General features: G+C 73.5%; 49 protein-coding genes and 2 pseudogenes (1 of these 51 cut by a window edge). 12 read left to right on the plus strand and 39 right to left on the minus strand.

From position 1 onward, the window contains the following. Window positions 1–269: 269 nt before the first annotated feature. The gene (locus ACZ58X_RS15950; RefSeq protein WP_360230161.1) at window positions 270–470 is read right to left on the minus strand and encodes a hypothetical protein; all 201 of its coding nucleotides are present in this window, start codon (window positions 468–470) and stop codon (window positions 270–272) included. A gap of 406 nt (window positions 471–876) precedes the next feature. Between ACZ58X_RS15950 and ACZ58X_RS15955 the strand changes: the two are divergent. After that, window positions 877–2,151, plus strand: a pseudogene (locus ACZ58X_RS15955) (serine/threonine-protein kinase); the annotation flags it as partial. Between the two features lie 823 nt (window positions 2,152–2,974). On the opposite strand, the gene ACZ58X_RS15960 reads toward ACZ58X_RS15955, so the two are convergent. Beyond that, on the minus strand, window positions 2,975–3,781 hold the full coding sequence (locus ACZ58X_RS15960) for a TrmH family RNA methyltransferase (RefSeq protein WP_360230163.1): 807 nt from the start codon (window positions 3,779–3,781) through the stop codon (window positions 2,975–2,977). An 89-nt stretch (window positions 3,782–3,870) separates the two neighbouring features. On the opposite strand from ACZ58X_RS15960, the gene ACZ58X_RS15965 reads away from it, so the two are divergent. Next, entirely contained in the window at window positions 3,871–6,612 is a 2,742-nt protein-coding gene (locus ACZ58X_RS15965) for a SpoIIE family protein phosphatase (protein WP_470334230.1), read from the plus strand. Window positions 6,613–6,649: 37 nt separating this feature from the next. On the opposite strand, the gene cobA is transcribed toward ACZ58X_RS15965, so the two are convergent. The 16 genes from cobA to ACZ58X_RS16045 form a co-directional block, all read right to left on the minus strand. Then, entirely contained in the window at window positions 6,650–7,897 is a 1,248-nt protein-coding gene (gene cobA, locus ACZ58X_RS15970; protein ID WP_470334231.1) for a uroporphyrinogen-III C-methyltransferase, read from the minus strand. Between the two features lie 105 nt (window positions 7,898–8,002). Next, a complete protein-coding gene (gene cobT / locus ACZ58X_RS15975) occupies window positions 8,003–12,037 on the minus strand; it encodes a nicotinate-nucleotide--dimethylbenzimidazole phosphoribosyltransferase (RefSeq protein ID WP_470334232.1) in 4,035 nt (1,344 codons plus the stop codon). A 483-nt stretch (window positions 12,038–12,520) separates the two neighbouring features. Continuing rightward, on the minus strand, window positions 12,521–13,777 hold the full coding sequence (cbiE, locus tag ACZ58X_RS15980) for a precorrin-6y C5,15-methyltransferase (decarboxylating) subunit CbiE (protein WP_470334233.1): 1,257 nt from the start codon (window positions 13,775–13,777) through the stop codon (window positions 12,521–12,523). Window positions 13,778–13,940: 163 nt separating this feature from the next. Then, complete coding sequence (locus ACZ58X_RS15985) at window positions 13,941–14,576, minus strand: GNAT family N-acetyltransferase (RefSeq protein ID WP_470334234.1); 636 nt, start codon at window positions 14,574–14,576, stop codon at window positions 13,941–13,943. A 208-nt stretch (window positions 14,577–14,784) separates the two neighbouring features. Continuing rightward, window positions 14,785–15,612: a MetQ/NlpA family ABC transporter substrate-binding protein gene (locus ACZ58X_RS15990; RefSeq protein ID WP_470334235.1), complete on the minus strand. Its 828-nt coding sequence runs from the start codon at window positions 15,610–15,612 to the stop codon at window positions 14,785–14,787. A 58-nt stretch (window positions 15,613–15,670) separates the two neighbouring features. Then, complete coding sequence (locus ACZ58X_RS15995) at window positions 15,671–16,399, minus strand: methionine ABC transporter permease (RefSeq protein ID WP_470334344.1); 729 nt, start codon at window positions 16,397–16,399, stop codon at window positions 15,671–15,673. Window positions 16,400–16,404: 5 nt separating this feature from the next. Then, window positions 16,405–17,445 (minus strand): methionine ABC transporter ATP-binding protein, encoded by a 1,041-nt coding sequence (locus ACZ58X_RS16000; RefSeq protein WP_470334236.1) that lies wholly within the window; start codon window positions 17,443–17,445, stop codon window positions 16,405–16,407. A 562-nt stretch (window positions 17,446–18,007) separates the two neighbouring features. After that, window positions 18,008–18,526 (minus strand): GNAT family N-acetyltransferase, encoded by a 519-nt coding sequence (locus ACZ58X_RS16005; RefSeq protein ID WP_470334237.1) that lies wholly within the window; start codon window positions 18,524–18,526, stop codon window positions 18,008–18,010. 250 nt (window positions 18,527–18,776) lie between these two features. Continuing rightward, the gene (locus ACZ58X_RS16010; RefSeq protein WP_470334238.1) at window positions 18,777–19,034 is read right to left on the minus strand and encodes a sigma-70 RNA polymerase sigma factor region 4 domain-containing protein; all 258 of its coding nucleotides are present in this window, start codon (window positions 19,032–19,034) and stop codon (window positions 18,777–18,779) included. A 126-nt stretch (window positions 19,035–19,160) separates the two neighbouring features. After that, window positions 19,161–20,585 carry an argininosuccinate lyase gene (gene argH, locus ACZ58X_RS16015; RefSeq protein WP_470334239.1) on the minus strand — a complete coding sequence of 475 codons (1,425 nt, stop codon included), beginning with the start codon at window positions 20,583–20,585 and terminating at the stop codon, window positions 19,161–19,163. A gap of 115 nt (window positions 20,586–20,700) precedes the next feature. After that, the gene (locus tag ACZ58X_RS16020; protein ID WP_470334240.1) at window positions 20,701–21,249 is read right to left on the minus strand and encodes an arginine repressor; all 549 of its coding nucleotides are present in this window, start codon (window positions 21,247–21,249) and stop codon (window positions 20,701–20,703) included. Window positions 21,250–21,272: 23 nt separating this feature from the next. After that, on the minus strand, window positions 21,273–22,478 hold the full coding sequence (locus ACZ58X_RS16025; RefSeq protein ID WP_470334241.1) for an acetylornithine transaminase: 1,206 nt from the start codon (window positions 22,476–22,478) through the stop codon (window positions 21,273–21,275). Continuing rightward, a complete protein-coding gene (gene argB / locus ACZ58X_RS16030) occupies window positions 22,475–23,350 on the minus strand; it encodes an acetylglutamate kinase (protein WP_470334345.1) in 876 nt (291 codons plus the stop codon). The genes ACZ58X_RS16025 and argB overlap by 4 nt, the downstream gene beginning before the upstream one ends. Window positions 23,351–23,486: 136 nt before the next feature. Further along, complete coding sequence (gene argJ / locus ACZ58X_RS16035; RefSeq protein WP_470334346.1) at window positions 23,487–24,635, minus strand: bifunctional glutamate N-acetyltransferase/amino-acid acetyltransferase ArgJ; 1,149 nt, start codon at window positions 24,633–24,635, stop codon at window positions 23,487–23,489. Between the two features lie 17 nt (window positions 24,636–24,652). Next, window positions 24,653–25,681 (minus strand): N-acetyl-gamma-glutamyl-phosphate reductase, encoded by a 1,029-nt coding sequence (argC, locus tag ACZ58X_RS16040; protein WP_470334242.1) that lies wholly within the window; start codon window positions 25,679–25,681, stop codon window positions 24,653–24,655. 133 nt (window positions 25,682–25,814) lie between these two features. Then, window positions 25,815–27,026, minus strand: coding sequence for a methyltransferase (locus tag ACZ58X_RS16045; protein ID WP_470334243.1), 1,212 nt, complete (start codon window positions 27,024–27,026; stop codon window positions 25,815–25,817). 83 nt (window positions 27,027–27,109) lie between these two features. Between ACZ58X_RS16045 and ACZ58X_RS16050 the strand changes: the two genes are divergently transcribed. Continuing rightward, a complete protein-coding gene (locus ACZ58X_RS16050) occupies window positions 27,110–27,514 on the plus strand; it encodes a VOC family protein (protein ID WP_470334244.1) in 405 nt (134 codons plus the stop codon). Between the two features lie 145 nt (window positions 27,515–27,659). Further along, entirely contained in the window at window positions 27,660–28,037 is a 378-nt protein-coding gene (locus ACZ58X_RS16055; RefSeq protein ID WP_470334245.1) for an RNA-binding S4 domain-containing protein, read from the plus strand. A gap of 94 nt (window positions 28,038–28,131) precedes the next feature. Here the strand turns inward: ACZ58X_RS16055 and ACZ58X_RS16060 are convergent. The 3 genes and pseudogenes from ACZ58X_RS16060 to ACZ58X_RS16070 form a co-directional block, all read right to left on the minus strand. Further along, window positions 28,132–28,311 (minus strand): annotated as a pseudogene (locus ACZ58X_RS16060) (hypothetical protein); the annotation flags it as partial. A gap of 18 nt (window positions 28,312–28,329) precedes the next feature. Beyond that, window positions 28,330–28,887, minus strand: a complete 558-nt coding sequence (locus ACZ58X_RS16065) for an HD domain-containing protein (RefSeq protein ID WP_470334246.1) — start codon at window positions 28,885–28,887, stop codon at window positions 28,330–28,332. A 138-nt stretch (window positions 28,888–29,025) separates the two neighbouring features. After that, on the minus strand, window positions 29,026–29,916 hold the full coding sequence (locus ACZ58X_RS16070) for an SAM-dependent methyltransferase (protein WP_470334247.1): 891 nt from the start codon (window positions 29,914–29,916) through the stop codon (window positions 29,026–29,028). A 219-nt stretch (window positions 29,917–30,135) separates the two neighbouring features. Between ACZ58X_RS16070 and ACZ58X_RS16075 the strand changes: the two genes are divergently transcribed. Then, the gene (locus ACZ58X_RS16075; RefSeq protein ID WP_470334248.1) at window positions 30,136–31,056 is read left to right on the plus strand and encodes a polysaccharide deacetylase family protein; all 921 of its coding nucleotides are present in this window, start codon (window positions 30,136–30,138) and stop codon (window positions 31,054–31,056) included. A 59-nt stretch (window positions 31,057–31,115) separates the two neighbouring features. Here ACZ58X_RS16075 and ACZ58X_RS16080 read toward each other — a convergent pair whose 3' ends face one another. Continuing rightward, window positions 31,116–31,934, minus strand: a complete 819-nt coding sequence (locus ACZ58X_RS16080; RefSeq protein WP_470334249.1) for an SDR family NAD(P)-dependent oxidoreductase — start codon at window positions 31,932–31,934, stop codon at window positions 31,116–31,118. 284 nt (window positions 31,935–32,218) lie between these two features. Between ACZ58X_RS16080 and ACZ58X_RS16085 the strand changes: the two genes are divergently transcribed. Beyond that, window positions 32,219–33,088 carry a 3-hydroxybutyryl-CoA dehydrogenase gene (locus ACZ58X_RS16085; RefSeq protein WP_470334250.1) on the plus strand — a complete coding sequence of 290 codons (870 nt, stop codon included), beginning with the start codon at window positions 32,219–32,221 and terminating at the stop codon, window positions 33,086–33,088. A 75-nt stretch (window positions 33,089–33,163) separates the two neighbouring features. On the opposite strand, the gene ACZ58X_RS16090 is transcribed toward ACZ58X_RS16085, so the two are convergent. The 12 genes from ACZ58X_RS16090 to infC all read right to left on the minus strand — a co-directional run bounded on the left by ACZ58X_RS16090 (window position 33,164) and on the right by infC (window position 45,635). After that, on the minus strand, window positions 33,164–34,246 hold the full coding sequence (locus ACZ58X_RS16090) for a sugar ABC transporter substrate-binding protein (protein ID WP_470334251.1): 1,083 nt from the start codon (window positions 34,244–34,246) through the stop codon (window positions 33,164–33,166). Window positions 34,247–34,491: 245 nt separating this feature from the next. Then, window positions 34,492–35,334 carry a chitosanase gene (locus tag ACZ58X_RS16095; protein ID WP_470334252.1) on the minus strand — a complete coding sequence of 281 codons (843 nt, stop codon included), beginning with the start codon at window positions 35,332–35,334 and terminating at the stop codon, window positions 34,492–34,494. Window positions 35,335–35,453: 119 nt separating this feature from the next. Next, window positions 35,454–36,419: a hypothetical protein gene (locus ACZ58X_RS16100; protein ID WP_470334253.1), complete on the minus strand. Its 966-nt coding sequence runs from the start codon at window positions 36,417–36,419 to the stop codon at window positions 35,454–35,456. Continuing rightward, the gene (locus ACZ58X_RS16105) at window positions 36,416–37,342 is read right to left on the minus strand and encodes an ATP-binding cassette domain-containing protein (RefSeq protein ID WP_470334254.1); all 927 of its coding nucleotides are present in this window, start codon (window positions 37,340–37,342) and stop codon (window positions 36,416–36,418) included. The genes ACZ58X_RS16100 and ACZ58X_RS16105 overlap by 4 nt, the downstream gene beginning before the upstream one ends. Continuing rightward, on the minus strand, window positions 37,339–37,776 hold the full coding sequence (locus ACZ58X_RS16110) for a GntR family transcriptional regulator (RefSeq protein ID WP_470334255.1): 438 nt from the start codon (window positions 37,774–37,776) through the stop codon (window positions 37,339–37,341). Before ACZ58X_RS16110 ends, ACZ58X_RS16105 begins: the two co-directional genes overlap by 4 nt. 187 nt (window positions 37,777–37,963) lie before the next feature. Continuing rightward, on the minus strand, window positions 37,964–40,465 hold the full coding sequence (gene pheT / locus ACZ58X_RS16115) for a phenylalanine--tRNA ligase subunit beta (RefSeq protein ID WP_470334256.1): 2,502 nt from the start codon (window positions 40,463–40,465) through the stop codon (window positions 37,964–37,966). Beyond that, a complete protein-coding gene (pheS, locus tag ACZ58X_RS16120; protein WP_045701612.1) occupies window positions 40,465–41,586 on the minus strand; it encodes a phenylalanine--tRNA ligase subunit alpha in 1,122 nt (373 codons plus the stop codon). The genes pheT and pheS overlap by 1 nt, the downstream gene beginning before the upstream one ends. Before the next feature lie 245 nt (window positions 41,587–41,831). Further along, entirely contained in the window at window positions 41,832–42,935 is a 1,104-nt protein-coding gene (locus tag ACZ58X_RS16125) for a sensor histidine kinase (protein WP_470334257.1), read from the minus strand. Window positions 42,936–43,051: 116 nt separating this feature from the next. Further along, window positions 43,052–43,918, minus strand: coding sequence for a TrmH family RNA methyltransferase (locus ACZ58X_RS16130; RefSeq protein ID WP_470334258.1), 867 nt, complete (start codon window positions 43,916–43,918; stop codon window positions 43,052–43,054). Between the two features lie 118 nt (window positions 43,919–44,036). Next, window positions 44,037–44,432 carry a 50S ribosomal protein L20 gene (gene rplT / locus ACZ58X_RS16135; RefSeq protein WP_030055649.1) on the minus strand — a complete coding sequence of 132 codons (396 nt, stop codon included), beginning with the start codon at window positions 44,430–44,432 and terminating at the stop codon, window positions 44,037–44,039. A gap of 109 nt (window positions 44,433–44,541) precedes the next feature. Further along, window positions 44,542–44,736, minus strand: a complete 195-nt coding sequence (rpmI, locus tag ACZ58X_RS16140; RefSeq protein ID WP_030055648.1) for a 50S ribosomal protein L35 — start codon at window positions 44,734–44,736, stop codon at window positions 44,542–44,544. Between the two features lie 137 nt (window positions 44,737–44,873). Further along, on the minus strand, window positions 44,874–45,635 hold the full coding sequence (gene infC, locus ACZ58X_RS16145) for a translation initiation factor IF-3 (protein ID WP_470334347.1): 762 nt from the start codon (window positions 45,633–45,635) through the stop codon (window positions 44,874–44,876). Between the two features lie 512 nt (window positions 45,636–46,147). Between infC and ACZ58X_RS16150 the strand changes: the two genes are divergently transcribed. Then, complete coding sequence (locus tag ACZ58X_RS16150) at window positions 46,148–46,525, plus strand: DUF1844 domain-containing protein (protein ID WP_360230223.1); 378 nt, start codon at window positions 46,148–46,150, stop codon at window positions 46,523–46,525. A 55-nt stretch (window positions 46,526–46,580) separates the two neighbouring features. Here the strand turns inward: ACZ58X_RS16150 and ACZ58X_RS16155 are convergent, their stop codons facing one another. Continuing rightward, window positions 46,581–47,354, minus strand: coding sequence for an SseB family protein (locus tag ACZ58X_RS16155; RefSeq protein WP_470334259.1), 774 nt, complete (start codon window positions 47,352–47,354; stop codon window positions 46,581–46,583). Between the two features lie 91 nt (window positions 47,355–47,445). Between ACZ58X_RS16155 and ACZ58X_RS16160 the strand changes: the two genes are divergently transcribed. The 3 genes from ACZ58X_RS16160 (at window position 47,446) to ACZ58X_RS16170 (ending at window position 50,284) form a co-directional block, all read left to right on the plus strand. After that, complete coding sequence (locus ACZ58X_RS16160; RefSeq protein ID WP_470334260.1) at window positions 47,446–48,657, plus strand: alanine racemase; 1,212 nt, start codon at window positions 47,446–47,448, stop codon at window positions 48,655–48,657. 59 nt (window positions 48,658–48,716) lie between these two features. Beyond that, entirely contained in the window at window positions 48,717–49,118 is a 402-nt protein-coding gene (locus ACZ58X_RS16165) for a hypothetical protein (protein ID WP_470334261.1), read from the plus strand. 242 nt (window positions 49,119–49,360) lie between these two features. Further along, a complete protein-coding gene (locus ACZ58X_RS16170; RefSeq protein WP_470334262.1) occupies window positions 49,361–50,284 on the plus strand; it encodes a lytic polysaccharide monooxygenase auxiliary activity family 9 protein in 924 nt (307 codons plus the stop codon). Between the two features lie 141 nt (window positions 50,285–50,425). Here ACZ58X_RS16170 and ACZ58X_RS16175 read toward each other — a convergent pair whose 3' ends face one another. The 3 genes from ACZ58X_RS16175 to ACZ58X_RS16185 form a co-directional block, all read right to left on the minus strand. After that, window positions 50,426–51,640, minus strand: coding sequence for a DUF2510 domain-containing protein (locus tag ACZ58X_RS16175; protein ID WP_470334263.1), 1,215 nt, complete (start codon window positions 51,638–51,640; stop codon window positions 50,426–50,428). A gap of 124 nt (window positions 51,641–51,764) precedes the next feature. Then, on the minus strand, window positions 51,765–52,553 hold the full coding sequence (locus ACZ58X_RS16180) for a 3-oxoacyl-ACP reductase (protein WP_470334264.1): 789 nt from the start codon (window positions 52,551–52,553) through the stop codon (window positions 51,765–51,767). Between the two features lie 119 nt (window positions 52,554–52,672). Further along, window positions 52,673–54,073 carry a glutamine synthetase family protein gene (locus tag ACZ58X_RS16185; protein ID WP_470334265.1) on the minus strand — a complete coding sequence of 467 codons (1,401 nt, stop codon included), beginning with the start codon at window positions 54,071–54,073 and terminating at the stop codon, window positions 52,673–52,675. 158 nt (window positions 54,074–54,231) lie between these two features. Here ACZ58X_RS16185 and ACZ58X_RS16190 point away from each other — a divergent pair, with 158 nt between their 5' ends. Together ACZ58X_RS16190 and ACZ58X_RS16195 are read left to right on the plus strand one after the other, a co-directional pair. Further along, window positions 54,232–54,960: a gamma-glutamyl-gamma-aminobutyrate hydrolase family protein gene (locus ACZ58X_RS16190; protein ID WP_470334266.1), complete on the plus strand. Its 729-nt coding sequence runs from the start codon at window positions 54,232–54,234 to the stop codon at window positions 54,958–54,960. A gap of 178 nt (window positions 54,961–55,138) precedes the next feature. Next, window positions 55,139–56,023 carry a hypothetical protein gene (locus ACZ58X_RS16195; RefSeq protein WP_470334348.1) on the plus strand — a complete coding sequence of 295 codons (885 nt, stop codon included), beginning with the start codon at window positions 55,139–55,141 and terminating at the stop codon, window positions 56,021–56,023. Here the strand turns inward: ACZ58X_RS16195 and ACZ58X_RS16200 are convergent. Beyond that, window positions 55,924–56,389: the 3' portion of a GNAT family N-acetyltransferase gene (locus ACZ58X_RS16200; protein WP_470334267.1), read on the minus strand. It continues 380 nt past the right edge of the window; only the last 466 of its 846 coding nucleotides appear in the window; its start codon lies off the right edge, out of view; its stop codon occupies window positions 55,924–55,926. The two genes, ACZ58X_RS16195 and ACZ58X_RS16200, sit on opposite strands and share 100 nt — an antisense overlap.

Here is a 56,389-nt window from a genome sequence, read left to right on the forward strand (position 1 = left end):
GCACAGTAACGGCCGAGGCCGCGATCCGTCAGGGTCGCGGCCTCGGCCTTTTGTGTCCGGGGAAGTGGGCGGAGAAGAGCCGCGTACGGTCGCCCTCACCGACGTCCGTACGCGGCGTCTCCGCCTGCCGGGGTGCTCTGCGGACCGCTCTCGCCCGTCCGCGTGTCATCGCGGCCTGCGGCCTCCCCGGCGGCACTGCTCCCCGTCCCCAGGGGAACAGTGCCCGTTCTGGTGTTTTCCTGCCGGCCTCGCCGGCGACGCCGTCTCCCTCAGCGGCCGATCAGATCGGCCAGGGCCTCGGCCTGGTTCGCCATCTGCTCCCACCCCCCGAACAGCATCACCAGCAGCACGGCGCACGGCAGGGCCATGGCCAGCGCGACGGCGGGGTGCCGGGTGGGCCGCTCGGCGGACTGGGGCTGGATGAAGGGCGGTCGACGCCGGCGGGTGGTTCCCGTCTGCTGCGATGCCATGGCCCTGCTCCTGATCCGGTCGAGTTGGCGCGGTGGACGGCTTACCTCGGGGGACGAGCTCCCCGTCCACCGCTGGACACAACGCTATTGGCCGGAGGGCCTTCCGGGCGTCATGCCGTCGTACTGTTCCTCGGGCATCCCGGAGGATGACGCTCAGACTCGAGGCGTACTACCGGAGGGGGAGGAAGGTCTCGCACCGCCCCCGGGGGAACCCTGAGGGGCAACCCCGAGAAACGATTCGGCACCCCTGTGACCTGCTGCTCAGCTCAAGATCGGACAATCGCACGGCGGCTTGAGGTGTTGCGTATCAGCACACCGCAGCAGGCAGTCCGTAAGCTGTGCCGGACAGGAACTGACGATGCCCCAACCGACGGGGCCTCACCCACGGGCTGACGGGGAACGAGACATGGCGATGATGCGGCTGAGGCGTGAGGACCCCCGCATCGTCGGGCCGTACCGCCTGCACCGGCGACTGGGAGCCGGCGGCATGGGCGTGGTCTACCTCGGCTCCGACCGCCGCGGCCAGCGCGTCGCCCTCAAGCTCATCCGCGCCGAACTCGCCGAGGACCAGGAGTTCCGCACCCGCTTCGCCCGCGAGATCGCCGCCGCCTCCAGGATCCGGGGCGGCTGCACCGCCCGGGTCGTCGGCTCCGACATCGAGGCCGACCGCCCCTGGCTGGCCACCGCCTACGTCCCCGGCCCCTCCCTCTACAAGCGGGTCGGCGACGAAGGGCCGCTGAGCTGGCCCGAAGCCGCCCGGATCGGCGCCGCCCTGGCCGACGGGCTGGTCAAGGTGCACGAGGCCGGGGTCGTCCACCGCGACCTCAAGCCCTCCAACATCCTGCTCTCCCCGCGCGGCCCCCGGATCATCGACTTCGGCATCGCCTGGTCGCGCGGCGCCAGCACCCTCACCCACGTCGGCACCGCCGTCGGCTCCCCCGGCTTCCTCGCCCCCGAACAGGTCCGCGGCGTCGCCGTCACCCCGGCCACCGACGTCTTCGCCTTCGGCGCCACCCTCGCGTACGCGCTCACCGGGGACACCCCGTTCGGCTCCGGGGCGTCCTCCGAAGTGATGCTCTACCGGGTCGTCCACGAGGAACCCGACCTGTCGGACGTCCCCCCGCAGCTCGCCCCGCTCATCCGGGCCTGCCTCGCCAAGGAACCCGCCGAACGGCCCGGCGCGGCCGCCCTGCACGAGCGGCTCAGCGAACTGGCGGCCCGCGGCACGACCACCCCCGGCGGGCGCGCGGTCAGACGGGGCACGGCCGCCGCCGCACCCGCCGGTGCGACACGGGCGCCGCAGGCCCCTCAGCCCCCCCAGCAGGAGGACGGGCGGCAGGGCGTACCCGGCCCCGGGCGCTCCCCCGAACCCGCGGCACCGGCCGCGCGGGCCCGGGCCGGTGCGGGCCGGCCGGGCGGACAGGCGCCCGCGGGCTCCGCGCGGCGCCCGCACGGTGCCCCGCTCCCCCGGCCCGAGGCCACGCCCGTCACCCGCCAGCTACGGGACCGCTCGCAGACCCCGCCGCCGGCCCGGCCCCGCCCCCGGGACCGGCAGCACACCCCCGCACCCGGCGGACGGCCCGGCACGGCGCGGCAGCGGTTGCTGCGGCAGCGACTGGTCGTCTTCGTCACCGTCACCATCGGCGTCGCGCTGGCCATCGCGGCGGCACAGGGCTGCGAGAACCGGAGCAACCAGGGGGCGCGGCCGGTGGTCGGGCAGAGTGCGACGGCCGGCACCGGTGGCGGTGGCGGGCGTGGCGGCGAACTGGCCGTGCCCGGGACTTCCGTGGACGTCGCGCCGCAGGCCTCGGCGACCCCGCTCCCGGCCGCCGCGCGCGGCACCGCGGACAGTGCGTTGGCGCCCGCGCAGGGGCCCGGGCCCGTGGTGGACTGGCCCAACCGCAGCTACCCCGACGGGGCCGGCGGGCCCGCCGTCACCTTGAAGGACGGACGCTCGGTCGGCGGCGGGCCGCAGGTCGCGCTGAGCGCGGTCCTGCCCGCCCGGTACAAGGGGCAGCCGGCCGCGGTCGTGGTGCTGCGGCGAGTGGAGGGATCGGCACCGGTCGACCTCGTCCAGCTCTACACCTTCGCCGGGGACTCCCCCGTGGCCACCACCTCCCGCACCTCCACCGCCGACCCGCAGGCCACCGCCACCTGGCGCCTGGACGGCAGCGCCGTCGTCCGCGAGGAACGCGTGGCCGCCACCGGCGCGATCATCTCCACCCGCTACACCGCACGGGCCGACGGCACCCTCGACGAGTCCTGGCCCGGCGCCGGCGCCTCCGGCGGCACCGGCCTCACCACCCCTCCCCCGGCCGCCGCCCCGGCCCCGCCCACCGCCCCGACGGGCTGAGTCGGCCGGCCGGCACCAGAAGTCGGCCCGGCCGACCTCTGGCGCCTCGCCCTGTGCCAGCGGCACGAGGTGGACGGCGCGGCACAGACGGCGGGCACGTCGAGGTCGAGCACCGGAAGTCGGGCGGGGCAACCTCTGGTGGCGCCGGGGGTCAGGGGGTGGTGACGGCGTAGAAGGCCACGGCGGCGGCCGCGCCGACGTTGAGGGAGTCGATGCCGTGGGCCATGGGGATGCGGACCGGGTGGTGGGCGGCGGCGATGGCGCGGGGGGTGAGGCCGTCGCCTTCGGCGCCGAGGAGGAGGGCGGTCCTGGGGAGGGTGTGGGGGGCGAGGGTGGCGAGGTCGACGGCGGTGTCGGCGGGGGTGAGGGCGAGGAGGGTGAACCCGGCCTCGCGGACGGTGTCGAGGGCGGCCGGCCACGGGTCGAGGCGGGCGTACGGAACCGCGAAGACGGCGCCCATGGAGACCTTGACCGCGCGGCGGTACAGCGGGTCGGCGCAGTCGGGTGAGAGCAGGACGGCGTCCATGCCGAGGGCGGCGGCGCTGCGGAAGATGGCGCCGAGGTTGGTGTGGTCGACCAGGCCTTCGAGCACGGCGACCCGGCGGGCGCCGGTGAGCAGGTCGGCGGCGTCCGGGAGGGGCTTGCGCTCCATCGAGGCGAGGGCGCCGCGGTGCACGTGGTAGCCGGTGACCGCTTCGGCCAGGCCGGGTTCGACGACGTGGACCGGGGCGTCGGCCTCGGCGATGACGTCGGCCATCACGTCGAGCCACTTGGCGGTGAGCAGCATCGACCGCATCCGGTAGCCGGCCGCGAGGGCGCGGCGGATGACCTTCTCCCCCTCGGCGATGAACAGGCCCTCGGCGGGTTCGCGGCGACGGCGCAGTTCGACGTCGGTCAGGCCGGTGTAGTCGGCGAGGCGCGGGTCGGCCGGGTCGGTGATGGTGCTGGGTTCGGACACCCTGTGATCCTGCCAAGCCGGGGCGGGGAAGGCCAAACGGCGGAGGTGACGGGGTGGTCGTGGGCTACTCGGAGTGCAAATATGACGGTATGGCCCGAATTCCGGGCCGATCCTGGGCTCCGTCGGCCTCTGGTGCCACCGGCGACGCCGGCTCCCCCGGTGGGCGCCCACACGGTCGGCTAGAGCTGCCACGCGCGACGCGGTCGAGACCGGCCCGGCGCTGGTCGGTGGCCGGGCAGGTGTTCGCGCTGCAGATCCTGATCGTGCTGCTGCTGGTGGCGGGGGCCGCAGTGGCGCTGGTGGTGCAGTCGCACAACGACGCCGACCACGAAGCGAGCAACCGGTCCGTGGCGGTCGCCCAGGCCTTCGCCAACTCACCGGGCATGGTGGACGCGCTGCGCTCCCCCGATCCGACCGCGATCCTCCAGCCGAAGGCGCAGTCCGCGCGGATCTCCTCGGGCGTGGACTTCATCGTGGTGCTGAACAACCAGGGCATCCGCTACACCCACCCCAATCCGGCCCGGATCGGCCAGAAGTTCATCGGCACGTACGAGCCGGCGCTGCACGGCCAGGTGGTGACCCAGCACCTCACCGGCACGCTGGGGCCGCTGGTGCAGGCGGTCGTCCCGGTGTACGCGCCGGACGGTGCGGTGGTCGGGCTGGTCTCGGCGGGGGTCACGCTGAGCCACGTGTCCACCGCGAGCGAGCGCCAGCTGCCGCTGGTGCTGGGGGCGGCGGCGGGCGCGATAGGGCTGGCCACCCTGGGGACGGCGTTGATCAGCCGGCGGCTGCGGCGGCAGACCCACGGGCTGGGCCCGGTCGAGATGACCCGGATGTACGAGCACCACGCGGCGGTGCTGCACGCGGTGCGCGAGGGCGTGATGATCGTCGGCGGGGACGGGCGGCTGTTGCTCTGCAACGACGAGGCGCGCCGGCTGCTGGACCTGCCGCCGGACGCCGAGGGCCGCCCGGTGACCGAGCTGGGCCTGGAGCCCGCGCCGCTGGAGCTGCTGACCGACGACCGGCCGGTGAGCGACGAAGTGGTGCTGGCCGGGGAGCGGCTGCTCGCGGTGAACGTCCGGCTGACCGACCGGGACGGCGGCCCGCCCGGCTGCGTCGCCACGCTGCGCGACTCCACCGAGCTGATGGCGCTGACCGGCCGGGCCGAGGGCGCGCAGCGGCGGCTGCGGCTGCTGTACGACGCCGGGGTGACGGTGGGCAGTTCGCTGGACGTGACCCGGACGGCGGAGGAGCTGGCGCAGGTCGCGGTGCCGCGGTTCGCGGACTTCGTCACGGTGGACCTGGCCGAGCAGGTGCTGGCGGGCGAGGAACCGCCGCCGGTCGGTGCGCTGGGCCGGATGCGCCGTACCGCGCTCGCCGGGATCAGGGACGACGCGCCGTTCCACCCGGTGGGGACGGTCCTGGAGGTGGTGCCGGCCACCCCGCTGGCCGGGGCGCTGCACAGCGGCGCGCCCGGGCTGGAACCGCGGCTGGCCGAGGCGCGGGACTGGCGGGAGCAGGACCCGGAGCGCTCGGCGCGGGTGCTGGCGTACGGGGTGCACTCGCTGGTGCGGGTGCCGCTGCGGGCGCGCGGGGTGCTGCTGGGGGTGGCCCGGTTCTGGCGGGCGGACCGGGCCGAGCCGTTCGAGCCGGAGGACCTGACGCTGGCCGAGGAGCTGGTGGCGCACGCGGCGGTGTGCATCGACAACGCCCGCCGCTACACCCGGGAGCACGCGATGGCGGTGACCCTGCAGCACAGCCTGCTGCCGCGGAGCCTGCCGGAGCAGAACGCGCTGGAGGTGGCGCACCGCTACCTGCCGGCCCAGGCCGGGGTGGGCGGGGACTGGTTCGACGTGATCCCGCTGCCGGGCGCGCGGGTGGCGCTGGTGGTCGGCGACGTGGTCGGGCACGGGCTGCACGCGGCGGCGACGATGGGGCGGCTGCGCACGGCGATCCACAACTTCTCGACGCTGGACCTGCCGCCGGACGAGTTGCTGGGCCACCTGGACGAACTGGTGAACCGGATCGACCAGGAGGAGGCGGGCGACGCCGGGAGCGCCGGTCTGACCGGGGCGACCTGCCTGTACGCGATCTACGACCCGGTGTCGCGGCGCTGCACCCTGGCCGGTGCCGGGCACCCGCCGCCGGCCGTGGTGGACCCGCAGGGCCGGGTGAGCTATCCGGAGCTGCCGACCGGGCCGCCGCTGGGACTGGCGGTGCTGCCGTTCGAGACGGTCGAGCTGGAGCTGGCCGAGGGCAGTCGGCTGGTGCTGTACACGGACGGGCTGGTGGAGGACCGCGAGCGGGACATCGACGAGGGCCTGGAGCTGCTGCGGACGACGCTGAGCGGGCCGTCGCGGACGCCCGAGCAGACCTGTGCGGACGTGCTCGGGGCGATGCTGCCGGCGCACCCGCAGGACGACATCGCGCTGCTGGTGGCGGAGACCAGGGTGCTGGCGCCGGACCGGGTCGCCCAGTGGGACGTGCCCGCCGACCCGGCGGCGGTGAGGGTGGTCCGGGCGCAGGTGGCCCGGCGGCTGGCGGACTGGGGGCTGGAGGAGCCGGCGTTCGTCACCGAGCTGATCCTGAGCGAGCTGGTGACCAACGCGATCCGGTACGGCTCCGGGCCGATCCGGGTGCGGCTGCTCCGCGACCGCTCGCTGATCTGCGAGGTGTCGGACGGCAGCAGCACTTCGCCGCACCTGCGGTACGCGGCGACCGAGGACGAGGGCGGGCGCGGGCTGTTCCTGGTGGCGCAGTTCGCGGACCGCTGGGGGACGCGCTACACGGCGACCGGGAAGGTCATCTGGACGGAGCAGCCGTTGGAGTAGGAAGTCGGACGGACCGACTTCCCACTCCGTGGGCTCGTTACCGCTGGAAGGCGGCGGCCAGGACGTTGACCACGTCGCCGACCACGATGACCGCCGGGGGCTTGACGCCCTCGGCCTCGACCACGGCGGCGACCGTGGCCAGGGTGGCGTCCACCCGGCGCTGGGCGGCGGTGGTGCCCTCCTGGACGATCGCGACCGGGGTGTCGGCCGGGCGGCCGTGCTCGACCAGCTTGGCGGCGATCGCGCCGATCTTGTCCACGGCCATCAGCAGCACCAGGGTGCCGCTCATGCCGGCGACGGCCGTCCAGTTGGTGACCGAGCGCGGGTCGTCCGGGCCGACGTGGCCGGAGACCACGGTGAACTCCTGGGTCAGGCCGCGGTGGGTGACCGGGATGCCGGCCGACTCCGGGACGCTGATCGAGCTGGAGATGCCGGGCACCACGGTGACCGGGATGCCGGCCTCGGCGCAGGCCAGCAGCTCCTCGCCGCCACGGCCGAAGACGTACGGGTCGCCGCCCTTGAGGCGGACCACGAACTTCCCGGCCTTGGCGTGGTCGATCAGCGCCTGGTTGATCGCCTCCTGGGCCATCTGGCGCCCGTAGGGGATCTTGGCGGCGTCGATCACCTCGACGTGCTCGGGCAGCTCGGCGAGCAGTTCGCGCGGGGCGAGGCGGTCGGCGACCACCACGTCGGCGTCGGCGAGCAGGCGGCGGCCGCGCACGGTGATCAGGTCCGGGTCCCCCGGGCCGCCGCCGACCAGGGCGACGCCGGCGCCGCGGGTGCGGTACGAGCGGGCGGCCAGCGAGCCGTCCCGCAGGCCGCCGACCACGGCGTCGCGCAGGGCGGCGGAGTGGCGCGGGTCACCGGTGAGCACCGCGACGGTGGCGCCGCCGTCGCGGCCGCTGGCCGGGGTCCAGGCGGAGGCGGCGGAGGCGTCGTCGCTGCGGGAGCAGAACACCCGCTCGCGCTCGGCCTCGGCGCTGACCGCCGTGTTGACCGCCGGGTCGTCGGTGGCCACCAGGACGTACCAGGCACCGGCCAGGTCGCCGTCCGCGTACGGGCGGGCGTGCCAGGTCAGCTCACCCGCGTCGGCCATGGCCTGGACGGCCGGGGTGGTGGCCGGGGATATCAGGTGCAGGTCGGCGCCGGAGGCGATCAGGGCGGGCAGCCGCCGCTGCGCGACCTGTCCGCCGCCGACCACGACGACGCGACGGCCGGCCAGCAGCAGGCCCACCGGGTAGGGGGTCCGGCCCTCGGTGCTGGGGTGCGGGGTGGGCGCGCTCATCGGCGGTGCTCCTGATCGGGATGAGGTTGTGGGGAAGGACGGAGATACGCCGCTCCGCGGGCCGGCGCGCCCTCGGGCCGGTCCGCGGAGCGGTGAGGTGGTGCGTCAGGCCTTCTCGGTGACCCCGGCGGAGTCGAAGGTGGCTACATCGTGCATCGCGCGGGCCGCACTCTGCACCAGCGGCAGCGCCAGCAGGGCACCGGTGCCCTCGCCGAGCCGCAGGTCCAGGTCGATCAGCGGACGCAGGCCGAGCTTCGCCAGCGCGGCCTGGTGGCCGGGCTCGGCGGAGCGGTGGCCGGCGATGCAGGCGGCCAGCACCTCGGGGGCGATCGCCTTGGCGACCAGCGCGGCCGAACCGGCGATCACGCCGTCCAGCACCACCGGGGTGCGCAACGAGGCGGCGCCCAGCAGGAAGCCGGCGATGGCCGCGTGCTCCAGGCCGCCGACGGCGGCGAGGACGCCGATCGGATCGTTCGGGTCGGGCTGGTGGAGGGCCAGCGCGGCGCGGATGACCTCGATCTTGCGGGCGTGGGTCTCGTCGTCGATGCCGGTGCCGCGGCCGGTGACCTCGGCCGGGTCGAGTCCGGTGAACACCGAGATCAGGGCGGCCGAGGCGGTGGTGTTGGCGATGCCCATGTCGCCGGTGACCAGCGCCTTGTTGCCCGCCGCGACCAGGTCGCGGGCGGTCTCGATGCCGACCTCGATGGCCTGGAGGGCCTCCTCGCGGCTCATCGCCGGGCCCTGGGTCATGTCGTCGGTGCCGGGCTTGACCTTGCGCGGCAGCAGGCCGGTGGCCCGGCCCTGCTGGACGGCCTGCGGCAGTTCGGCGGCGACGCCGACGTCCACCACGCAGACCTCGGTGCCGATCTGCTTGGCGAAGGAGTTGATCACCGCTCCCCCGGCCAGGAAGTTGCCGACCATCTGGGCGGTCACCTCCTGCGGCCACGGGCTGACGCCCTGGGCGTGCACGCCGTGGTCGCCCGCGAAGATCGCCACGCAGGCGGGCTCCGGGATCGGCGGCGGGCACTTGCGGGAGAGGCCGCACAGCTGGGCCGAGATGATCTCCAGCATGCCGAGCGAGCCGGCCGGCTTGGTCATCCGCTTCTGGCGGTCCCAGGCCTCGCCGAGCGCCTTGGCGTCCAGCGGGCGGATTCCGCGCAGGGTGTCGGCGAGCAGGTTCTGCGGCTCCTCGCCGGGCAGCGCGCGGTTGCCGTACTGCTCCTCGTGGACCACCCAGGCGAGCGGGCGCTTCTTGGCCCAGCCCTGCTGCTCCAGCTCCGGCTCGTCCGGGAACTCGTCGACGAAGCCGACGCACAGGTAGGCGACGACCTCCAGGTGCTCGGGCAGGCCGAGCTCGCGGACCAGCTCCTCGTCGTCGAAGAAGCTCACCCAGCCGACGCCCAGGCCCTCGGCGCGGGCGGCCAGCCAGAGGTTCTCCACGGCCAGCGCGGCCGAGTACGGGGCCATCTGCGGCTGGGTGTGCCGGCCCAGGGTGTGCCGGCCGCCGCGGGTGCGGTCGGCGGTGACCACGATGTTCACCGGGGTGTCGAGGATGGCCTCGATCTTGATCTCCCGGAACTGCTTGGCCCGGCCCTTCGGCAGCGAGTCCGCGTACGCCTCGCGCTGGCGCTCGGCCAGGGCGTGCATCTTCCGGCGGGTCTTCGCCGACCGGATGACCACGAAGTCCCAGGGCTGGGAGTAGCCGACGCTGGGCGCGGTGTGGGCCGCCTCCAGGACGCGGATCAGCACCTCGTGCGGGATCGGGTCGGGGCGGAAGCCGTTGCGGATGTCGCGACGCTCGCGGATCACCTGGTGGACGGCGTCGCGGCCGGCCTCGTCGTAGCCGGGGGCGGCGGGGCCGCGGGGCTCGGCGGGTTCGGCGGGCTGCTCGTCCTCGGCGGCCGGGGCGTCGGTCGGCTCGACGGCCGCCTCGGGCTGCTGCTGGTCGGTGGGCTGCTCGGCCTGCGGCTGCTCGGCGGCGGCCGGGGCCTCGGGCTGCGGCTCCTCGGTGACCGGGGCTTCGCTGACCGGGGCCTCGGTGACCAGGGCTTCGGGCTGCGGCTGCTCGGCGGCGGGGGCCTCCTCCTGGGCGGCCTCCGGTCCGGCGGCCACGGCGACGGGCTCGGCCTGCGGCTGGTCGGCCCCGGGCTGCTCGGCCTGCTCCGGCTGCGGCTGCGGCTGCTCGGCGGCCGGGACCTCGGCGGGCTGCTCGGCGACCTCGGCGACCTCGACGGCCTCGGCGACCTCGACGGCCTCGGTGACCTCGCCGACCGGCTGTTCGGCGGCCTCGGCGACCTGCGCGGTGGCGGGCTGCTGCTCGGCCCCGGCGGCGGCGGCCTCCACGGGCGGCGCGGCCTCCGCCTCGGCGGGCTGCTCGGCGGTGGCCTGCTCGGCGGCCGGCTGCCCGGTCTGCTCCGGCTGCCCGGGGACCGGCTCGGCCGGGGTCTCCGCGACCGGCTCGGCCGGGACGGCCTCCGGCTGCGGCTGCGGCTGCTCGCCCTGCTCCGAGTGCTGCGGCTGCTCGGCGACCGGCTCGACACCGGCAGCCTCGACGGCGACGGCCTCGGCAGCGGCGGCCTCGGCCTGGGCCGGCGCCGCGGCGGGCTCCTGCTCGGCGGCCTCGGCGACGACCTGACCGGAGGGCATCTCCCCCGTACCGGCGGCGGTCTCGGCCACCGGTTCCGCGACGACCGCCTGCACGGCCTCGGCGGGCTGTCCGGCCTCCTGGACCGCCTCGACGGCCTGGGCCTGCTCGGCGGCCTGCGGCGCGTCGGCGGCCGCTATGGGGACGGCCTGCTGCTGGGCCGCCTCGACGGCCGCCGGGGCCTGCTGGGCCGCCTCGACCTTGGGCAGGCCGTGCGGGGTCGGCGCGGCGAGGAAGGCGGAGATCCGGCGCGGCTGACCGGCCGGGGCGGCGGCCTCGGACGGCTCGACGGGTGCGGCGGCCTCGCCGGTACCCTCCACGCCTTCGACGGCCACGACCTCGGCGGCGGCACCCTCGACCGCGGCGGTCGCCACGGCGGCGGCCTCCACGACGGGGGCGTCGACGAGCACGGTCTCGACCGCGGGGCTCTCCACCACGACCGCCTCGGCGGCCGGCCGGCCGACCGTCTCGGCCGCGACCGGTTCGGCCGGCTCGGCCACGACGGCCCGGTCCTGCTGGGCGGCCTCGTCGGCCGGCTGGGCCGGGACGCCCTCGGCGAGCGGCGCGGCCGGGACGGCGTCCGGGGTCCCGACGACCTCGACCACCTCGATCGCACCGATCGTCTCGACCGCCATCAGGCCCTCGACCGGCGGCGAGCCCAGCGGTACCTGCTGGTAGCCCTGGGCCTGGGCGACCTGGTGAACCTCCGGCCCGCCCTCGACCGTGGAGGGAACCGGCGGCACCGGCGCGGCGGGCGCCACCGGGGCGGCCTGCGGCACGACGCCCGGGGCCTGCACGACGGGCTCGCCCATCGGCGGCCGGCCGACGACCGGGATGCCGTGCGCGGGCGTGCCGCCCTGCGACGGGCCGCGGTCGGCCAGCGAACGGACCGGCACCTGGCCGGTCATCAGCGAGGGGTCCGGGATGGGCGGGCCGGCGTGCAGCGGGCGGCGCGGCGGCTGAGCCTGCGTCATCGGCTGCTGCGGGTACGGCTGCGCCTGGCCGGCCTGCGACGGCTGCTGCTGGAACTGCTCGCCGCCGAGCACCGGCGGGTCGACCGGCGGCCAGGAGGGCTCGACCGGGGTGCCGTCCGGCTGCGCGAACGGCGCCTGCTCGGCGCCCCAGGAGCCCTGCGGGCCGGGCATCAGCAGGACGTCGTCCTCGTCGTCCAGCCCGTCCGGCTGGTCGACGAAGTGGAAGGCCGGGCGCTGGGCGCCCTGGTCGACGGCCCAGCCGTCGCCCGGGGCGGCCGGGGCCGGCACGCCGGGGACGGTGAAGTTCGGCTGGCCCTGCGGCGGGATCACGCCCGCGCCGGGGGGCACCGCGCCCGGCAGGCCGCCGAGCGGCGCCGCCGGGTTGGGGATCACGCCGCCGTCGGTCGCGACGCCCTGCAGAGGTGCAACGCCCGCGACGCCCTCCGGTCCGCCGAGCGGGTCGGGCCCGGCGTGCAGGTGCTCCGGCAGTCCCTCGCCCGGGACGTGGCCGCCATCGGTCATTGTCAAAGCTCCTTCCAGGCCGCTGCCGCGCCCCTTGGCGACGCGATCCACCGACCGCAGCGCCCATCCGCACGGGCCGGGCCTGCACCGACCCGCCCCTCAACCACACGTGGCCGCCGCGCCGTGGCGCTGCGGCCCAAGTCCTTCCGGCGCGCTGCGGCACCCCGGCCCGGGCACCGCCGGTGACGGCGGTGCACCATCTGAATCAACGACAACCCGGAGCAACCGGCACGACCGCACCGGACCCTACGGCATTCTCCAGGTCCGGCACGCGGCCCGTCGAATTGCCCACACTCCGAGCGGAACCGGATTGCACCACGTCAAAAAGGTGACAAACCGACCGAATCGGGTGGGTCGTCGGCGGCTGGAGCCGCCTGGGACGCCACACTACCGGCCCGGCGCGGTGACCTCTCGAATCGGTGTCCGGATGCGACCTGGATCACCGCGCGGTGCGTCCGGCGCCCCGGCCCGCACCCGAGGCCTTCACACGATCTGCTCACCCCAGAGCAGCAGTGCGCCGCCCACGCCCGCCCCGAGCTCCAGTGCGCCGCCCTCCTCACCGGCCCGCAGCGGGGTCGACTGCAGCAGCGCGCCGTCCGCCCGGTATCCGGCCCCGACGATGGCCCGGTGGACCTCCTCTGCCTCGGCGAAGGTCCGGGCCAGCGCCACGAAGCGCTCCGGCTTGCGGGCCAGCACCGCGCGCACCACCGCCAGATCGCCGGACTCCACCACCGCCGCGTCGGGCTCCGGCAGTCCGCCCAGCACCTCGGGCCCCTGCCCGTACACCGTCTCCACCTCGACCCCGTACCGGCGGGCGTTGACGGTGAGCCGGGCGCAGGCCGAGCGGGAGGCCTCGACCGCGACCACGGCGGCGCCGAACCGGGCCGCCTCCACCGCGAGGGCGCCGTTGCCCGCGCCGACCGACCAGACCAGGTCGCCGGGACGTGCACCCAGACGGGCCAGCACCAGGGCGCGCACGTGCGCGGGCAGTGCCTCCGACGCGCCCGGCTCGCCCTCCGTGCGCCCGGCGCCCGCGTAGGCGTCGCCGGGGAGCGCCCAGCCGCGTTCCGCGCCGGGGTAGCCCAGGGGGCGCCCGGCCAGCCAGCCGGCCGCCTCGCCGACCGCGCCGGCCTGGGCGGCGCCGCCGATCACCAGCACCACGTTGGGGTCCCGCCAGACGTGGTCGGCGATCCGGTCGGAGGTGAGGACGGTGACGTCCTCCTCCGGGGTGCCGAGGGCCTCGCAGACCACGAAGGTCCGGTGCACCCCGCGCAGCATCAGGGCGAGTTCGCCCGGACCGGCGCCCGGGGCGGTGAGCACGGCGACCTTGGGGTGGGCGCGGCAGATGTTGGCGGCGCGGCGCAGCCGGCCGCCATGGGCGCTGACCACCTGGGCGTCCTCCCAGGGCATGCCGGCCCGGGCGAAGGCGGTGGCGACGGAGGAGACGGCGGGCAGGACCTCGAGTTCGAGGCCGAACTCGGGGCGGCGCAGGGTGCGCACCACGCCGAAGAAGCCCGGGTCGCCCTCGGCGACCACGACGGCGGCGCCGCGGTGCTCGGCGATCGTGCGGGCGGCCTGCTGGATGTTGCCGAGGGCGATCCGCTCGGCGTCCTCCGGCACCGGGAGGGCGTCCAGTTGGTAGGAGGCCCCGGCGACCAGGGTCGCCGCGGCGAGGGCCGCGCCGGCGGCCTCGGTCAGCGGTGTGCCGTCCCACCCGATGACCGTGATCCGGTCAGCCATCTGCGGCCGTTCTCCCTCGACTCGTTGCGCGACTCGTTGCGCGGCTCGTCGCGCCGGCTGTGCGGCGCCGGTGGAGAGGCTACCGGGTACGGTCCCCCTGAGGTCGACAACTCGCACACATGTCCGCGCCACGGGGGTGACCAGCGGGGACGGGCGCGGTGGATCAGTCGCGCAGCACGTAGCGGTGGTCGCCGTGCCAGCCGTCGCGGTGCAGTTCGGGCGACTCCAGGTCCTCCGGGAGGAGGCTCCACAGGATCAGGTCGCTGCGGCTCTCCGCGACGACCTCCCCGGACTCGCCGCGGACTATCCAGGCGCTGCGCAGCACGCCCTCGCTGATGCCACCGATCTTCTGGGCCACCTGCTGGGCGGCGGTGTTCCCGGCGGCGGTGCGCAGTTCCAGGCGCAGGAAGCCGCGGTCCTCGAACAGCCACTGGGCGACGCCGAGGACGGCCTCCGGGGCGTAGCCCTCGCCGCGGGCCCAGGCGGCCGTGACGTAGGAGATCTCGGTGCTGCGCAGCCGCCAGTCGGTGTTGCGCAGTTCGACCAGGCCGACCAGGCGCTGGGTGAGGTGCTCGGTGACGGCGAAGACGATGCCGCGGCCGTGGGCGCGGTGGGCGGGGGCGAGGGTGCGGGCGAGCTCGCTCGCGTACTCCTCGGTGAAGGGGTGCGGGAGATCGGTCCAGGCGAGCACGAGGTCGTCGGCCATCATGGTGGCCAGCCCCGGGGCATCGTCCTCCGCAAGGGGCCGCAGCAGCAGCCGTTCGGTGCTGATGGCGGTCTCGGGGAAGCTCGCTGCCATGCCGTCTCTCCTCGCCGGGTCGTGAACACAACACCGTACGCCTCCGTCGCGCCCCGGTTGCCATGCGGTGCGCCGCGCGCACGACGGTACGTCAGAACCCGGTCCGCCGTGGTGTCCCTGGTGCATACTGCCCGACCGGGCCCCTGCCGAGGTGCGGCGGGGGCCCGGTCGTTCGTCACAAGGTATGACCGTACGACGATCAGGTCGTTCAGAAGGCCGGGATGACCGAACCCTGGAACGTGTCGTTGATGTACTTCTTCACCTCGTCGGAGTGCAGCAGCTCGGCCAGCTTCTTCACCCGCGGGTCGTTCTCCTTGCCCTTCTTGACGGCGATGATGTTGGCGTACGGGTTGCCCTCGGCCTTCTCCAGCACCAGCGCGTCGGTGGCCGGCTTGAGGCCCGAGTCGAGCGCGTAGTTGCCGTTGATCACGGCGGCGTCGAGGTCGGCGATGGAGCGGGGCAGCTGGGCCGCCTCCAGCTCCTTCCACTTGAAGTTCTTCGGGTTGGCCGTGACGTCCGCCGGGGTGGCGGCGGTGCCGGCGCCGTCCTTGAGGGTGATCAGCTTGTTGTCGGCGAGCAGCTTGAGCGCCCGGCCCTCGTTGGTGGCGTCGTTCGGCAGGCCGATGGTGGCGCCGGACGGCAGGTCGCCGATCGACTTGACCTTCTTGGAGTAGACCCCGAGCGGCTCCAGGTGGACCGGCTCGACCGGGACGATGTCCGTGCCGTTCTTCTTGTTGAAGTCGTCCAGGTACGGGACGTGCTGGAAGTAGTTGACGTCGGCCGAACCGTCCTGCACCGCCGTGTTGGGGGTCACGTAGTCGGTGACCTCCTTGATGTCGAGCTTGAGGCCCGCCTTGGCCGCGAGGTTGTCCTGCACGAACTTGAGGATCTGCGCGTGCGGGGTCGGGCTGGCCACGACCTTCAACGGCGCGTTCGGGTCCGAGGAGGAGGAGGAGCCGGAGCTGCCGCAGGCGGCCAGCGACAGGGCGAGGCCGGCGGTGGCGAGGACGCTGGTGAGCTTCAGAACGTTGCGCACGAAAAGTGCCTTTCTGCGTGATGCGGGGAGCCGCGTCCGGAGGTCGGACGAGGGAGGTCTAGGAGGCGACGAGGTCCTCGTCGGGGGCGGTGGCCCGCGGGCGGAGCAGGCGGGTGCGTCCGCCGCCGCGGCCCCGGTCGCCGAGCCGGCGCACGGCGTAGTCGCCGGCCAGCTGGATCACCGTGACGATGATCGCGATCTCGGCCACGATGATCCACATGAAGGTGGTCTCGAAGCGCAGGTAGCCGTAGCGGTAGGCGAGGTCGCCGAGGCCGCCGCCGCCGACCGTGCCGGCCATCGCGGAGTAGCCGATCAGCGCGATCACGGTGGTGGTGACGGAGGCCACGATGCCGGGCAGCGCCTCGGGGACGAGCGTCTTGCGCACCAGCGTCCAGGTGCTGCCGCCCATCGCCTGCACCGCCTCGATCAGGCCGCGGTCGACCTCTCGGACGTTGGTCTCCACCAGCCGGGCGAAGAAGGGGATGGCACCGACCGTCAACGGCACGGTCGCCGCCTGCCAGCCGAGGGAGTTGCCGGTCAGCCACCGGGTGAAGGAGATCAGCGCGATCATCAGGATGATGAACGGCAGCGAACGGGCCAGGTTCACGACGGCGCCGAGCACCTTGTTCACCGGCTGGTTCTGCAGCGCGCCGCCCTTGGAGGTGAGCACCAGCAGCACCCCGAGCGGCAGGCCGAGCACGACCGTGCAGAGGGTCGCGACACCGACCATCTGGAAGGTCTCCTGGGTGGCGGGCCACATCAGGTCCTGCATCTGGTTCCAGCTCAGGCCGCTCATGCCACCGCTCCGTTCGCCGCGCCGTTGCCGTCCGAATCGAGCAGGGCCACTTGCAGGCCCTGCTCGCGCAGGTAGCCGATCGGCACCACGTTGTCCTGGTGGCCGCCGGGCAGCTCGACCCGCATCCGGCCGACCATCCGGCCCGCGATCGTCTCCACGGCGGCACCGAGGATGTTGATGTCGATCTGGTAGGTGCGGGCCAGCTGGGAGACGAACGGCTGCGCCGGGGCGTCGCCCTGGAAGGTGATCTCCAGCACGGTCGTACCGGGGTGGCCGGTGCCGAACTCGCTCAGCGGGAACAGCTCGCGGGCCAGCTCGGAGCCGGGCTTCGCCAGCAGGTCGGTCAGCTCGCCGGACTCCACCACCCGGCCGCCGCGCATCAGGGCGGCGGAGTCGCAGACGGACTTGATGACGTCCATCTCGTGGGTGATCAGCAGGACCGTCAGCCCCAGCTGCTGGTTGAGGTCGCGCAGCAGCTTGAGGATCGAGCGGGTGGTCTCCGGGTCGAGGGCCGAGGTGGCCTCGTCGGAGAGCAGCACCTTGGGGTCGCCGGCCAGGGCGCGGGCGATGCCCACCCGCTGCTTCTGGCCGCCGGAGAGCTGGTGGGGGTAGCTGCGGGCCTTGTCGCCGAGGCCGACCAGGTCGAGCAGCTCGGCGGCCTTGCGGCGGCGCTGGGTGCGGTCCAGGCCGATGATCTCCAGCGGGAGCTCGACGTTCTGCTGCACCGTGCGGGAGGAGAGCAGGTTGAAGTGCTGGAAGACCATGCCGATCCGGCGGCGCGCCTCGCGCAGGTCCTTGCCGGCCCGGTTCTCCCCGCCGGACAGCGCGGTCAGGTCGACCCCGTCCACGGTGACCGTGCCGGAGGACGGGCGCTCCAGCATGTTCACGCAGCGGATGAGGGTGGACTTGCCGGCACCGCTGGTGCCGACGACTCCGTAGACCTCGCCCGGGCGGACGTGCAGGTCGACGCCGGCGAGGGCGGTCACCTCGCGGCCTCGGGAACGGTAGACCTTCGTCAGGTCCGTGGTGGTGATCACAGCTGCTTCCGTGGGTCGGGGGCGGGCGGCGGTGTCCACCGGCCGACCGGGTCGCGGTCGGCGGTGTCCTGCGACGCCCCGCCAGGGGGATCCGGACCTGCCACCCCTTGATCGTGGCCGCAGAACGACCGGGCCGCGCGACGGCGTGGCCCTAACGAGTCATCGACGGCCGCGGGTGGGCGGGCACGCCGGAGGGGAGGGTTCCGGAGAGGAGGGCGCGCTCGCACGGGCGGGAGCGACGCCGGATTCTCGCTTCGGGGCGCGAGGAGGAGGCACCCTCGACGGGGTGCCCGGGGGCGGTGGCCCTCAGCAGTGACACATTCGACGGCACATGGCACGCTCACCTGCCGGCAGCGTGCCGGTGGGGGTCCAGTTCGTCGTCGCAGTCATGTGAGCCAGTAAAACAGATGAGTCGTACAGCGCCCAATTGTTCGACAGCACTGTCCGCATTGCGGACACGGGCCGTGCGGAGCTGGGGAGATACGACTCGACGCCGCCACCGGGGCGTCCGGATGGTGGCGGCGTCGAGGATGGCGGCGTCGGTGCCGGGGGCGGGCGGGGCTCAGGCGGTCGCGGCCAGCGAGGTCTCGGCCAGCGGCGTCGCGGCGGATTTCTCCAGGTGTACGAAGCTCAGCCGGCTGGTCACCTGCTCGACGGCGGTCTGCCGGTAGCCCTGGCGGGCGTAGAGCCGCAGGTTGCCGAGGCTCCGGTGGCCGGTGAACAGCCGGTAGGCCGTCACCGGGCGGGCGTCCTCGGCCATCCGGCGCTCCAGCGCGTCCAGCAGCCGGCCGCCCAGGCCGTGCCGTTGCATCCGGGGGTGGACCACCAGACGCCCTATCCGGCCGATGCCCTCGGCGTCGACGTGGCCGCGGACGGCGCCCACCACCTCGTCGCCCAGCCGGGCGACCAGGACGTGCTGCTCGGTCAGTTCGGCGCGCAGACTCTCCAGGCTCTGGGTCAGGGGCTCGATCGCCCAGTCGCCGTACAGCTCCGCCTCGGGCTGGTAGCCCAGGTACTGGAGCTTGAGGATCTGCTCCGCGTCCTCGGCCGCAGCGGCCGAGATGATCACGCTCATGCCCATGTGGAGGGGCCTCCCCAGTCGTCGTGCCCGGCGCGCAGAGGGTGGCGCGCTCACGCTCAGTATCCGAGCGTATGCGCCACCGTCAAGAGTGACGTTCGCCAGCGTGCTACCCGGGTGTCAGGTTCCCTCAACCTTCGGCGGGGCAGACGTGGCAAGGGTCACGCCGCGATGGAGGCGGAGCGGACGACCGGTGACGGGCGGTGAGCGGTGGGGAGCGGGCGTGCGGCGCCCGGGTGAGGCGGGCCTCCGGTCAGGGGTAGCGCTCGGCGTGCAGCAGCAGGCGCAGGCAGGCCAGGCAGCGGGACCGGGTGGGGCCGATCGAACCGCGCGGCATGCCGAGGCGCTCGGAGAGCTCCCGGTAGGTGGGGGGCGGATCCTCGGCGAGGGCGGCGATCAGCTCCGGACAGCGGCCGGGCAAGGCGGCGACGCTCTCGCGGACCAGGCGGCGGCGCTGTTCGGCGAGGTAGACGTCCTCGGCGGAGGGGACGAGCGGAAGGGGGGTGCACACACCGTGCATGACGGGTCCGGGCGGGGCCGGTTACGCCCGGACCGGGGCGCGCACGCGGGAGGGGCGCGACGGTCGGACCGCCGCGCCCCTCGCACGCTGCTCCAGGGGTCGATCCCGGCGCGGGGATCAGCCCTGGACCCACTCCTGCTGCCGCGCCAGGTCCGCCTTCACCTCGGCGAGCTGGACCGCGACGGCCGAGGGGGCGGTGCCGCCGCGCCCGTTGCGGGCGGCGATGGCGCCGTGCACGCTGAGCACCGTGCGGACCTCGGGGGTCAGGTGCTCGGAGATCGCGGCGAACTGCTCGTCGGTCAGGTCGGACAGTTCGATGCCCTGGGCCTCGCAGGCCTTGACGCAGGCTCCGGCCACCTCGTGCGCGACCCGGAACGGCACGCCCTGCTTGACCAGCCACTCGGCGATGTCGGTGGCGAGCGAGAAGCCGGCCGGGGCCAGCTCCTCCAGCCGCTCCCGGTGCACGGTGAGGGTGGCCATCATCCCGGTGAACGCGGGCAGCAGCACCTCCAGGGTGTCGCAGGAGTCGAAGACCGGCTCCTTGTCCTCCTGGAGGTCCCGGTTGTAGGCGAGCGGGAGTGCCTTGAGGGTGGCGAGCAGGCCGGTGAGGTTGCCGATCAGGCGGCCGGACTTGCCGCGGGCGAGCTCGGCGATGTCCGGGTTCTTCTTCTGCGGCATGATCGAGGAGCCGGTGGAGAAGGCGTCGTGCAGGGTGATGAAGCCGAACTCCTTGGTGTTCCAGATGATCACCTCCTCCGCGATCCGGGAGAGGTTGATCCCGATCATCGCGGTGACGAAGGCGAACTCGGCGACGAAGTCGCGCGAGGCGGTGCCGTCGATGGAGTTGCCGACCGAGCCGCCCTCGAAACCGAGGTCGGCGGCGACGGCCTGCGGGTCGAGGCCGAGCGAGGAGCCGGCCAGCGCACCGGAGCCGTACGGGGAGACGGCGGTGCGGGCGTCCCACTGGCGCAGCCGCTCGGCGTCCCGGCCGAGGGCCTGCACGTGCGCGAGGACGTGGTGGGCGAAGAGCACCGGCTGGGCGTGCTGGAGGTGGGTGCGGCCGGGCATCGCGGTGTCCGGGTGCGCCTCGGCCAGGCCGACCAGGGCGTCCTGGAGGTCGAGCAACAGGCCGCCGATGATCCTGGCGTGGTCGCGCAGGTACATCCGGAACAGGGTGGCGATCTGGTCGTTGCGCGAGCGCCCGGCCCGCAGCTTGCCGCCGAGGTCGGCGCCGAGGCGCTCCAGCAGGCCGCGCTCCAGGGCGGTGTGCACGTCCTCGTCGGCGACGGTGCCGACGAAGGTCCCGGCCTCGACGTCGGCGAGCAGCCGGTCGAGCCCGGCCAGCATGCCGGCCAGTTCCTCGTCGGAGAGCAGACCCGCCTTGTGCAGCACCCGGGCGTGGGCCTTGGAGCCGGCGATGTCGTAGGGGGCGAGCCGCCAGTCGAAGTGGACCGAGGCGGAGAGCCTGGCCAGCGCCTCGGACGGGCCGTCGGCGAAGCGCGCGCCCCAGAGGCGGACGTCGGAGGACTGCTGGGCGGTCATCGCGGTGGCTCCTTCACACATGTGCGGTGGGTGGCATAAGTATGCATGACTCCGTATGGAACACAAAACCCCGGTCGAAGGGGATCCTTCGACCGGGGTTCCGGGTGCCGTGGCCCTACTGCGCCTTGGCCTGGGCGAGTTGCATGAGGTGGTCGGCCAGTGCCTGGCCGCCCGCCGGGTCCCGGCTGATCAGCAGCACGGTGTCGTCGCCCGCGATGGTGCCGATGATCTCGAAGACCTCGGCCTGGTCGATCGCCGAGGCGAGGAACTGCGCGGCACCCGGCGGGGTGCGCAGCACGACCAGGTTGCCGGAGGCCGTGGCGGAGACCATCAGCTCGCCGGCCAGCCGGGCCATCCGGCCCTCGCTGGCCGACTCCCCCATCGGGGCGCGCGGGGTGCGGTCCCCGCCCTCGGCGGGGACGGCGTAGATCAGCGCGCCGTCCCGGTTGCGGATCTTGACCGCGCCCAGCTCGTCCAGGTCCCGGGAGAGGGTGGCCTGGGTGACCACGAGTCCGTCGTCGGCGAGCAGCTTGGCGAGCTGGCTCTGCGAACGCACGGGCTGGCGGGTGAGCAGGTCCACGATCCGCCGGTGGCGCGCGGTGCGGGTCTGCGGGACCTGCGGCGTCGGGCCGGCGGCGGCGGAGCCGGAGCGGGAATCGGTCATGTGATTATTCTCCCGGACGATGGTCAACTCGCATCGGCCGGGGCGCTCTCGCGCACCGTCCGGAGGATCTCCGGCAGGGCCGTGAGGAAGGCGTCCGCCTCCTGCTCGCTCAGCACCAGCGGCGGCGCCAGCCGCACGGCGTCCGGGACGGCCGCGTTGACGAGGAAGCCCGCCTGCTGGGCGACCGCCTGGACCTGGGCCGCGAGCGGCCTGGTCAGCACGATGCCGAGCAGCAGTCCGGCCCCGCGCACGTGCGAGACCAGCGGGTCGCCGAGCGCCTCGACGCCGTGCCGCAGCCGGTCTCCGATCTTGCGGACGTGCTCCAGCAGGCCCTCGGACTCGATGGTGTCCAGCACCGCGAGCCCGGCCGCGGCGGCCACCGGGTTGCCGCCGAAGGTGGTGCCGTGCTGGCCCGGGGTGAGCAGGTCGGCGGCCGGGCCGAAGGCCAGCACCGCGCCCATCGGCAGGCCGCCGCCGAGCGCCTTGGCCAGCGTGACCACGTCCGGCTCGACGCCCTCGCAGGCCTGGTGGGCGTACCAGTGGCCGGTCCGGCCGATGCCGGTCTGGATCTCGTCCAGGACCAGCAGGGTGCCGGTGGCCCGGGTGATCTCGCGGGCCGCCCGCAGGTAGCCGTCGGGCAGCGGGATCGCGCCGTTCTCGCCCTGGATCGGCTCCAGGAAGACGGCGGCGGTCCCGGTGGTGACGGCCGCGCGCAGCGCCTCGACGTCGCCGAACGGGACGTGGGTGACGTCGCCGGGCAGCGGGTGGAACGGTGCCTGCTTGGCGGGCTGGCCGGTGAGTGCGAGGGCGCCCATGGTCCGGCCGTGGAAGCCGCCCTGGAGGGCGACCAGGTGGGTGCGGCCGGTCCGTCGGCTGATCTTGAAGGCGGCCTCGTTGGCCTCGGCGCCGGAGTTGCAGAAGAACACCCGGCCGCCCGCCCGGCCGTCCAGCGCCAGCAGCCGCTCGGCGAGGGCGATGGTCGGCTCGGCCATGAAGAGGTTGGAGACGTGGCCGAGGGTGGCGATCTGCCTGCTGACCGCCTCGACCACGGCCGGGTGGGCGGTGCCGAGGGCGTTGACGGCGATGCCGCCGAGCAGGTCGGTGTACTCCTTGCCGTCGGCGTCCCAGAGCTTGACGCCCTCGCCGCGCACCAGCGGGATCCGGGGGGTGCCGTAGTTGTCGGTGAAGGCGTGCTGCCACCGGCCGGTGAGCTGCTCGTTGTGCGTCATGCCAGTCCCCCGGTCACGGTCGGCTCGTCGTCCGGCACGACCATCGTGCCGATGCCCTCGTCGGTGAAGATCTCCAGCAGCAGGCTGTGCTGCACCCGGCCGTCCAGGACTCGGGCGGTGCCCACACCGGAGCGGACAGCGCGCAGGCAGCCCTCCATCTTGGGGAGCATGCCGCTGGCCAGGCCCGGCAGCAGCTCCTCCAGTTCGCTCGCGTTGAGCTGGCTGATCACGTCGTCGGAGTTCGGCCAGTCCTTGTACAGGCCCTCGACGTCGGTCAGCACCACCAGCATCTCGGCGCCGAGCGCGACCGCCAGGGCGGCGGCGGCGGTGTCGGCGTTGATGTTGTAGACGTGGCCGTCGGCGCCGCGGGCGATCGAGGAGATGACCGGGATCCGGCCGTCACCGATCAGCGCCTTCACGGCGCCGGCCTCGATGTTGACGATGTCGCCGACCAGGCCGATGTCGACCTGCTCGCCGTCCACCACGGCGTAGCGCTTGACCGCCGTCATGGTGTGGGCGTCCTCGCCGGTCATGCCGACGGCGAACGGACCGTGCTCGTTGAGCAGGCCGACCAGTTCGCGCTGCACCTGGCCGGCCAGCACCATCCGGACCACGTCCATGGTCTCGGGGGTGGTGACCCGCAGCCCGTTGGTGAAGCTGGACTCCAGGCCCAGCTTGTCCAGTTGGGCGCTGATCTGCGGGCCGCCGCCGTGCACCACGACCGGGTGCAGTCCGGCGTAGCGGAGGAAGACGACGTCCTGGGCGAAGGCCGCCTTGAGGCTCTCGTCAACCATGGCGTTGCCGCCGAACTTGATCACGATGGTCTTGCCGTGGAAGCGCTCCAGCCAGGGCAGCGCCTCGATCAGCGTCATGGCCTTGGGCAACGCGGTGTTGTTGCGGGCCTGTTCGCCCTTGGGTGCGATCTGCACGGGTTTCCCTCGTCGATGGGGGTCCCCCCCGGCCGCAGGCTGGGGGAGGATGTCGCGGATCAGCTGCGGGGGCCGCGGCTCAGCTGGAGTAGGCGCTGTTCTCGTGGACGTAGTCGGCAGTGAGGTCGTTGGTCCACAGCGAGGCGCTCGCCGTACCGGCGTTGAGGTTCGCGGTGATGACGACGTCACGGCCCTTCATGTCCACCAGCTCGCGGTCCTCGCCGACGCCGCCGTCCTGGCAGACCCAGACGCCGTTGATGGCCACGTCCAGCCGGTCCGGCTCGAAGGTGGCGGAGGTGGTGCCGATCGCGGACAGCACCCGGCCCCAGTTGGGGTCCTCGCCGTGGATGGCGCACTTGAGCAGGTTGTTGCGGCTGATCGTCCGGGCGACCTCGACGGCCTCGTCCTCGGTGGCCGCACCGGTGACGTCGATCCGGATGTCCTTGCTGGCGCCCTCGGCGTCGCCGATCAGCTGGCGGGCCAGGTCGTCGCTGACGGTGCGGACGGCCTCGGCGAACTCGGCCGCGTCCGGGGCGGTGCCGGAGGCGCCGGAGGCCAGCAGCAGCACGGTGTCGTTGGTCGACATGCAGCCGTCGGAGTCGATCCGGTCGAAGGTGGTGCGGGTGGCGCCGCGCAGGGCGGCGTCCAGGGCGGCGCTGTCCAGGTCGGCGTCGGTGGTGAGCACGACCAGCATGGTGGCCAGGCTCGGGGCGAGCATGCCCGCGCCCTTGGCCATGCCGCCGACCGTCCAGCCCGCCGGGCTGGTGAACTGCGCGGTCTTGTGCACGGTGTCGGTGGTCTTGATGGCGATCGCGGCGGACTCGCCACCGGTCCCGCTGAGCTCCTGGGCGGCCAGGGTGACGCCGGGCAGCAGCACGTCCATCGGCAGCCGGACGCCGATCAGGCCGGTGGAGGCGACGGCGACCTCGCCGGCGCTGAGGTCCAGCTCGGCGGCGACCTTCTCCGCGGTGGCGTGGGTGTCCTGGAAGCCGGCCGGGCCGGTGCAGGCGTTGGCGCCACCGGAGTTGAGGACGACGGCGGAGACCCGGCCGCCCTTGAGGACCTGCTGGGACCAGAGCACGGGCGCGGCCTTGACCCGGTTGGCGGTGAAGACGCCGGCCGCGGCGAACGAGGGGCCGTCGTTGACCACCAGGGCGAGGTCCGGGGTGCCCGAGGCCTTGATGCCCGCGGTCACGCCGGCGGCCCGGAAGCCCTTGGCGGCGGTCACGCCGGTGTTGGGGGTGGTCACGGTGCGACTCCGTTCAGGGGAAGGCCCAGCTCCTCGGGCAGGCCGAGGGCGATGTTCATGCTCTGCACCGCGCCGCCGGCGGTGCCCTTGACCAGGTTGTCGATCGCGCTGATCGCGATGATCCGCCCGGCGGTGGCGTCCAGGGCGACCTGGACCAGGGCCGTGTTGGCGCCGTAGACGCTGCTGGTCTGCGGCCACTGCCCCTCGGGCAGCAGGTGGACGAAGGGCTCGTCGGCGAAGGCCCCGGTGTACGCGGCGCGCAGCTCCTCGGCGCTCACGCCCGGCTTGGCCTTGGCGGAGCAGGTGGCGAGGATGCCGCGCGGCATCGGGACGAGGGTGGGGGTGAAGGAGACGGTCAGCGGCTCGCCGGCCAGCGGGGTGAGGTTCTGCACCATCTCCGGGGTGTGCCGGTGCACGCCGCCGACGCCGTACGGGCTGACGCTGCCCATCACCTCGCTGCCCAGCAGGTGGGTCTTGGCGGCCTTGCCCGCGCCGGAGGTGCCGGAGGCGGCGACCACCACGGCCTCCGGCTCGGCGAGGCCGGCCGCGTAGGCGGGGAACAGCGCCAGGGAGACCGCCGTCGGGTAGCAGCCGGGCACGGCGATCCGGTTGCTGCCCTTCAACGCGTCGCGGTGGCCGGGGAGTTCGGGCAGGCCGTAGGGCCAGGTGCCGGCGTGGGCGGAGCCGTAGAACTGCTCCCAGTCGGCGGCGGCCTTGAGCCGGAAGTCGGCGCCGCAGTCGACCACCAGGACGTTCTGGCCGAGGGCTTCGGCGACGGCGGCGGACTGGCCGTGCGGCAGCGCCAGGAACACCACGTCGTGGTCGGCCAGCACCTCGGGGGTGGTGGGTTCGAGCACGCGGTCGGCCAGCGGGATCAGGTGCGGCTGCAGCGCGCCCAGCCTGGTGCCCGCGTTCGAGCCGCCGGTCAGCGCCCCGATCTCCACCTCCGGGTGGCCGAGCAGCAGGCGCAGCACCTCACCGCCCGCGTACCCGCTCGCGCCGGCGACGGCGACTCGCAAAGCCATGGCTTCCTCCTTGGTCGTGGCATGAATATACGCGGGAGGGAAAATCCATGCAAGGCTGCGCCCGGCACCCCCGGGCGCCGCGCCGGTGCGGCGGCACCGGGCGCCGTCGGGCCGCGCCGCCGACGGCCGCCGGTCAGCGCTTCACGGCCCGCAGCACCACGAACTTCGGGTTCCCGGCGACGAGTTGGCAGTTGCCGAACAGCTTGCGCAGCTTGACGTGGTAGCCGAGGTGACGGTTGCCGACCACCCACAGCTCGCCGCCGGCCCGCAGCGCCCGCCGGGCGCCGGTGAACATCCGCCACGCGGTGGCGTCGGTGGTGGCCTGGTGGGAGTGGAACGGCGGGTTGTTGAGCACCAGGTCTACCGAGCCGGGGGCGAACACCGCCGGGTCGAGCGCGTCGGCGGCGCGGAACTCGGCCGGGGCGTCCGGGCCCAGGTTGGCGCGGAAGGTCTCCTCGGCGGAGGCCACCGCCTGGTGGGACTCGTCCACGAACACCAGCTCCGCGCCCGGACCGGCCAGCGCGGCCGCCGTACCGACCACGCCGTTGCCGCAGCCGAGGTCCACCACCCGGTCGCCGGGGGCGGGGGTGGGCAGGTGGGCCAGGAAGAACCGGGTGCCGATGTCGAGCCGCTCGGCGCAGAAGGTGCCCGCGTGGTTGACCACGGTGCGCCCGGCGGCGGGGCCGATGTCCGGCGGCAGCGCGTAGCGGTGCGGCCACGGGCTGGGGCCGGGGGCGAGCGCCGGGTCGGGGGTGCAGAAGATCAGCCGGGCCTTGCGGACGGCCAGCGAGGTGCGGGTCGGGCCGAGCACCTTCTCGAACAACTGCAGGGTGGAGGTGTGGATCTCGGTGACCATGCCGGTGCCGATCACCACCGTGCCGGGGTGGAGGGCCGGGGCCAGCCGGTGCAGCTGGTCCTCCAGCAGGGCCAGGCTCTTGGGCACCCGCACCAGCAGAACGTCGATGCGCTCCGGCGGGGTGTCCCGGGTGGTGCGCAGCCGGTCCTCCTCGACGGCGGCGCCGGCCCGGGCGAGGTTCGCCCGGGTGGCCTGGCGGCCGAGGTGGGAGTCGCTGATCTGGACCGGTTCGTACGGCGCCAGCGCGGTGGTCAGCGCGCCCCAGCGGTCGCCGACGACGGCGATCCGGCGGCCGGCCAGCTCGGTGGCGGCGCCGGCGGCGCTGTCGGCCTCGCCGGCGAGGTGGCGCAGCAGGTACTCGTCGGCGGCGTCCCAGGCCCGCAGCCGCTCGCGGGGGTCCGCGGGGAAGCGGGTCAGGTCGAGGGTGCCCCAGGGGGTCGCGAAGGCGGTGGCTGAGGGTGACGAAGCGGGCGTGGTCTGCGGATTCATCGTGTTCTCAGGCTATCCGAAGGTCCGCCGGGGAACGGTTTCGGGCAGATACTGGAAGAGCCCGACCGAGAGGGGTGAGGGCGATGGACTGGAAGCTCGAAGTCGTGGTGGTCCCGGTGTCCGACGTGGACCGCGCGAAGCTCTTCTACGAGGAGCAGGCCGGCTTCACCGTGGACCACGACACCCGGCTGCGCGACGGGGTCCGGGTGGTTCAGCTGACTCCCCCCGGCTCACGCTGCTCGATCGTGGTCGGCACCGGGGTGATCGAAGCGGCGCCCGGCTCGGTGAAGGGCCTCCAACTGGTGGTGCCGGACATCGAGAAGGCCCACGCGGAGCTCACCGCGCGGGGCGTGGTGGTCAGCCCCGTCCAGCACTTCGTGGCGGGAGCCCGGGTGGACGGGCACGGCGAGGCCTGGAACAACTTCGTGTTCTTCAACGACCCGGACGGCAACGGCTGGGCCGTCCAGGAAGTCCCCGTCGCGGCTTAGGCGGTGCGCCCCGCCGGGTGTCCGGTGGGCCCCGCCGGGTGTCCGGTGCGTCCGGGCCGGGTGTCCGGTGCGCCCCGCCGGGTGTCCGGTGCGCCCCTGCCGCGGGCCGGCCCGGCCCGGCCGGCGACCTGGGTAGGCTCGCAGGATGGCTGAGGAACAGGGAAGCGTGCGGGTGGACGTCTGGATCTGGTCGGTCCGGCTGGCCAAGACGCGTGCGCTGGCGGCGGCGGCCTGCAAGGCCGGGCACGTCCGGGTGAACGGCGAGCGGGTCAAGCCCGCGCAGAGCCTCAGGCCCGGGGACGAGGTCCGGGTCCGCGAGGAGGGCTACGAGCGGGTCGTCGTGGTGACGAAGCTGATCCGCAAGCGGGTCGGCGCCCCGGTCGCGGCGGAGTGCCTGGTCGACAACAGTCCGCCGCGGCCGCCGCGCGAGTTCGTGGCGCCGATCTTCGAACGGGACCGGGGCGCGGGGCGCCCGACCAAGCGGGAGCGCCGCGACCTGGACCAGCTGCGCGGGGGCCGATAGCCGCCCGCATCGGTCGTGTCAGGCTGCGCCGGACCATCGGCGGACGCATCGTCACCCCGACCGGCTCACCGCTGTGCGGCGCGACCAGGTACGCCCGGTCGGGCGCACCCTGGTCCCGCCGGCCGAGGAAGTCCGAGTCCGCCCAGGGCAGTTCGGCCAGGCCCCGGGGCAGGGTGAAGAGTGAGCCGACGGGCCTCGCCCTTGGAGCAGTTGACGAAGGACGCGCGGATCTCGGGGTCGGTGAGGGGTTCCGTGCCGCGGAACCCCACACCACCCGCCGCGCGCTGTCGCGTCAATTCCTCCCGGTACGCACCGGATGCGCGGCCTGGAGGGCCAGTCGGCGCGGGGCGTCCTCGCCGATCCGGGTGAGCAGGTCGTCCAGGGCGAGGAAGGCCTCCCAGCGCTCGCGGCCGGTGGCCGCGGCGAGCCGGTCGACCACGCGGTCCTCCAGGTCGCGGACGCGCTGGTTCTTCCAGGCCTTGTCGGCCAGGCTGACCAGCAGGTCCTCGGTGGTGGTGCCGGGCTCGCCCCAGCTCGCGTGGGTGCGGGCGAAGCGGGCCAGTTCCTCGGGGACGCCGCGGGCCGACAGCAGGGCGTGGCCCGCGGGTTCGTGCGCGGAGCCGGGGCCCGAGAGCTCCTCGGGGTGGACGACCTTGCCGATGTCGTGGGTGGCGGCGCCGTAGCGGACGGCGTGGTGGTCGAAGGCCAGGCCCTCGGCGGCGCAGAACTCGACGACCTGCTCGGCGACCTGGTGCACCAGCGCGAGGTGGGCGACCAGTCGGGGTGGGGCGCCGACGCTCCGCAGCAGCTCGGCGATGTCGGGGGGCAGCGGCGGCAGTTCGGTGCTCACGCCGCAGGGTAACCCGAACGGGTGAGGGACTGTCAGTGCCCGGACCTAGTGTGCTCGGTGTGGGGCGGCCGGTCCCGGCGCAGGAGGGAGGCGCCGGGGCCGGCCGTCGTCACCGCTCCACGGTGGGCCCGGGTCGGGTCACGGCTTGAGGGCGACGCCGGCGTAGGCGGAGACGTCCTGCCAGCCCTCGGGCAGTTCGGCGGTGGGCAGGTGGCCCGCGGTGGGGCGCCAGAGCGGGAGCTGGACGAGACCGGGGCCGACGAACTCGAAGTCCCCGAAGAAGGGTTCGACGCCGGCCCGAGGCCGCAGGACCAGCGGCGCGCTGGCGCTCCGGTAGATCCGGGTGCCCTCGGCGGCGCTCTCCCGGGAGGCGAAGTCGGGGCTGCCGTGGGAGAGGATCAGCGCGCTGCCGGGGGCGAGCACGTCGCGCAGGGTGCGGACGATCTGCTGGGCGCCCTCCTCGTCGCGTATGAAGTGCAGGACGGCGACGAGCATCAGCGCGACCGGCTGGGACAGGTCGATGGCGGCGCCCAGCGCGGGGTGGCGCAGGATCGCCTCCGGGTCGCGCAGGTCGGCCTCGATGACCGAGGTGTGCCCGGCCGGGTGCCCGGCCAGCAGGGCGCGGGCGTGGGTGGCGACGATCGGGTCGTTGTCGATGTAGACCACCCGGGCGTCCGGGGCGACCCGCTGGGCGACCTCGCCGGTGGAGCCGACGGTCGGGATGCCGGTGCCGATGTCGACGAACTGGCGGATCCCCCGGCCCGCCGCGAACTCGACGGCCCGGCCCAGGAACTGGCGGTTGGTCCGGGCCAGCAGCGGCAGCGCCGGGTAGGCGGCGATGGCGGCCTGGGCGGCCTTGCGGTCGGCCTCGAAGTTGTCCTTGCCGCCCAGGTAGTAGTCGTACATCCGGGCGGTGTGCGGGATGCCGGTGTCGAGCTCGCTCGGCGGCTGCCAGTCGTCCGCCCTGGCCCACTCCCAGCCGGTGCGGGTGTCCTGGTCGACGGCCGCGGTGTCCTCGTCGTGCATCATGTTCCGCCCCCAATGCGCAATGCCGGCATGTGCCTACTGCCCCGTAACACGCGGTGCGCGGTGATCGTATCCAACGACACGCCGTGGAAACAGCGGGAGTTCAGGTTTACGCAACACCCGGAAAACGGAGTGTGTGCACGTCAAGGACGGTGCGGCGGACGGCGTCGGACGGCGCTGCCGGATCGCCGGGAGGGTCCGTCCTCTCTATGCTGGCTGCCGATGACTGCCGACCGCCGCACCGTACTGCGCACCGCCGCCAAGCTGGCCGCCCTGTCCGCCGCCGGCGGACTCCTCACCTCCTGCGGCAGCGGCACACCCCGCCGGGCCGACACCGGGACACTCGCCGCGCACCCCGGCAGTGTCGACCCGCAGCACACCACCGACCCGGCCTGGAACGGCGGCGAGGGACCCGCCTCCCCCGCCCCGACCACCCCGGGCGAGCCGCAGCCCGGCGGCGGACCGACCCCGGCCGCCGCCCAGGCCTCGACGCCGGCCTCCGCCCCGCCGACCCCGCCCGTCCTGACACCGCTGGCGGCCGGCACCCCGTACGAGGTGGTGTACGGGCCGCGCACCGGCAAGAACGTGGCGCTCACCTTCCACGGCAGCGGCGACCCGAAGCTCGCCACCGCCCTGCTGGAGGCCGCCGAGCAGCGCGGCGTCAAGCTGACCGTGATGGCGGTCGGCAGCTGGCTGGACCAGCAGCCGCAGATGGCCCGGCGGATCCTGGACGGCGGCCACGAACTGGGCAACCACACCCAGAACCACCTCAACATCTCCGCGATGACGCCGGACCAGGCCCGCGCCGAGATCGCCCAGTGCGCCGACCGGCTGACGAAGCTGACCGGCTCGATGGGCCGCTGGTTCCGCCCCTCCGCCGCGCAGTACGCCACCTCGATGGTGCGCGACCAGGCCAAGGCCGTCGGCTACGAGCACGTGCTGTCCTTCGACGTCGACCCGCGGGACTACAACGACCCGACCGCCGCCGAGCTCCAGCGCCGGGTGCTGGGCTCGGTGCGCGGCGGCTCGGTGGTGGCCCTGCACATGGGGCACCAGTGCACCATCGACGCGCTGCCGGCGATCCTGGACGGGCTGGCCAAGGCGGGGCTCAAGCCGGTCACCGCCAGCCAGCTGTGTGCGTGACCGGCTCCCGCCGGAGCCCCCCAGCCGGAGCCGCACCGAAACCCGCCCGCCGAAGCCGGTCAGACCATCGGGTCGTCGTCCTTGTACGGGCGCAGCCGCAGCGTCCGGGCGTCCGCCGCGCGGATCGCGTCGGCCCGGGCGACCAGCTCCGCCAGGTCGTCCCGCCCGGCGTGGATGAACCGCCCGTGCAGCGCGTCGAAGCGGCCCCGGGCCGCGTCCACGGTGACGGCGACCATGTACGGGATCGAGCCCCAGGCCTTCATGTCCCGGAACATCGGCATCCCCGCGGTCATGTCGGTGGCCACCGCGCCGGGGCTGATGTCGAGCACCACGACGTCGTGCTCGGCCAGCGTGTCCGCCATGTTGTCGGAGAGCTGGAGCAGCGCGCCCTTGGAGGTCGCGTACGCGGTGTAGTGGCCGTCCGGGCGCAGCGCGAAGCCGGAGTTGAGGTTGACCACCCGGCCGCTGCGGCGGGTGACCATGCCGGGCAGGACGCAGCGCAGCAGGTTGTAGGGGCCGCGCAGGTTGGTCTCGATCACCTGCCACCACTGGTTGGGGTCGGTCTCCCAGAGCGGCACCTCGGCGCGGTCGACCAGGCCGGCGTTGTTGACCAGCAGGTCGATCGGGCCCAGGTCGCGCTCGACCAGCCGGACGGCCTCCCGGACCGAGCCCGGGCGGCAGACGTCGGCGGTGACGGCGACGCCCCGGGAGCCGCGCTTGACGCACTCCTTGAGGGTGGCGGTCAGCGTCTCGTGGGTGCGGCCGACCAGGCCGACGGCCATCCCCTCGGCGGCCAGGCCGACGGCGATCTCGCGGCCGATGCCCCGGCCGCCGCCGGTGACCAGCGCGACCTGTCCTGTGAGCGATCCCGTCGGCACCGTGTGCTCCCTTCCCGTCCCCGGCCCCCGTCTGCGGCATTCTGTCCGGCGGCGGGCGGCGGCGGGCCCGGGCGCACCCGCAGGCGGTGCGGCCTCACCCGATCGGGGGGCCGTCCGTCCTGGCACTGCGCCGGGGAGGGGGTGACCTACTGGCGAGTACGGAGTAGTAACGTCGTCGGGGCGGTGACCGGTGCACCCATTCCGGTACACCGACCCGTTGACCAGCGAGCTCGCTGGGCCACCAGTTCGCTGGGCGACCCCCAGCACCACCGAAGGGCAACTGAGTGAGTGACATCGCACGCGTCGGAGTAGTCGGCTGCGGTCTCATGGGGTCGGGCATCGCCGAGGTCTTCGCCCGGGCCGGACTGGACGTCCTGGTGTCGGAGGCCAGCGGTGAGGCGCTGGAGTTCGGCCGCACCCGGCTGACCAACTCCCTGGACACGGCGGTCAAGCGCGGCAAGCTGAGCCCCGAGCAGCGGGACGAGGCGCTGTCCCGGCTGTCCTTCACCACCGACCTGTCCGACTTCGCCGACCGCGACCTGGTGGTCGAGGCGGTCGCCGAGCGCGAGGACATCAAGGTCAAGATCTTCCAGACCCTGGACCAGGTCATCGAGCGCCGGGACGCGATCCTGGCCTCCAACACCTCCTCGATCCCGATCGTGAAGCTGGCCGCCGCCACCTCCCGCCCGGAGCAGGTCATCGGCCTGCACTTCTTCAACCCGGCGCCGGTGCAGAAGCTGGTCGAGGTCATCCCGACCCTGACCACCTCGGCGACCACCACCGAGCGGGTCGAGACCTTCGCCTCCCAGGTGCTCGCCAAGGAGCCGATCCGGGCCCGCGACCGGGCCGGCTTCGTGGTCAACGCGCTGCTCGTGCCGTACCTGCTGTCCGCGGTGCGGATGTTCGAGTCGGGCGTGGCCACCGCCTCCGACATCGACAAGGGCATGGAGGCCGGCTGCGCCCACCCGATGGGCCCGCTGCGGCTGTGCGACCTGATCGGCCTGGACACCATCGTCTCGATCGCCGAGTCGATGTACGACGAGTACAAGGAGCCGCTGTACGCCGCTCCCCCGCTGCTGTCCCGGATGGTCGACGCCGGCCTGCTGGGCCGCAAGTCCGGCCGCGGCTTCTACGACTACACCGCGAGCGCCTGAGCCGCGACGCGAGGGGCGCGCCCGTACCGGTCTCCGGTGCGGGCGCGCCCCTTTCCCGTGGTCCGACGGACCGCGCTACTTGACCCCGGCCTCCGCGCAGGCCTGGGCGTACTGCGGGGTGCAGATGTCGGAGGCCTTGTAGAGGCCGCCGTCGACGACCGTGGCCTGCACCTTCGCCCTGGTCACCACGATCGGGGTGAGCAGCAGCGAGGGGATCTTCAACCCGCCGCTGTCGGTGAGCGTGGTGGCGGTGGTGCTGATGTCCATGCCCTCGGCCAGCTGGACGGCGATGCTGCCCGCCGCGTCCGTCTCGGGCTTGTACGGCTTGTAGATGGTGTAGGCCTGCTCGCCGGTGAGCACCCGGCGGACGGCGTCGATGGAGGCGTCCTGGCCGCCCACCGGCACGTTCTTGATGCCCGCGGCCTTCAAGGCCTCGATGACGGCGGCGGCCATGCCGTCGTTCGCGGCGTAGACGGCCTGGATGCCGTTCTTCCCGAGGTTCTGGATGGCCTCGTCCGTCTTCGCGGTGGCCACGTCCGGCTTCCACTCGCCGGACTGCTCGTAGACGATCTTGACCCGGCCGTCCAGCGCCAGGTGCGCGCCCGCCTTGAACTGCGCCGCGTTGGGGTCGGACTCGGCGCCGTCGATCATCACGACATTGGCCGAGGAGGCCTTCGAGCCGAGCGCGTCGAGCAGGGACTGGCCCTGGAGCTGCCCGGTCTGCTGGTTGTCGAAGGAGACGTACGCGGCGACCTTGCCCTGGGCCAGCCGGTCGTAGGCGACGACCTTCACGCCCTTGGCGTTGGCGGCGTCCACCCACGGGGCGGTGAGCTTGGCGTCGACCGGGTCGAGCAGGATGACCTTCACGCCCTTGGCGAGCAGGTCGTCGAACTGCTTCTTCTGGACGGTCGCGTCGCCGCCCGCGTTGGCGTAGCTCACCGTGCACTTGGTGCAGAGGCCGGTCACCGTCTGTTCGATCAGGGGCTTGTCGAACGCGTCGTACCGGGTGGAGGAGGCGCTCTCCGGCAGCAGCAGACCGATGCCCTCGCCACCTCCGCTCCCGCCGGCCGCCGGCGCCTGGCCCGCCACCGTCTGGCCGCAGGCCGTGAGGGCGAGTGCGAGCGACACGGTGGCCGTGCCCGCGGCCGCGAGACGCATGGGTCTGATCATGATCGGTGGTGCCTCCTGTACTGCGCCGCAACCCTGCGGCAGGGGACGGAGTCAAGCGCCACCGGGCGAATGCGTCAATGCGGGAGGGATCGTTCGTTATGCCCCTGCTCGATTCGTTACGGGATGAACAGGACTTTCACAGTCCCTTGGGTTTTTCGCGGGGGGGGTGATCGAAATGCCGAGGTGGCGGGAGACCGGGGAATCCGGCTCCCGCCACGGCGTCGGCCCGGTCGTCAGCTGTTGATGCTGTAGCTGTCGCCGTAGACCTTCCACTTGAGCGGCGGGTTGAGGTCGAAGTTCTTGGCGTTGAGGAACACCGACTGCTCGGTGTCGACCCGGCTGGTGTCGGAGTGCGCGGCCTCCTTCTTCATGACGACCTTGCGGGCGTCCAGGAAGGCCTTGAGGTAGGTGGCCTCGTCGCCGCCCTGGGCGGGCGTCTTCGCCTTCTTCATCGCGGCCGCGCGGATGCCGCCGAAGCTGTCGGAGCTGTTGCCGGGGCCGTGCATCACGATGGCGTCGTAGTAGGCGAACTGGCCGAGCGCGCGCAGGCCGTCGGCCTTGGCCTGGTTGACCGCGGGGTTGAAGTACACCCGGTCGCGCTCGTCGTTCTGGGCCTGCTGGAAGGTCTGGTCCTTGGCCGCGGCGGCCCAGTCCTTGACGAAGGCGTCGCCGAGGCCGGAGTGCGAGTCGCTGCCGTTGACCTTCTTCAAGGCGGGCAGGTACTTGGCGAGGACGTTGCCGGGCTTGAGGTCGGTGTAGTGCTGGACCAGCTCCAGCATGTCACCGGTGCCGGAACAGAAGCCGATGATGCCGGCGGTGTAGCCGCGGCCGTCACCGATGTCCTCGATGTACTTGTACTGGGCCTTCCAGTCCAGCGAGGAGTTCTCCGCGCTGGACACCAGCTGCATCGCGATGTCCTTCTTGTGCGGGTCGTCGAGGCCGACGCCCTGGAGTCGGGCGGAGCTCGCGGCCGCGGGGGCGGCCTGGGCGGCCGAGGCGGCCGCGACGGTGAGGGGCGCGGCCACCAGGGCGGCGGCGAGGGCTATGTGGAGGGCGCGACGGGGCTGAGGACGCATGGGACGCTCCGATTCCTCGTTCGGTTAGGAAAGCTTCCTAACGAGAAGGAAACGCCCGGAACCGCCGCCCCCGCAAGGGTTTTGACGAAAACACTTCAACCAATCCGAAGCCGCGCAGGTCAGACCGCCCGCCGGCGCACCCACCAGACCGCCGCCGCGCACAGCGCCACCGCGAGCAGGACCGTCCAGCCGAACTCGATCCACTGGAACGGCCAGAAGCGGTCCGCCGGCTGGTACACCTGGTGCATCGTGTAGCCGCCGTCGTGCACCAGGGACTGGAGGTGGGCGTAGTCGCCGCCGAGGTTGTAGAAGTCGGACTCGGAGAGCCGGTTCCCCGCCGGGTCCGAGTACCAGACGCCCAGCACCCAGCGGTCGTCCACCGCCATGGACGTCATGGCGCGCACCGGCTCGTCCAGCGGAGTCAGGTAGTGCGCGCGCACGGCCTCGGCGAGGAACGGCAGGGCGACCGAGGCCGCCAGGCCGAGACCCACCGCGAGCACGGTGCGGCGCAGCACCGCGCCGGCCAGCGCCGCGACCCCGAAGGCCACCAGCACCCGGCCGACCAGCACCGGCGGCGCCTCCACGAAGAGGTCCGGGTGGAACTGTCCGCCCATGACCGCCAGCGGCGCACTCCACCAGCGCAGCACCAGTCCGAACAGCGCCGCCACCGCGGCCAGCACCGCGCCGCCCAGCACCAGGCCGCCCGCCGTCCAGCGGGTCCGCCCGGCCCCCTGGGTCCAGGCGAAGCGCACCGTGCCGTGCTCGAACTCCCGCGCCAGCAGCGGGCCGCCGAGGAACGCCCCGAACACTCCGCTGAGAACGTAGGACACGCTGCCGAGCATCGGCATGGAGTCGGCGTACTGGTGCAGGAACCGCTTGAACGTGGCCGAGCAGGCGGCGGTGGCCGGATCGCAGGAACCCGCGCCGGTGCGGTCCAGGCCGTCGTGCAGGTACCAGCCGTGCAGCAGCAGAGCCAGCGAGACCACGCCCATCACCGCGAGCAGCGTCAGCAGCGCCGGCCGGTGGCGCAGCCCGGCGGCCCGCAGTACGGCGGAGCGGGGCGGGGCGAGGGTGGTGGCGCTCATGACGGTACCTTCTGGCTCGTACGGACGGCCCCGCGCGGGCCGGGCAGCGCGGAGGCGGTCGGCTCGCGCAGGTAGGCGAGCACCAACTCCTCCAGGCCGACGCGCTGTTGGCGCCAGCCGTCGGAGACCGGCGCGTCCGCGCCGCCGGTGCGCACCAGCAGGTGGGACTGGACGCCGGCCCGGCGGTCGCGGACCACCGGCAGCCGTTCGGCGACCGCGTCGGCCTCCACGGTGGGGCCGGTGAGCATCCGGTGGCCCGCGACCACGTCGTCCACCTCCCCGGACACCTGGACCCGGCCGCCGGCCAGCACCACCAGGTAGTCGCAGCTCTGCTCCAGCTCGTTGACGGCATGCGAGGAGAACAGCACCGAGAGGCCGTCCTCGGCCACCGCGGTCAGCAGCACGGCCATGAAGTCGTGCCGGGCGAGCGGGTCGAGCGCGGCCAACGGCTCGTCCAGGAGCAGGAGTTCGGGCCGCTTGGCGAGGGCGAGGGCGAGCGAGACCTGGGCCTGCTGGCCGCCGGAGAGCCGGCCGTACTTGCGGTCCATCGGGATGCCGAGGCCGTCCAGGTGGGTGCGCGCCCGGGCGTCGTCCCAGCGGCGGTTGAGGTGGCGGCCCATCGCGAGCAGGTCGCGCACCGGCAGGCCGGGGTAGAGCGCGGCGTTCTGGGCGACGAAGCCGATCCGGTCCAGGGCCCGGGGCGAGCCGGGGAGTTGGTCGCCGAGGACGGTCATCGCGCCCTCGCTGGGGAGGGTCAGTCCGGCCGCCAGGCTGAGCAGGGTGGTCTTGCCGGCGCCGTTCGGGCCGACCAGGGCGACCACGTGCCCGGCCGGGACGGCCAGGTGGCAGTCCCGCAGCGCCCAGGAGCGGCGGTAGCGCTTGCCGATCCCGCCGCAGTCGATCACGGTGTCCGCGGCCGTCACGCCACCACCCCGTCCCGGCCCTCGCGCAGGTCGCGCAGCGCGTCCTCGAACACCGCGACCATCCCCCCTTCGTCCAGCCCGGCGGTCCGCGCCGAGCGCATCCAGTCCAGCAACCCCCGCCGCAGCGCGGCCCGTTCGCGCAGCGGCACCACTCCGGCCGGCAACCCGCGCACGAAGGTGCCCTGGCCGCGCCGGCCGACCGCCAGGCCGCGGTGTTCCAGCTCCCGGTAGGCCTTGAGCACGGTGTTCGGGTTGATCGCCAGCCCGGCGACCACCTCGCGCACCCGGGGCAGGCGGTCCCCCTCGGTCAACCAGCCCATCCGCAGCGCCTGTTCGACCTGCTGCACGAGCTGCAGGTAGGTCGGGACACCGGAGGCCGGGTCCAGGCGGAACTCGATCGGGGAAGGCCGGTCATCGGCTTTATCTACTTCCATAGGTAAAGAGATAAACGATCGGATGACGGCACGTCAAGCCGAACGTCCCGTCGAGCCGGGCAGCCCGGGGAGACGGCGACACCGGGGACACGGCAACACCGGAGAAACGGCGACATCGGGGAAAGACGAAGGGCCCCGCTCCGGACCGTTCGGTCCGGAGCGGGGCCCTTCGCAGGCCCTGACGGGATCAGGCGCCGCGCAGCACCGCGCCGGTGCGGCTGACGGCCTCGGCGACGGCCGCCTCACGGGCGGCGGTGGCCTCGTCTGCGGTCAGGGTGCGGTCGGCCGCGCGGAAGCGCAGCGCGTAGGCCAGCGACTTCTTGCCCTCGCCGACCTGCTCTCCGGTGAACACGTCGAACAGCCGGATGGCCTCCAGCAGTTCGCCCGCGCCCGAGCGCAGCGCGGCCTCGACCTCGGCGGCCGGGACGGCGGTGTCGACGATCAGCGCGACGTCCTGGGTGGCCACCGGGAAGCCGGAGACCGCCGGGCCGTCGACCTTCACCGGGCCGTCGGCCGTCAGCAGGTCGATGTCGAGCTCCATCGCCGCCGTACGGGCCGGCAGACCGAGCGCCTTGACCACGCGCGGGTGCAGCTCACCCGCGTGACCGACCACCCGGTCGGTGCCGGCCACGACCAGCTCGGCGCAGCGGCCCGGGTGCCAGGGCGCCAGCTGGCCCTGGCGGACGGTCAGCTCGACGCCGGCCGCGCGGGCCACCGTACGGGCCGCCTCGACGGCGTCCGCCCAGGAGGCCTGCTCGCCCTTGCCCCACCAGCCGGACGGCAGCCGCTCGCCCGCGAGGGCGACGGCGACCCGGCGCGGCTGGTCCGGCAGCGCGGCGTCCAGCGCGGCCAGCTCCGCGTCGGTCGGCCGACGGTCGACGGCCGGGCGCGGGGCCACGGTCAGCTCGTCCTTCGGCAGGAACACGGTGCCGGTCTCGAAGACCGCCAGGTCGGTGTTGCCCCGGCCGATGTTGCGGCGCAGCGTGCCGAGCAGGCCCGGCAGCATCGTGGTGCGCAGCGACGGTTCCTCGTCGTTGAGCGGGTTGACCAGCTTGACCGTACGGCGGCGGCGGTCCTCCGGCTCCAGGCCGAGCGCCTCGAAGGCGGCCTCGCCGAGGAACGGGTAGTTGTTGACCTCGACGTAGCCGGCCCCGGCCAGCGCCACGCCGATCCGGCGGTGCACCCGCTGGGCCTCGGTCAGGCCCTTGCCCGGCGGGACGTTCGGCATCCGGGCGGGGACGTTGTCGTAGCCCTCCAGCCGGATGACCTCCTCGGCGAGGTCGTACGGGTCGGTGAGGTCGGGCCGCCAGGTCGGCGGGGTGACCTCGAGGACGTCGGCGCCCGAGACCGAGCAACCGATCTCCTGGAGGCGCCGGGTGACGCTCTCGCGGCCGTACACCGTCCCGGCGACCCGGTCCGGCAGGTCGGCGGCGATGGTGATGGTGCGCACCGGGTGCGGGGCCGCGATGTCGGTGACCCCGGCCTCGGCGGTGCCGCCGGCGATCAGCACCAGCAGGTCGACGGCGCGCTGCGCGGCGGCGCGGGCGGCCTCCGGGTCGACGCCGCGCTCGAAGCGCTTGGACGCCTCGGAGGGCAGCTTGTGCCGCTTGGCGGTGCGGGCGACGGAGACCGGGTCGAAGTGCGCGGCCTCGATGATCACCTCGGTGGTGCCCGGACCGGCGGCCGGGTCGAGGATCTCGGTGGAGGCGCCGCCCATGACCCCGGCCAGGCCGATCGGGCCGCTGGTGTCGCAGATCAGCAGGTCCTCGGCGGCGAGCTTGCGCTCGACCCCGTCGAGGGTGGTGAGGGTCTCGCCCTCGGCCGCCCGGCGGACCGTGATCGGGCCGCTCACGCGCTGCTTGTCGTAGGCGTGCAGCGGCTGGCCGACCTCCAGCATCACGTAGTTGGTGATGTCGACGGTCAGCGAGATCGGGCGGATGCCCGCCTTCTGGAGGCGGCGCTGCAGCCAGATCGGGGACTTGGCGGTCGGGTCGACGCCGACGACCGTGCGGGCCACGAAGCGGTCGCAGCCGGCCGGGTCGTTGACCTTGACCAGGTAGCCGAAGGAGTTGGCCGGCGGCACGTCGAGCAGCGCCGGGTCGGCCAGCGGCAGCCCGTACGCGGCGGCGGCCTCCCGGGCCACGCCGCGCATCGACAGGCAGTAGCCGCGGTCCGGGGTGACGGCGATGTCCAGCACCTCGTCGACCAGCTGGAGCAGCTCGATGGCGTCCGTGCCGGGCTCGTACTCCGGCGGGAGCACGATGATGCCGTTGTGGTCGTCGCCCATGCCCAGCTCGCGGGCCGAGCAGATCATGCCGGCCGAGGTCTGGCCGTAGGTCTTGCGGGCCGCGATCGGGAACGGGCCGGGCAGCACGGCGCCGGGGAGCACGACGACGACCTTGTCGCCGACGGCGAAGTTGGTCGCGCCGCAGACGATCTCCTGCGGATCGCCGGTGCCGTTGGCGTCGCCGACGTTGACGAAGCAGTGCCGGATCGGCTTCTTGAAGCCGGACAGCTCCTCGATGGAGAGCACCTCGCCGACCACCAGCGGGCCCTTGAGGTCGGTGCCGATCTGCTCGACGGTCTCGACCTCCAGGCCGGCCCGGACCAGGCGCTCGGCCACGTCACGGCCGGTCTCGCCGGCCGGAAGGTCGACGTACTCGCGCAGCCAGGAAAGCGGGACGCGCATCAGATCTCCATCCCGAACGGGAGGGTGAAGCGCACGTCACCCTCGACCATGTCGCGCATGTCGGCGACGTTGTGACGATTCATCAGGATCCGCTCCAGGCCCAGGCCGAAGGCGAACCCGCTGTAGCGGTTCGGGTCCACGCCGCAGGCGACCAGCACCCGCGGGTTGACCACGCCGCAGCCGCCGAGCTCGATCCAGCCCTCGGAGGAGCAGGTGCGGCACGGGCGGTCCGGGTTGCCGACGCTCTCGCCGCGGCACACGAAGCACTGCAGGTCGATCTCGGCGCTCGGCTCGGTGAACGGGAAGTACGAGGGGCGCCAGCGCAGCTCCAGGCCGCCGCCGATCAGCTTCTCGACCAGCACCTCGATGGTGCCCTTGAGGTCGGCGAAGGTGATGCCCTCGTCGACGGCGAGGCCCTCGACCTGGCGGAACACCGGGGTGTGGGTGGCGTCCAGCTCGTCCGTCCGGTAGACCCGGCCGGGGCAGACCACGTAGACCGGGGGCTCGCGGTCGAGCAGGGTGCGGGCCTGGACCGGGGAGGTCTGGGTGCGCAGCACCACGCCGGAGTCGGCGGAGCCGTCCGGGGCCTGCACGAAGAAGGTGTCCTGCATCGAGCGGGCCGGGTGGTCCGGGCCCAGGTTGAGGGCGTCGAAGTTCAGCCACTCGGCCTCGACCTCGGGGCCCTCGGCGACCTGGTAGCCCATCGCGACGAAGGTGTCCTCGATGCGCTCGGCCAGCGTGGTCAGCGGGTGCCGGGCGCCGCGCGGTGCGCGGTCGTAGGGCAGCGTGACGTCCACCGCCTCCTCGACCAGCACGCGGGCGTCCCGCTCCGCCTCCAGCTCGGCCTGCCGCTTGGCCAGCGCCTGGTTGACGGCGCCGCGGGCCTGGCCGATCAGCTTGCCCGCGGCGGCCTTGGCGTGCGGCGGGAGGGCGCCGATCTCGCGGTTGGCGAGCGAGAGCGCGGAACGGTCGCCGGTGTGGGCGACCTTGGCCTGCTTCAGCTCGTCCAGGGTGCCGGCGGCGGCGAAGGCGGCGATCGCCTCGTCCCGCGCCTGCTCCACCACCTCGGGCTTGAGGGCCTCGACCTCGACCGGGTCGTACGACTTGTTGGGTGCCGACATCTCTATCTTCCCGTGCTCCTGCTCGTCCGTGCTCAGGTGTGTGGGCTCGCCTTCGCGTCACGCCCGGCGGGGCCGGGGCGCGGGCAGCCGTCCTCCGTGCTCACGGGGAGTGGTGTCCGCGGCACAGCCGCACAGGGCGTTGCGCAACGCCAAAGGTCGAGTGTAGTCGCAGCGCGTAGCGCGGCTGCCGTCAAGCCCGTCCGGCCACCGACCACAGCATGCTGTGTCTGTCGTCCGCGCTCTTCTCAGAGCATGAAGTCGGGTACGCCGGCGGGCAGGATAAATCGGAACCTGGCCCCGCCGCCGGGGGCTCGGTCGACCCGGATCGAGCCGCCGTGGGCCTCCACGATGCCCTTGACGATGTAGAGCCCCAGGCCGGTGCCACCGCGCTTGGAGCCCCGCCAGAAGCGGGTGAAGACGCGCGGCATCGACTCCTCGGGGATGCCGCTTCCTTCGTCGCTCACGGTGACCGCGGTGCCTTCCACGATGCGGGGAGGGGTGCCGGAGCGCTCCCAGACGGGCGCCTCGACGACCTCCTTGGCCGGTGCCACCTCGATGGTGACAGTTCCCTCGCCGTGCCGCACCGCGTTTTCCAGCAGGTTCGCCAGCACCTGGTCGACCTTGTCCGGGTCCGCCCACAGCACGGTCAGCGGCTCGCTGATCCGGATGTCGAAGCGCTCCTCGGGGATCCCGGTGGCGACCTTGCGCTCGACGTGCCGGCGCACCGCGGCCGCCAGGTCGACCACCTGCTTGCGCAGCTCCAGCCGCCCGGCGTCGATCCGGGAGATGTCCAGCAGCTCGGCGATCAAGCGGGTGACCCGGTCCGCGTCAGCGTCCACCGTCTCCAGCATCAGCCGCTTCTGCCCGTCGGTGAACCGCTCCCACTTGGCCAGCAGCGTCGCCGTGAAGCCCTTGACGCTGGTCAGCGGGGAGCGCAGCTCGTGCGCGACGGTGGCGATCAGCTCGGCGTGGCTGCGCTCGGTGCGGCGCCGGGCCTCGGTCCCGCGCAGGGCGATCACCAGGCGCTCCAGCGGCCCCTGCGGCACCGCCCGGACGTACCGGGCGGAGACCAGCACCTCGCGGCCGCCGGGCAGCAGCAGGTTGCGCTCGGGCTGGCGGGTGCGGATCGCCAGGCCGCCGTACGGGTCGGTCAGCTGCCACCAGCGGCGTCCGTCCAGGTCCTCCAGCGGCAGGACGTCCTCCAGCGCGCTGCCCAGCGCGGCGTCCGGGAGCACGCCGGTGAGCCGGGCCGCGGCCCGGTTGAAGCGGACCACCCGGCCCAGCGCGTCGGCGACCACCAGGCCGTCCGGCAGGTCGTCCGGGTCGAGCTCGGGTCCGCTGCCGACCATGGGTTGCCTCCCCGATTACCCACCGTGCCGTTCCCCCCACCGAGGCAGACCCTAGCGCCTCCCAGGCCCCCGCAGTAGGGCTTGCAACGTGAGAACGCCGCGCGCCCGGGCGTGTGTCAGCCGTTCGAGCGGCAGCCGCCGGGCGACCGCTGGGCCCGGGCCGAGGCGTACAGGCAGACGGCCGCGGCGGTGGCCAGGTTGAGGCTCTCGGCGTGCCCGTGGATCGGGACGCGCACGACCTCGTCGGTGAGCGCGCGGGTCTCCTCCGGGAGCCCCCACGCCTCGTTGCCGAACACCCACGCGCCGGGCGCGCCCAGGGTGCCCTCGTCCAGCTCCCGGTCCAGGTCGCGCTCCCCCGCGCCGTCCGCGGCGAGCACCCGCACCCCGGCCGCGCGCAGCTGCCCGACCGCCTCCTCGACCGGCACGCCGACCGCCACCGGCAGGTGGAACAGGCTGCCGACGGAGGCCCGGACGGCCTTGGGGTTGTACAGGTCGACCGAGGCGTCGGTGAGCACCACGGCGTCCGCGCCGGCCGCGTCGGCGGTGCGCAGCACCGTCCCGGCGTTCCCGGGGTCGCGCACGTGGGCGAGGATCGCCACCAGCTTCGGCCGGGCCGCCAGGACCTCGGCGAACGGGGTGTCGATGAAGCGGCAGAGCGCCACGATCCCCTGCGGGGTCACCGTGTCGCAGATGTCGGCGATCACCTCGTCGGTGGCGGTCAGCACCGGCACCCCCTCGGCCAGGGCCGCCTCGACGATGTCCGCGTGCCGCTCGGCGGCCTCCAGGCCCACGTACACCTCGACCACGGCGTGCTCGTCCGTCCCCGGCAGCCGGCCGAACGCGATGGCCTCCCGGACGGCCTGCGGGCCCTCGACCAGGAAGCGGCGCTCCTTGGTGCGCTGGTTCCGCTTGGCGAGCCGACGGGCGGCGACGACCCGCGGCGAGCGCAGGGAGGTGAGCAGGGGGGTCTCGGTGCTCGACATGGTCTCGTTCTCTGGAGGCGCTGGCGGCTGACGGAGGCTTGTTGAGGTGGGGGGAACGCAGAACCGGACCCGCAGGAGAGCCTGCGGGTCCGGTCAGAGCTCAACCGATCTCGGAAGATCAGGCGGCGTCGGCGGCAGCCTTCGGGGCGTTCACGTCGGCCGGCAGCGCCTTCTGGGCGACCTCGACCAGGGAGGCGAACGCACCCGGGTCGTTGACGGCCAGGTCGGCCAGCATCTTGCGGTCGATCTCGACGCTGGCGGCCTTCAGGCCCTGCACGAAGCGGTTGTAGGTGATGCCGTTGGCACGGGCCGCAGCGTTGATGCGCTGGATCCACAGCTGACGGAAGTCGCCCTTGCGCTTCTTGCGGTCGTTGAAGTTGTAGACCAGCGAGTGGGTGACCTGCTCCTTGGCCTTGCGGTACAGGCGCGAGCGCTGGCCACGGTAGCCGCTGGCGCGCTCCAGGATGACCCGGCGCTTCTTGTGGGCGTTGACTGCCCGCTTGACGCGTGCCACTTGATTACTCCTTGGGTTGGACCACGGACTACTTCACGTGGTCCGTCATTCGAATGGGTCGGGAAGGATCAGCTGCCCCGCACACGGCTCGCGCCGGGCGGGAGGGCGATCACTTGCCGAGAAGCTTCTTGATCTTCTTGGCGTCAGCGGGGGCCAGCTCGACGGTCCCGGCCAGCTTGCGGGTCAGCGTCGAGGGCTTGTGCTCCAGGAGGTGGCGGCGGCCGGCGCGCTCGCGCAGCACCTTGCCAGAGCCACTGATCTTGAAGCGCTTGCTGGCGCCACTGTGCGTCTTCTGCTTCGGCATTTCGCCGTATCTCCTCGTCAGTCCCGTCCGCGCCCGCGCGACCTGCGCCGCGCGGGCGTGAACTGGATGGATCTGTGGTGACCGGGCGGGACGCCCCGTCACCCTGGGGGCCGAACCTGGACTGTGAGCCTTGCGGCTCAGGCGCCCTGGGAAGCGGCCGGCTGCTCGACCGGGGCCTCGGCCTCGGCGGCCGGCGCCTCGACCGGGGCGTCCTGCGCCTCGGTCACGGCGTCGTCGGCCGCGTCGTCCTCGACGACCAGGTCGTCGGCGACCAGGTCCTCGGCCGCCAGGTCGTCGTCCGCGGCGGCGTCGGAGCCGGGGGTCCGGCCCAGTCGCTCGGCCTTGCGGGCGTCCGCGAGGGCGCGGGCCTCGGCCATCGCCTCGGTCTTCTTCTTGTGCGGGCCAAGAACCATGATCATGTTCCGGCCGTCCTGCTTCGGCGAGGACTCGACGAAGCCCAGGTCCTGGACGTCGTCGGCGAGCCGCTGCAGCAGACGGAAGCCCAGCTCGGGGCGGGACTGCTCACGACCACGGAACATGATCGTGATCTTGACCTTGTCGCCCTGCTTGAGGAACCGGACGACGTGACCCTTCTTGGTGTCATAGTCGTGCGGGTCGATCTTCGGCCGGAGCTTCATCTCCTTGATGACCGTGTGCGCCTGGTTCTTGCGCGCCTCACGGGCCTTCATGGCCGACTCGTACTTGAACTTGCCGTAGTCCATGAGCTTGCACACCGGCGGCCGGGCGGTCGCCGCGACCTCGACCAGGTCGAGGTCGTACTCCTGCGCAAGCTCCAGCGCCTTGGCAAGCGGCACGATGCCGACCTGCTCGCCGCTGGGACCGACGAGTCGCACCTCCGGAACGCGAATCCGGTCGTTGATGCGGGGCTCGGTGCTGATGGGGCCTCCTCGGTTGCACCTTCTGCGATGCGGCCGTCGGACGGCGGTCGCACGTAGTGGACTCGACCACTGGGCGGGGCTTCATTCGTGCTGCGCTGCCCGGCACCTCTCGGCACCGCGTGCACCGCCACACGAAAAAAGCCCCGCTCGGTACAAGCGGGGCTCCACACAACCGGGGGCGGCATCCGGTGAGGGACGCTGCGGGCGACTCGGCGCCGTGGCGCCCGTCGCGGACCGGGACCCGTCGACCGTGAAGCCGATCAGGTGGGAGACTTTCGCGGTTGCCCTCTCGGGCCTCCTCGCAGTGGAGCCTCCACTTGCTGGCCAGGCGCCCATGCGGGATCCCGGCCGGTCAGTCTCGAAGCTTACAGCGTCGCGCTGTCGAACGCCATTCCGCCCCCGTTCCGCCGGACTCCGGCGCGGCGCACTGCCCTCCCGGGCCCTCCCCGCGCGCTCCGGCCCCCCTTGTACGCTCCACCTGTACCCACACCGCACGACGGAACGAGCCCCCCTTGAGCAGCGAGCCCACCCAGACCCCCGGCACGGACGACGACGCGATCGGCTTCGACGACCTCACCCGCGACATCGCCGAGGTCCCGGCGGTCGAGGTGATCACCACCGTCGCGGTGCACCTGATGAGCGCGGCCGCGGTCAAGTGCGGTCTGGCCGAGGGCGGCGAGAAGGACAAGGACCTGGACGAGGCCCGCAAGCTGATCACCGCGCTCGCTGGGCTGGTCACCGCCGGCGCCCCCGAGATCAGCAACTTCCACGCGGCCCCGCTGCGGGACGGGCTGCGCTCGCTGCAGCTGGCCTTCCGCGAGGCCTCGCTGGTGCCGGACGCGCCGGGCACCGGGCCGGGCGAGAAGTTCACCGGGCCGGTCTACAGCTGAGCGGGATCGAGAGGACCACCTACGAAATGTCGTAGGTGGTCCTCTCGCATCGTGTCTACCGCCGGTACAGCGGCTCCCCCGGCAGCTGCGCGTCGGCCGGCAGCACCGCGAGGTCCAGCCCCCGGTCCAGCCGCACCCGCAGCACCGGGTCCCCGGCCACCGCCCGGCCGACCCGCTGCGCGGCCTCCTGCAGCCCCGCCTGGTCCAGCGCCGGGTCGAACACCACCGCGAGCACCCCGTCCGAGTCCTCCGAAGGCGCCAGCAGCCCGCTGACCACCTGCGGCTCGGCCGCCAGCAGCACCCGGACCGCCTCCCGCACATCCGGGTCCCGGACCGGCGGCAGGTAGGGACGGTTCTCCGCCAGCGCCCGCAGCCGGGCACCGGACAGCAGGAACGGCACCGGCCCAGCCGGGTCGATCAGCAGGGTGTCGGCGCGCTCGGAGAAGGCGACCATCGCGGCCTGCGGGGCCGCGGTCGGCGCCGGGCGGGCGTCGGCCCGCCAACGGGCGAGCGCCTCCAGCGAGGTGAAGGCCGGCAGCGCGCGGCGCCCGTCCGGGGCCTCCAGCACCGGGACGGCCATGTCACTGGACTTGTCGTGCTTGTGCCCGTGCTCGTCCACCTCGACCTCGCCCAGGACGGCCACGATCGGGACCATCAGCCGGGTCGGGGTCAGCGCCGCCAGCACCTCGGGCTCGGCCGTACGGTCCTGCGACCAGCGGGCCAGGGCCCCGGTCAGGGCCGCGTCCGCCGTGCCGTCGTCGTCGGAGAAGCCGGGATTCGGGATGCTCTTGCCGACGAACGCCGGGTTGGAGAAGTCTTTGCGGTCCACCCGGCCGACCCTATGCCACCGGGCACCGCCGTCCGCATTTCCCTGCACACAACCCCTACCCACCGGTAGCGCACTGTGGCACCCTGCGCCCATGCCCATCCTCGTTGCGCGTACCCCTGTCACGGACCGGCACCGCTACGACCGGGCCACCGCCCATCTGGACGGGCCGGTGGCCGTCGTGGACCTCGCCGCCTTCGACGCCAACGCCGCCGACCTGGTGCGCCGGGCGGGCGGCAAGCCGATCCGGGTCGCCAGCAAGTCACTGCGCTGCCGGGCCCTGCTGGACCGGGCGTTGGCCGTGGACGGCTTCGCCGGGGTGATGAGCTTCACCCTGGACGAGTCGCTCTGGCTGGCCCGCACCGGCGTGCGCGACGTCCTGCTCGCGTACCCCTCCACCGACCGCACCGGCTACGCCGAACTGACCGGCGACCAGGAGCTGGCCGAACGGGTCACCGTCGTCCTGGACGACCCGGCCCAGCTGGACCTCGTCGACAAGGCCCGCACCGGCGACGCCGAGGTCAGGGTCTGCCTGGAACTGGACACCGCGCTGCACCTGTTCGGCGGCCGGGTCCGGGTCGGCGCCCGGCGCTCGCCGCTGCGCACCCCGGAGGAGCTCGGCGACTTCGCCGAACTCGTCCAGCGCCGGCCCGGGTTCCGGGTGGTCGGCCTGATGGCGTACGAGGGGCACGTGGCCGGGGTGGGGGACCGGGTGCCCGGGCGGCCGGTGCGCTCGCAGGTGGTCCGGCTGATGCAGAGCCGGGCCCGGACCGAACTGGCCGAGCGGCGCGCGGCCGTGGTGCGGCGACTGCGGCAGGTCACCGAGCTGGAGTTCGTCAACGGCGGCGGCACCGGCAGCGTGGAGTCCACCGTCGCCGAGCGCGCCGTCACCGAGGTCGCCGCCGGCTCGGGGCTCTACCAGCCGCAGCTGTTCGACAACTACCGCGTCTTCCGGGGCCGCCCGGCCGCCCTGTTCGGCCAGCCCGTGGTGCGCCGCCCCGGCGTCGGGGTGGTCACGGTGCTCGGCGGCGGCTACCCGGCCTCCGGCCCGACCGGACCGGACCGCGCCCCCGTGCCGTACCTGCCGCCGGGCCTGCAGTACGACCCGATGGAGGGCGCCGGTGAGGTGCAGACCCCGCTGATCGGCCCGGCCGCCGACGACCTGCTGATCGGCGACCGGGTCTGGTTCCGGCACGCCAAGGCGGGCGAGCTGTGCGAACGCTTCGCCGAACTGCACCTGATCGAGGGGGACCGGATCGTCCGCACCGTCCCCACCTACCGGGGCGAGGGGAAGACGTTCCTCTGACGGTTCGTCCGGCCCTGCCCTACCGTGGTTGCCGACACGAAGAACGACGAGGGAGCAGCATGGAAGCCGAGATCGTCCAGCAGATGGTGACGTCGGGCGCCTCTTCGTTGGCCGGACTGATGGCCACTGCGGCCTGGCAGCAGGTCAGTTCGCGGGTCTCCCGGATGTTCGGGCGCGGCGAGGAGGACGAGGCGGCCGGCACCGAGCTGGAGGTGATCCGGGCCGAGGTGCTGGAGGCCGGCGACGACGAGGACGCCCTGGCGGACCAGACGGCCGTACTGCGCACCAGGCTGCGCCGGCTGTTCCGCGAGCACCCGGAGGCGGCGGAGGAACTCCGGGAGATCCTGGCGGAGTTCGTCCCCCGGCAGGAGCCCGGATCGACGTACATCTACAACACGATCAGCGGCGGCAACAACGGAAACGTGATCCAGGCCGGCAGCATCAACAAGGTGCAGCACTGACCTTTCCCCAGCCTTAAGCGGGCCCGATGGAACACCTAACCCCGGTGTCCCATCGGGCCTTTGCGCTGCTCGGGCGCCTACAGTCCGTCAACAACCGCATCACGCCGAGCTATTGCCTTATGGTCCAGACCAATCCTACGCTCTGGCCGGGGGCCCGCGATCCGGGCCGGCGGCCCCCGAACGGGCAGGCGTGTCCGCTCCCCCACACCCGCCCGGAACGACGGCCAAGGAGTCCCCACCCCATGTCCATCAAGCGAAGTGCCCTGTCCGTCGGCGTGGTCGGCGCCGCGGTCCTCGCGGTGGCCGCGACCACCGCCGGTACCGCCAGTGCCCACGGCACCATGACCGGCCCGGTCAGCCGCATCGCCGCCTGCTACGCCGAGGGCCCCGAGCACCCGGTGTCCCAGGTCTGCAAGGACCTCGTCGCCGCCAGCGGCACCCAGCCGCTGTACGACTGGAACGAGGTCAACATCGCCAACGCCAACGGCAACCACCAGGCGCTGATCCCGGACGGCAAGCTCTGCTCGGCCAACCGCGACAAGTACGCGGCCCTGGACTGGCCCCGCACCGACTGGCCGGCCACCCCGGTCAGCGCCGGCAGCTTCACCTTCCAGTTCCGCACCACCGCGCCGCACGTCGGCACCCAGACCGTCTACATCACCAAGCCGGGCTACGACCCGACCAAGCCGCTCAAGTGGTCGGACCTCGACCCCACCCCGGTGGCCCAGGTGCAGGTCGACCGGACCGCCACCAACGGGTACTACACCTACCCGGGCACCCTGCCGCAGCGCACCGGCCGCCAGCTGCTCTACATGATCTGGCAGCGCAGCGACAGCCCGGAGGCGTTCTACAGCTGCTCGGACGTCGACTTCGGGAAGTCCGGCACCGCCGCCGGAGCCCCGGCCGTCTCCTCGTTCGCCGCCCCGGCCGCGCCCAGCGACGCCCAGATCGCGGCCGACGCGCCCCGGTCCACGGTCGCCCACCACGGGCACGGCGGGGACCCGAACGCCCCGGCCGGCCAGCCCCTCCCGACCACCTCGGCGGCCGTCGGCGGCACCTCCGCCACCGGCCCGCTGCTGCTCGCCGGCGCCGCCGCGCTCGGGGTCGGCTGGGCCGGCATGGTGCTCCGGCGCCGTCGCGTCGAGGCTGTTCGACGCGACTCCTGACGCCGGACGACGCGGAGCCGGGCCGGCCCACCCCCGTCCGGTCCGGTTCCGTGGCTCCCCCGCGCCGTGCGGTGAACGGCGACGGCCCGCCCGGGAGGATTCCTCCCGGGCGGGCCGTCGCGATGTGAGGGAGCGGGGGGCTCAGGTGGTGGACGTACCGGAGCCGTCCGGGCCGCCGTCCGGGCTGCTGCCGGAGCCGGACCCGCTGCCGCTGCCGGAACCACTGCCCGTGCCGGAACCACCGCCCGTGCCGGAGCCGGAGCCCGGCAGGCCGGGCAGGCCGGGCACGCCCGGGATCTTGCCCTTGAAGTCGGCGATGCCCTTCACGATGGTGTCCATCACGCCGACGTCCGGTGCCTTGTCGGCGATGTCGAAGCCGAAGTGCACCGAGACCAGCGCCTTGCCGTCCGCGGTCGGGAAGACCACGGTCTGGACGTAGCCGCTGTTGCCCTTGGCCGCGTCCACCTTCCAGCGGACCAGGTAGCCGTCCTGGCCGTTGACCTTCACGGCCTCGGACTTGAGCTCCTGGTGGCCGGTGACGTCGCCGTAGGAGTCCTTGACGGCCTTGTCGATGTCGGCCTTCGCCGCCGCCTGGGCGTCGGTGCCGCCGCCGCTGATCCGGCCGGTGTTCACCCCGCCGAGGGTGCACTTGTCGGTGCCGTCCGGGCACGTGTAGGCGCCGACGGTCAGCGCGGCGTAGCCGTCGTTGGTGGTGCCCGCCTGCCAGCCGGAGGGGGTGGGCAGGGTGAGCCCGTTCACCATGTCGATCGCCTTGTTGGCGCCCGGCCTGGACTTCCCGCTGCCGTTGCCGCCACCGCTTCCGCCGGGGTTGCCGTTCCCGCCGTTGCCGCCGTTCCCGTTCCCGCCGTTGCCACCGCTCCCGCCGCCGAAGCCGGGGAAGCCGAACGGCCCGTCGCCGTTCGGGGCCGGCTGGTTGCGGGCGGCACTGCGCTGCGTCCGGCCGTTGTCGTGGCCGTCCATCGCCAGGTAGGTGATCCCGGAGCCGGCGCCCAGGCCGAGCACGGCGGCCACGACGGTGGCCAGCACCAGCTTGGACGGCTTGCGGCGCGGCTTGCGCGGCACCTCGCCGGGCACCCCGTAGGCGGTGCCGAAGGGCGGCGGTTCCGGGTAGCGGACCGTCGGGCCGCTGTCCAGGACCTCGCCCTCCAGCACCCTGGGCTGTTCGGCCGTCTCCGGCCCCGGGGCCGCCGCGGCCGGGGGCTCCGGCTGCGGGGCGTCCGAGGGTGCGGGCCGGGTGTCGGCCGTCCAGCCCTTGCCGTCCCACCAGCGCTGCGGTCTCGGGTCGCCGGTGTTCTTCGGGTCCGGGTACCACCCGGCGGGGATCTGCTCGCTCACAGCAAAGAATCTAAAGGTAGCCGGATAAACGCGAAATCAGCGCAGCCGGGAATTCCGGTGGTTTTCGATGAGATTACGGTGAGAAGCCCCCGGCGGGGCACCGGCGCGGGCCGGGGGCGCGGGCCTACAGCGGGGTGACGTACGCCCCGGAGATGCCGCCGTCCACCAGGAACTCGCTCGCGGTGATGAACGAGGAGTCGTCGCTGGCGAGGAAGGCCACCGCGGCGGCGATCTCCTCGGCCCGGGCGAACCGGCCGAGCGGGACGTGCACCAGTCGGCGGGCCGCCCGCTCCGGGTCCGCGGCGAACAGCTCGCGCAGCAGCGGGGTGTCCACCGGCCCGGGCGACAGCGCGTTCACCCGGATCCCCTCCCGGGCGAACTGCACGCCCAGTTCCCGGGACATCGCCAGCACCCCGCCCTTGGAGGCGGTGTACGAGATCTGCGAGGTGGCCGCGCCCATCCGGGCCACGAAGCTGGCGGTGTTGATGATCGAGCCGCGCCCGTGCCGGCGCATGTACGGCAGCGCCGCCTTGCAGCACAGGTAGACCGAGGTCAGGTTGACCTCCTGGACCTTCCGCCAGGCGTCCAGGCCGGTGGTCAGGATCGAGTCGTCCTCCGGCGGGGAGATGCCCGCGTTGTTGAACGCGACGTCCACGCTGCCGTAGGTCTCGTACGCCTCGTCGAACAGCGCCTCGACCATGTACGGGTCGGTGACGTCGGTGTGCACGAACAGCCCGCCGACCGCCTTGGCGGCGGCCCGTCCGGTCTCCTCGTCCAGGTCCGCGCAGACCACCTTGGCGCCCTCCGAGGCGAGCCGGCGGGCCGCGGCCAGGCCGATCCCGCTGCCCGCGCCGGTGACCACCGCGGTGCGGCCGGCCAGGCGGCGGCAGACGATGTCGTCCTGCTCGGTCATGGACCGTCACTCCTCGGTGTGGATGAAGACGTTCGCGGCCTCGGTGACGTGGCGCGGCGGGTCCGGGCCCGGGCGCCGGTCGCGGGGTCGCGGACGGCGCTCGTCGGATCGGTCACGGCTCACATCCGTTCGAAGGAGCGGTAGCGCTCCCAGTCGGTGACGGTCCCGTCGTAGGCGGCCTGCTCGACCCGGGCCATGTTCAGGTAGTGCTCGACCACGTCGCCCCCGAAGGCCGTCCGGGCCAGTTCGCTGCCCGCCCACAACTCGGCTGCCTCGCGCAGCGATCCGGGCACCCGGGCGTACTCCTCCACCCCGTAGGCGTTGCCCAGGCAGGGCGCGGGCAGGTCGAGCTTGCGCTGCAGGCCGTCCAGTCCGGCGGCGATCATCCCGGCCACCGCGAGGTACGGGTTGACGTCGCCGCCGGGCACCCGGTTCTCCATCCGCAGGGCCGGGCCGTGGCCGACCACCCGGTAGGCGCAGGTGCGGTTGTCCCGGCCCCAGGCGACGGCGGTCGGGGCGAAGGAGCCCGGGCGGTAGCGCTTGTAGGAATTGATGTTCGGCGCGTACAGCAGGCTGAACTCGCGCAGCGCGGCCAGCTGCCCGGCCAGGAAGTGCCGCATGGTGTCGGTCATCCGGCCGTCCCGGTCGGCGAAGGCGGGGGCGCCGACGGCGTCGCGCAGCGACAGGTGGATGTGGCAGCTGTTGCCCTCGCGCTCGTCGTACTTGGCCATGAAGGTGAGCGCGCAGCCCTGTTGGGCGGCGATCTCCTTGGCGCCGGTCTTGTAGACGCTGTGCTGGTCGCAGGTGGTGAGGGCGTCGGAGTAGCGGAACGCGATCTCGTGCTGGCCGAGGTTGCACTCGCCCTTGGCGGACTCGACGGTCAGCCCGGCGCCCGCCATCTCGTTGCGGATCCGGGCGAGCAGCGGCTCGACCCGGGCGGTGCCCAGCATCGAGTAGTCCACGTTGTAGAGGTTCGCCGGGGTGAGGCCGCGGTAACCGCCCAGCCAGGCCTGCTCGTAGGTGTCGCGGAAGACCAGGAACTCCAGTTCGGTGCCGATGTCGGCGGCCAGCCCGTACTCGGCGAGCCGGGCGAGCTGGCGGCGCAGCAGCTGGCGCGGGGCGGCGTCCACCGGGTGGCCGCCGTGCCGGGCCAGGTCGGCGGTGACCTGGGCGGTGCCGGGCTGCCAGGGCGTCAGCCGCAGGGTGCCGAGGTCGGGGCGCATCGCGAAGTCGCCGTAGCCGGTGGCCCAGGAGGAGAAGGCGTAGCCGTCCACGGTGTTCAGGTCGACGTCCACGGCGAGCAGGTAGTCGCAGGCCTCGGCGCCGTTCTCCGCGACCTCGTCGAGGAAGAAGCGGGCGGCGAACCGTTTTCCCTGCAACCGGCCCTGCATGTCGGTGAAGGCGAGCGCGACGGTGTGCACCTCGCCCGCGTCCACCAGGACACGCAGCTCGTCCAGGGTCAGTGGCGGCCGGGGCCGCGAACCCGCGGGGGCGTTCTCGGGCATGGCGTTCTCGGGCATGCCGAAACCCTCCTCCTCCACGATCACTCTTCGAGATCAAGCGGTCACAGCGAACCGTACGGCCTGCGGCTCACGGGGCGGAAGAGGGCGGACGGGTGTGGCGCGCCGACGCGCGTGATTGACGAAGTACCGGACGGTACGGGAGGAGAATGCGCGCCATGGATCGCAGGCCTTTCATCGGTGTCAGCACCTACCTGGTGGACGCGAGTTGGAGCGACTGGCGCGGCCGTCGCGTCGCCCTGGTGCCGGAGCGGTACACCGCCTACGTGCAGGACTCCGGCGGGATCGCCGTCCTGCTCCCGCCCGACGCCCCCGAGCGCGCCCCCGAGGCGCTCGCCCGGCTCGACGCCCTCGTCATCGCCGGCGGCCCGGACATCGACCCGGCGTACTACGGGGAACCCGCCCACCCGTTGACGGACGTCGACTCCCCCGAACGCGACGCCTGGGAGGTCGCGCTGCTGCGCGGCGCCCTGGCGGCGGGCATGCCGCTGCTGGGCATCTGCCGGGGCATGCAGGTGCTGAACGTGGTCTGCGGCGGGACGCTGGTGCAGCACCTGCCGGACGTCCTCGACGTGGACGTCCACGCGGGCACGCCGGGGTGCTACGGCGCCCACCTGGTACGACCGGTGCCCGGCACGCTGGTCGGCGGGCTGCTGCCGGAGAGCGAACTCTCCGTCCCCACCTTCCACCACCAGGCCGTCGACCGCCTCGGCACCGGCCTGCGCGTCAGCGCCCTCGCCCCGGACGGCACCGTGGAGGCCGTCGAGGGCCCCGGCTTCACCGTCGGCGTCCAGTGGCACCCCGAACAGGGCACCGACCTCCGCCTCATGCAGGCCCTCGTCCGCGCCGCCACCGCTGCCTCCCTGGACGCGGTCACCCTCGCCTGAAAGTGCGATAAACACGCTTACACCGAGGGGCAGTTGCGCATTCCGGTGACGTGTTACGTTCCGTACTCAAACGGAAAACAGTTGACCCCGGCGGTGCTACCAACACCCCGGGGTCCGGTACCAGGAGCGAGCACTCCCGATGCGAGTACATCGTACCCAACACGCACGTCACTTCACCGTGTTGCCCAACACCGTGTTGCAGTACCGGAAGTTGAGCTACACCGCCCGAGGCCTCCTCGCCGACCTCCTCTCCCGCCCCGACGGCTGGCGCGAGGACGGCCGCCACATGGCCGACACCAGCCCCCAGGGCCGGGGAGCAATTCGCAAGGCCCTCAAGGAACTAACCGACGCCGGCTTCTACCGAGTCGAGACGATCCGCATGCCCGACGGCACCGTCCGCACCGAGAACCACGTCTACGACACCCCGTTCCCCCGGCCGAGGCCACCGGCTGCCACCCGCCCGGCACCCGGTGCACCGACCACCGGCCGCGCAGACCACCCCGTAGTAAAGAAACCGGACCGAGAAACCACCCTCCCCCCACCCCCGGACGAACAACTCCGCGAAGCGATGGACACCCTGTACCGGGTGATCCGCCCCGAACCCCGGCTCCGCCTGGGCCAATCCGAGGCGGAACAGCTGGCACCCCTGGTCGCCCAATGGCTCCAACGCGGCAGCACCCCGGCCGACCTGGCCCAAGCCCTGCTACCGGGCCTGCCCACCCCCCTGCACTCGGCACCAGCCGTGCTCGGCTACCGCCTGCGGCACAAACTCCCGCCACCCCGAACCCCGGAACGCCCTCCCGCCGCCCGCTACACCGAATGCAGCGAGTGCCGCGATCCCGTCCCCCGCCCCGGCACCTGCCGCACCTGCGCCGGCCCCGCGCAACGACCGGCCACCAACGGCTGCACCACCTCCGCAGCCACCAGAGGCGCCACCCGCGCCCGCTCCGCCCTCCTGGCCTCTCAGGCGTCCAAGGCACAGACGAACCCGAGATCGATCAACCCGTCACTCCGGCACAGCCGGTCGGATGGGCCACCGACGGTGGTCTGCAGCAGCTGGTAGTCCGCGCCGTGCTCCTGCCCCCAGTGCATCGCGGCGCGCCACAACCGACGCCCGAGCCCAAGACCTCGACACTCGGGCAGGACCCCGAAGTACTGTGGCAGGAGCCGGACTTGACCGATCGGATCAGACATCGTCTCCATCGGGCCGATGGCACCGACCACCCGGCCGTTCCGCACCGCGACCAGGACCGGGCCGACGGTGTCGAGCCTGGAGTTCAGGAAGGCGAACCCCTCGTCGGCGAGCCTTTCGGAGAAGACGTCGAAGCTGTCCACCGCTTCTGTGGGCGTGCTAAACAGGACCTCGATCCCATCCACGGCAGGAGCGGAACGGTCGAAGGTCCTGAGTTGGACCCGGTTGCATGCGGCA

Source organism: Kitasatospora sp. NPDC040550 (genome assembly GCF_055594965.1).

What these genes read in the sequence shown, in the direction of transcription:
- ACZ58X_RS15950 (WP_360230161.1), bottom strand. Translation starts at nt 470, where the DNA reads ATGGCATCGCAGCAGACGGGAACCACCCGCCGGCGTCGACCGCCCTTC.
- ACZ58X_RS15965 (WP_470334230.1), top strand. Translation starts at nt 3,871, where the DNA reads ATGGCCCGAATTCCGGGCCGATCCTGGGCTCCGTCGGCCTCTGGTGCC.
- cobA (WP_470334231.1), bottom strand. Translation starts at nt 7,897, where the DNA reads ATGAGCGCGCCCACCCCGCACCCCAGCACCGAGGGCCGGACCCCCTAC.
- cobT (WP_470334232.1), bottom strand. Translation starts at nt 12,037, where the DNA reads ATGACCGATGGCGGCCACGTCCCGGGCGAGGGACTGCCGGAGCACCTG.
- cbiE (WP_470334233.1), bottom strand. Translation starts at nt 13,777, where the DNA reads ATGGCTGACCGGATCACGGTCATCGGGTGGGACGGCACACCGCTGACC.
- ACZ58X_RS15985 (WP_470334234.1), bottom strand. Translation starts at nt 14,576, where the DNA reads ATGGCAGCGAGCTTCCCCGAGACCGCCATCAGCACCGAACGGCTGCTG.
- ACZ58X_RS16005 (WP_470334237.1), bottom strand. Translation starts at nt 18,526, where the DNA reads ATGGGCATGAGCGTGATCATCTCGGCCGCTGCGGCCGAGGACGCGGAG.
- argH (WP_470334239.1), bottom strand. Translation starts at nt 20,585, where the DNA reads ATGACCGCCCAGCAGTCCTCCGACGTCCGCCTCTGGGGCGCGCGCTTC.
- ACZ58X_RS16020 (WP_470334240.1), bottom strand. Translation starts at nt 21,249, where the DNA reads ATGACCGATTCCCGCTCCGGCTCCGCCGCCGCCGGCCCGACGCCGCAG.
- ACZ58X_RS16025 (WP_470334241.1), bottom strand. Translation starts at nt 22,478, where the DNA reads ATGACGCACAACGAGCAGCTCACCGGCCGGTGGCAGCACGCCTTCACC.
- argB (WP_470334345.1), bottom strand. Translation starts at nt 23,350, where the DNA reads ATGACGCTGATCGAGGCGCTGCCCTGGCTGGAGCGCTTCCACGGCAAG.
- argC (WP_470334242.1), bottom strand. Translation starts at nt 25,681, where the DNA reads ATGGCTTTGCGAGTCGCCGTCGCCGGCGCGAGCGGGTACGCGGGCGGT.
- ACZ58X_RS16045 (WP_470334243.1), bottom strand. Translation starts at nt 27,026, where the DNA reads ATGAATCCGCAGACCACGCCCGCTTCGTCACCCTCAGCCACCGCCTTC.
- ACZ58X_RS16050 (WP_470334244.1), top strand. Translation starts at nt 27,110, where the DNA reads ATGGACTGGAAGCTCGAAGTCGTGGTGGTCCCGGTGTCCGACGTGGAC.
- ACZ58X_RS16055 (WP_470334245.1), top strand. Translation starts at nt 27,660, where the DNA reads ATGGCTGAGGAACAGGGAAGCGTGCGGGTGGACGTCTGGATCTGGTCG.
- ACZ58X_RS16070 (WP_470334247.1), bottom strand. Translation starts at nt 29,916, where the DNA reads ATGATGCACGACGAGGACACCGCGGCCGTCGACCAGGACACCCGCACC.
- ACZ58X_RS16075 (WP_470334248.1), top strand. Translation starts at nt 30,136, where the DNA reads ATGACTGCCGACCGCCGCACCGTACTGCGCACCGCCGCCAAGCTGGCC.
- ACZ58X_RS16090 (WP_470334251.1), bottom strand. Translation starts at nt 34,246, where the DNA reads ATGCGTCTCGCGGCCGCGGGCACGGCCACCGTGTCGCTCGCACTCGCC.
- ACZ58X_RS16095 (WP_470334252.1), bottom strand. Translation starts at nt 35,334, where the DNA reads ATGCGTCCTCAGCCCCGTCGCGCCCTCCACATAGCCCTCGCCGCCGCC.
- ACZ58X_RS16100 (WP_470334253.1), bottom strand. Translation starts at nt 36,419, where the DNA reads ATGAGCGCCACCACCCTCGCCCCGCCCCGCTCCGCCGTACTGCGGGCC.
- ACZ58X_RS16110 (WP_470334255.1), bottom strand. Translation starts at nt 37,776, where the DNA reads ATGGAAGTAGATAAAGCCGATGACCGGCCTTCCCCGATCGAGTTCCGC.
- pheT (WP_470334256.1), bottom strand. Translation starts at nt 40,465, where the DNA reads ATGCGCGTCCCGCTTTCCTGGCTGCGCGAGTACGTCGACCTTCCGGCC.
- pheS (WP_045701612.1), bottom strand. Translation starts at nt 41,586, where the DNA reads ATGTCGGCACCCAACAAGTCGTACGACCCGGTCGAGGTCGAGGCCCTC.
- ACZ58X_RS16125 (WP_470334257.1), bottom strand. Translation starts at nt 42,935, where the DNA reads ATGGTCGGCAGCGGACCCGAGCTCGACCCGGACGACCTGCCGGACGGC.
- ACZ58X_RS16130 (WP_470334258.1), bottom strand. Translation starts at nt 43,918, where the DNA reads ATGTCGAGCACCGAGACCCCCCTGCTCACCTCCCTGCGCTCGCCGCGG.
- rpmI (WP_030055648.1), bottom strand. Translation starts at nt 44,736, where the DNA reads ATGCCGAAGCAGAAGACGCACAGTGGCGCCAGCAAGCGCTTCAAGATC.
- ACZ58X_RS16160 (WP_470334260.1), top strand. Translation starts at nt 47,446, where the DNA reads ATGCCCATCCTCGTTGCGCGTACCCCTGTCACGGACCGGCACCGCTAC.
- ACZ58X_RS16165 (WP_470334261.1), top strand. Translation starts at nt 48,717, where the DNA reads ATGGAAGCCGAGATCGTCCAGCAGATGGTGACGTCGGGCGCCTCTTCG.
- ACZ58X_RS16170 (WP_470334262.1), top strand. Translation starts at nt 49,361, where the DNA reads ATGTCCATCAAGCGAAGTGCCCTGTCCGTCGGCGTGGTCGGCGCCGCG.
- ACZ58X_RS16180 (WP_470334264.1), bottom strand. Translation starts at nt 52,553, where the DNA reads ATGACCGAGCAGGACGACATCGTCTGCCGCCGCCTGGCCGGCCGCACC.
- ACZ58X_RS16185 (WP_470334265.1), bottom strand. Translation starts at nt 54,073, where the DNA reads ATGCCCGAGAACGCCATGCCCGAGAACGCCCCCGCGGGTTCGCGGCCC.
- ACZ58X_RS16190 (WP_470334266.1), top strand. Translation starts at nt 54,232, where the DNA reads ATGGATCGCAGGCCTTTCATCGGTGTCAGCACCTACCTGGTGGACGCG.